We start from the raw sequence: 53,760 nt of genomic DNA, 5'->3' as shown, positions 1-53,760 counted from the left end.
TCGCTACCCACTTAAAGTCCGAATATACGCACGCATCTATCACCTAAATTTATCGCCGCTATTGTATTGCACAACCGGAGGAGTCCATATACGGGATGACGTCTCTTAGTAACAGATGATCACCGTCTTTCCGGAAATTGCGCAGCAAATGTACGGAATCTTCCCAATCTTACTCAACCTCTATAGTGGTACACGGCTCTGAAAAGAAAGCCTTGCCACTATTCAGTATCTACTTCGGCGGCTTTTTTTGTTTTTGGATTCCCGCCAAGAGCATGCGGGAATGACATTGTGGTGAGCATGCAGGAATCAAAAGACAATCCCGATACCGGCGTGACAACAATACCTGCTATGATAAGTCAGTTTTGCTGCCCCGGTTCGTTACCATGTTCAATCTGCTGTTTCGTCGCACCCTGCTGTGTTTCCTGCTAGTTGCTGGGACGTGCGCCAATAGCCAACAATCCATCCCAGATACCCTGCAAGAGGTTATTACTGAGATTGAAAGCGCTCGGCAGCACGGGGATGTGGAAAAAGTTGATGAGCTCATTAAGCAACTTAATGCGTCCGCGATGCAAAATGATAGTCCTTTATGGAAAGCCATGGAGCAATATCAACGTGCACGACACGCCATGGAAAGAAATAAATACGATGACGCGTTGGTTCTATTGGAAGACGCTGCGCTAAGGTTTCAACAGGCGGGTCAGGATAGCTACCTTATCAAAGCCTATCGACAGTTGGGTCTCACCTATCGATATAAAAGTGACTATGCCAATGCATTGGAATACTTGTATCTGGCGTTACAAAAAGCCGATATGCAGAATGCTATAGAGGACCTGTCTTCCATACATAATAGTATCGGCGTGGTGCTTGAAAAAATGGGACAATTGGAAGAAGCCGTCGTTTCTCACCAGCTCGCACTTGAACTGAATTTACAAACCAAAGATCAGTCCGGCATCGCCACTGCCTTGTATAACCTGGGTGACATCCGGCGTCAGCTTGGTGATTTCGACCAGGCCGAAAGTTATTTCCTTGAAACCCTGCAAATGGATGAACAGCAGGGAGATTTAAAGAATATCGCGTATAGCAGCTTAAAGCTCGCTCAGGTGTATCTCGATGTCACCAGTTTGCAAAAAGCTGAACCATTGATTCGCCGTGCCATTTCAATATTTATTCAGATCGATGCCCCACGCGATGAAGACTGGGCGCGTAGCGATCTCGCCATGCTCATGATGAAGCGGGGTGAGCTAGAGAATGCACAGCTGACCATAGAGGAAGTTATTCAACGCGCGTTACAGGGTGGCTATCAAAGCTTGCTAATCGATGCATATGAAATCGCCGCGAATATTGCAATCCAACAAACGCGTTATGAAGATGCTTTAGTCATCATTGAAAAGGGCTTTTCTCTGGCACAAGAGCTGGACGAAACAACGGGGCAGCGTCATTTTCAAGCTTTAGCCGTTGAGGTTAATGTCGCGCAGAATCGCATTCAAGAGGCATTCGATGCGCTCGTATTGCAAAAAAATCTCGATGATGAAGTGCTTAACAGAGAACGTTTAAATGCTATTGCCAGCGCCCAGGCACAAACTGAATTTATGCGTCGCGAGAATCAAATAGCGCAATTAGAAAAGCAGCAAGCGTTGCAACAGGCGCAACTGGAGAGTCAGCGCATGACGCGCAATTTTTGGCTGACACTGATAGGTTCGCTGTCGCTTCTTACTATCATGATGTACGGACGCTATGTTCAGTGGCGTGCTAACCTGCGCTTAGAGGCAGAGGTAGAAGCAAGAACGGAGGAGTTGCAAGATAAAAATAAAAAGCTGGCTGAGGCTTATGAGGAGGTCGAGGCGTTAAGCCTGACAGACAGACTAACAGGACTAAAAAACCGTCGTTTCGTTGATTCCAATGTTTTCCGCGATCTAGACCAGATTCAGCGTAAATACAGTGATTGGTACGCGGGTCATAAGCCTCAACCCAGACACGCCGATCTTGCCGTGTTTATAGTCGACATGGATGATTTTAAGCAGGTTAATGATGCACATGGCCACGCGGCGGGCGATCAGGTATTAATTGAATTCGCTAGACGCATCAAAGAGGTATTTCGAGCGTCTGATTTCGTAGCCCGTTGGGGAGGCGAAGAATTTGTCGCTATTGCCAGGGCAATTGACCGCTATGAGGCTGAATCTTTGGCCGCACGGTTACTCAACACGGTGTCTGGGCAGCCGTTTGTATTGCGCAACGGCAGTGAGCTCTATCTTTCATGTTCTATTGGCTTCGCATGTTATCCGCTGTGGCGAAGTCAAAACTCTGGTGCACAAGATGATTTCAATGAGCATTGGCAAATACTACTTAGCCTTGCGGATGCATGTTTGTATGAGGCGAAAACAAACGGTAAAGCGCGGTTTTTTGGCATCACCGAAGTGCGTGACGACACGCAGATGCAAGCCGATTTGAGTCATCGTCAGGTGATCAAATTAGCCAAACAGGGCAAGCTGGAAATACGTAGTGACCTGAAGCTTGCTTAGTGACTTTGTGACCCTTCATACTTTGATATAAAGAAAAAACGACGTATTCAATAAAATCCTATCTCAGTCTTCTTTCGTAACTCTCTAGAATAAACTTACTTTTGGGATCGGTTGTTATGTTGCGATTAAGCGTATTTGCATACCTGATAACCCTGCTAATTAAACCAGTAACAGCTCAGGCTGATATTCCTAGTCCAGCAGAGCTAGTAAAGAATGAACCTGTCGAAGTCATTGAGGTAACTGGCTACAGGCCAATTGGTTTTTATCGTCAATTAATGAGTGATGCTGAGGAGAGTTACTACGACTCCTACAATAAGCTTACTGACGTTGATGACTTTAGAATTGATTGTAAGCGCCAGCAGCGCACATTTAGCAGGGTCACGCAACGACGCTGCGAGGCAAGGTTTGTGGACAGGGTGACGGCATGGAGGAATGAAATAGCTCTTGAGTCTACTTCAAGCAGAGGTGGGCTTAGAAGTCTTCCTACTCGGTTAGAGCTTGATCAAGTCTTATCTCAAATAAGACAAAAGCAAATCGCAGATGCATACAATTTGCTGCTAGCCAGTAAGGAACTACGCGAGGCTTTCGCTCAGCTTATTCATGCCAGACAGGCTTATCAAACCCGAAAAGAGGCTGAATTCGGTGCGCAGTGGGTTGAGAATATCGACACGGATGCCCTGGTGCCCGAGTTGAAACGCGACCGCCCAAGCGGTCGCTAAACAGTCTGAATTATCTGGTATATTGGGCTGGCTGCCCTTCAGCAGGGATAGTAGCGCGAATGAACTCACGCAAATCCTGGTTAGATTGTTCCAGGTCTGCGCGACGTAAATACATCATATGACCACTACGATAGCCCTTGAAGATAAAGCGGTCTTTCATTTTGCCGCTTGGATCGATGTGCCACATATTGTACTTAGCGTCAAAGTAGTTGGTCGCGCCATCGTAGTATCCAGCTTGAGTCAGAACGTGCAGATATGGATTTTGCGCCATTGCTTGCCGCAACTGGTGACCCGTATCATTGTCTGAACGGTCCCATGGACGCACTGGACCAAACATGTTGTATTTCAGGTCAGTAACGTAATTTAATTCGGTACGCAGATAATGATTTATTGCGGGTGTAAAAGAATGCAGCCATGAGGTCAATTCAGCCCAATAGTCTGGGCGAGCACCTACCTCTTTTTCGTCAATGCCGAGATATCGGCTATCTAAGCGACCAACGGTTTTACCTTCATCACGCAGTAGCTCTTTCCAGAAAAACATGGTGCTGACATCCAAATTGCTTTGTGCGATGGCCTGCTCTGAAATGCCCGAGTAGCGTGAAAACGTCTTGATAATACTGGCTCTCTTGTCTGCATCAAGTGCGTGGCCCATTGCAAGCGCGGGAAGTAACTCGTTTACAGTAAAGTCTTCGACCTCGGGCAATACCTCATACAAATCTTTGCTTTGCAGGTCGGCTGGCAATTTATTGTGATACCAGGCTGTTGCAGCAAAATACGGCAGACGATTGGCCGCTTTGACAGGGCCATCTCGTTCAATACCAATGTCTGTTGGCGAGACCAGTACTACGCCATTCAGATACATCCACTGGCTGTTTTGAAGCTCGAGCGCCAGACCAGATACCCGTGTGGTGCCATAGCTCTCGCCAATTAAGTACTTTGGTGATGTCCAGCGCTCGTGGCGGGTGACGAAGGTATTCAACCACTCAGCAAGATATTTGATGTCGGCATTAACGCCGAAAAACATTTTTTGCTGTTTGTCTTTACTTGGTAGTTCACCATCAGGGCCTTCAAGCACACGGCTATAGCCGGTATTTACTGGATTAATAAAGACAATGTCTGCGACATCAAGAATGGAAAATGGATTTGTTTTTACGCCATAGGGTTGTACGGGGTAACCTTCATCATCAATATTCAGGATCCGTGGCCCCGTGTAGGCTATATGCATCCACACTGATGCAGAGCCGGGACCTCCGTTAAATGACATAATCAAAGGGCGCTGATTTGCATTTTTGACGTCGGTTCGTTCATAGTAGGTGTAGAAAAGGCTCGCAACGGGATTACCATGCTCATCCCATACAGGCTGAGTGCCTGCAGTGGCGCGATACTCGACATTTTTGCCAAGGATTTTAGTTTTATGCTCAGTAATAACGGTGTCATCCGTTTCAATTTTTCTGGCAAATTCGCTTGCATATGACACGCTTGCGCATACGCAATACACAAAGGTCGATAAGATGATTTTTTGTAGGTTTTGCATATTGTTTACATCACTATGGTTACCGAAGCGTTATCCTAACTTGTACCGCGCAATTTCGCACCCATATTACTTTTTTAAGGGCGGTGTTACCGCATTAAATATAGCGTAACTCAATGATATTACTGATTATCTATGTGCTAATTGCACTTGGCTTCTCTTTTTTATGCTCTATTGCAGAAGCTGTTATATTAAGCGTTTCTTCCGCTTTTATTTCGGTTCAGGAGCGAGAAGGCAAGGCGTCTGGCAAACTACTGCGATCGTTGACTGAAGACATCAATAAGCCACTTTCAGCGATACTGACGTTGAACACTATTGCTCATACTATGGGAGCAGCGGGCGCAGGCGCTCAGGCCGCCGCAGTCTTCGGCGAGGCGTATCTGGGGGTGATATCCGCGGTATTAACGTTACTCATTTTGGTTTTTTCTGAAATCATTCCGAAAACGCTTGGTGCCACATTCTGGCGACAGCTTGCTCCAGCAACAGCTTATTTTCTCAAGTATCTGATCATTATCCTGTATCCATTTGTGAAAATGTCGCAAAAGCTGACCAGTGGTTTTACTGAAGAGAGTCCGCTTCGTGGGTTGAATCGTAGTGAATTATCAGCGATGGCCGAGCTGTCCGCGCAGGAGGGGCAACTTGCTGCCCATGAAATTAATTTCTTACAGAGCTTGTTGAATCTTCATCAACTCACCATTCGCGATGCAATGACGCATCGAACCGTGGTCTTTTCCATCCCACAGGATATGACTGTGGAAACCTTCTTTCATAAGCACAGTAAAGTGGAATTTTCACGCATACCCGTTTATGAAGGTTCAGAAACCGAGCACATCAATGGATTCGTGTTGAAGTCAGATTTGCTGTTGGCACAAGCACGAGGAAACGGCCACAAGCCGGTGTCTGAATATATAAAATCTATGGCAACGCTACTTAATTCCATGCCGTTATCCAGTACCTTTGATTACTTTCTTCAGCGACGAGAACACATGTTGATGGTGGTAGATGAATATGGCGGCCTGGAAGGTATTTTGACCTTAGAAGACCTGCTGGAAAGTCTTCTTGGTGTTGACATTGTCGACGAGACAGACCGTTCTACAAGTATGAAGAAATTAGCCAAATTTATGTGGAGAAAGCGCGAACGTCAGTTGGTAGAAAAACAGCTTAATTTAGATACCGCGGACGATGCTGGCAAATCCAAGCAGTAAACAGAACGTAAGGTCTGGTCAAAGCCTGCTACAGTTTAGCGGTCGTGCCGTGGTCGTTAAGACGTGGTTGCAGGCTATTGATTTGCGGTTGATGTTGGGCGTTTCTAAGTGACGTTAAGAATTCATCTATCGCAGTTTTTACTTGAGACTCCTCCATGAGCGAGCTGTGTGTAACTGGCATCAACTGTTGTTCGGTGGCACTGCCGTCACTGATACAACACACAGACAGATCGTCGGGGATGTTAAGCCCCCATCTTGCCGAAAGCGCCAGGACACCGGCGGCAAGTTCATTGTTAAATGCAACAATAGCTGTGGGGGGCTGAGGAAGAGACAGTAACGCTTCCGTTGCCTGATAACCGCCAGACAACGTTCTATTGGCTTCTGTGTAAAATTGCTGGCGGTGATGTATGTTGTGCTTACGACAGGCACTCAGAAACCCTTCTAGCGCGAGCTGATTGCTTATTTGTTCAGAGTCACCGCTAATTACGCCGATATGTCGATGACCTAGCTGAAGTAAATGTGTTGCCAATTGATTCGCGGCTTGTTCAATGTGATGAGCTACGGATGGGATATGTTCAGTGACGCCATGACAGCAGCCTATTCGCAGCATGGGTGCCTTTGCTTCATGCAAAATTTTCACTAAAGTCAGGTCGTCTGACAGGGGCGGCAATAATATTGCGCCGTCTACGCTTCGTTGCGTGAACTGCGTTAATATCTTACTGATGCTTGGTTCGTTGTTGCGGCCCTCAGCGCATAGTAAGGTATCTATTCCATGCATAGTGGCTATCGACTCAGTCAATCGCGCCATGCTTTGAAACAGCCCCGGAAAAGACGTTGCATCATGGCAATAGCCCAGTGCGATGCTGTTTGCTCGTTGCTGTGCCAGTCTTCTTGCTGAGACGCTTGGCACATAGCCAAGTGTCGCCATCGCCTGTTTAACCAATTCTCGCGTCTGAGGCTTCACGCCTGGCTCGTTATTTAATACCCGCGAGACGGTTTTTTTGGCGACGCCCGCATAGCGGGCAACATCATTGATTGTGGTCACGCATCTTGCTCTTTATATTTATTTGGCTCGCTGTTGTACTTATTTAAGCATTGAATGATACCGGTGTCATTTTGTTTCCAGCGTTTTTCTGCGTAGTGGACGATCTTATGAACCAAAAAAGATACCGGTGTCATATGATTTGCCTTGGAGAGATAGAAAGAAGTCAGAAACAAGATATGTCAGCGCAAAACACAGCAGGTTGAGAAACATCTTAGGCGGTAGAAGCAACTAACTGGCGAACAAAAAGGCACGGGAATGCGGATAGTTTGGGGTACAGAAATAGCGATGAATAAACACTATCGAAAAACGCTGTTTGCTTTTCATAGTTATTTTATAGGCAGTAAATATAAAGCGTTTTAAAGAAGTGAACGCTTACTTTGTGGAGGTATCTTCGGTATCAGGATGACAAAAAAGTCCATAAAGCGTCTGTATGATTAATGCAGCACGCTGGTCACAGATCCGGTAGATAATGGACTTTGCTTCACGCCTGGTGTCAACGAGACCGGCCTGACGCAACGCGGCCAAATGTTGTGAAAGCGCCGACTGGGTAAGAGGCACATGTTGATTTAACTCAGATACGCTCATTTCTCTTTGCATAATATTGCACAGGATCATCAGTCTGTTTTGATTCGCCAGCAGTTTCAGAAATTGCTCTGCCTGCTTAGCATTTTTGGCCATTTCATTAGGATCTGGAATCATCTGCATCTCACAAATCTTGACAGTTTAGCTATTACATATTAGCTTAAACTAATGTAAATCACATCTACTAAGTGAAGATATTATGTTGAAATCAATTCCTGAACTACTCAATGAGGCGGCTAAAGGCCTGCGACTCATTGATGCGAAAACGGCAAAACAGGAAATAGAAAGCAACGATGGTTTGTTGATTGATGTTCGAGAGCCTGCAGAACACCAGGTCAAACCGGCGAATGGCGCTATCAATATTCCACGTGGTCTGCTCGAAATGAAAATGTTGGAACTGGAAAAAGATCCTGCTCGTCCCATATATCTGCACTGCGCTACATCTGCACGTGCGAAACTCTCTGCTGAGGCGTTAACTCGAATCGGTTACGAGAATGTCTCTGTGGTGACGTGTGATATGGACACCATAAAACAGCACTTTTAATGCGCTCAAGTTCTTCCGTTATTGTTAAGTGACAGCTCTTCTAGCAGGTTTTGCCAAATGTCACTGTGCTGTGTCATTTGCATGCGGATAGATGCAGTAACCTCATCGTTATCTTGCAAATCGACAGGGATGTCATTCAGAATTCGCCACAGATTAATACATTGCAGGCTGCTAGCCAGAAGTTGCGCTTTGGTTGCGTTGGCTATGTTATTTGCTTCCAGTAAATGCCTTGTGACGTCGATGCGACCCTGCATATCATCGTTAAATTGAGTAAGCGCAAGCGTTACGTCAAAACTGCGCTGCAATGCCCCAAGATCTTCATCATGAGCGGGTATATCGCTGCCATATTGGGATACACGCTGCATGATGTTATGTGCATAACTCATGATGTCAAAGTTATTAAGGTGCAGGCGTTCAAACTCACCTTCTTTTTCCTGCAGTCTTGGATCAACAAATCGCTTGTCAGTCATCAACCTACTCGTGTCATCAATGCCCGGGTATAGAAAGCGTAACACAGACGCCTGTATGGTCGGGCAGGTTCTCAATACCAATTGCACAGCCATGATATTCAGCAATAATCCGTGCGATATAAAGCCCCAGTCCCAGATGGCCTTCTTGCATCTGTGATTCATTGCGTACTGATACCATGGAGTCAAGCAAATGCAAATGGCTGTTGTCCGGCAGAGGTGTCCCCAGGTTGGTAATACTCAAATATGATGATGTGCCTTTTTTCCACAGGTGAAGCCGGATGTCTGATTCGGGGGTACTAAAGTCGACCGCATTGGAAATAATCTTGTCCAGCATTTGGGCAAACAGATCGGGAGCCCCGGCGAGAGGTAGGTTGCTTATTGACTCGACGAAGCTAAATGTATTCGATGGGTACGCGTAACGGTAGCCTTCAACACAACCTTTCACCACATCATTAACATCAAACGTTTCCTTATCGCTGTGCTGAATCGCCTGTTCAAGACGCGTCGCCTCGCTCATGCTTTGCAGGATCCTGCTTAGTCGTTGCGTACCCTGTTTGGCTCTTTCGATAAACGGCTGATCTTCCTCGTCCTGCTGGTTTAGTGAAAGATTTTCTAGTGAAGAGTTGACGATGGCGACGGGCGTCCGCAGTTCATGAGACAGTCTTGATGCCATGTGCTCCAGATAGGCGTTATATTGTGTCAGTTTATCCAATACGGTATGGAAAGTACGGCTTAAATCGCCAATTTCATCACCTGACTCACTGGGCGTAACCGTACCAATAATTTTTCCGCGTGGGTCAATGGCTGCTTCCGTCTGGTCCCGCAGTGCTCGAATACGATTGGAGATTCGTGACGCAAACAGCAGTAACGCCAGTGTCGTTAAGGACATAACGGCAAGAATAACGTGAAAAAGTCTCTCCAGCGCACGATTGCGCACTGTGCGAATACCATTCGTCGTTTGTTCTACGACGACGGCACCCATGACCTGCTCATTAATATAGATGGGGTGTGCGGCTGACAAAATAACCGCTTTATTATCGGGACTGAGCCGCCATAACGAGGCAGGAGTACCGTTCAATGCCTGTAAAATATCATTGCCTTTCAGTGACGTTGCGCCTTCAAGCTCGTCGACGAAATTTGCCGGCGGCTTAGTCAACACCTGATAATAAAGCGGTAACAGCCAGCGCTGCTCAATATATTGCAACCAGTTTTGCGTTGTTGTCTCCGGCAACGGGCGCATACCCGTTGCCGAGAGAATATCGCCAGACCTCGCTAACACCCGCATGTGCTTATCCACTACCCATACCCGAGAATTTGAGTAACGCAGGCCCTTTAGAATGTTTTCAATTTGCGGGGACGGCACCAGCACCGTGCCGAGGGCATCCTGTTTGGCAGGGTCTGCTGTGCCGATCATATATTGTGGTTGGCGTGTTCTGTTATCGTCGACGTCAGCAATGGCAAAAGCAATATTGCTGTCTACCATGGACAATGGAAACCGTAATTCCACTGTGTAACCTTGTTCAGTGCTTCGCCAGTAACCCTGAATTCGTGTTTCAGGAGTAATGGCCCGTATCGAATTCTCATCGTTTTCAAGTAAGTAAGCATTCACCCACCCGTCTTCGTAGGGTGCCACAACAAAGCGGTTAAACTCACCCTGCGGATTGATCATCGCGAGCTGCAGGTAGTCATTACGATCGACCCTCAGGCTATCCGGGTGACGGAAAACTACACGGTTGTCGGTGACCTCAAACATGGCATATAAAAATTGTTGATACTGTCCAACCATATGACGGAAGTGCAGACTTTCACGCTGATAGGGTAAAAACTCCTGAACCAGATTGGCCTGCTCATAACTGAGCATGTAATGTTGATAGTCGAACCAATCGTTAAGCCTGCCGTCTAGCTGAATCGGCTCCATAATTTTATGCGCATACAGGTCGGTTCCCGGACGCACATCGGCCAGGTACGCCGCCTGATTATCGAATAACGAAGGGCGCTCATGTAACGCAGTAGCGACAGCGCGGGCGGTGCCGACCATAGTCTGTTCCTGCCCGGCCCGCAGGTATGACTCCAACTCCCATACATATTGATACCCAAGCCAGGGAATGGCGAACAGCAGCACCGAAATGAATAAAAGTTTGACCCGAATACTGACTTTAATGCGCATCATGGCTTCCAGCGATAGCCCATACCGTAAACGGTTTCAATATGATCAAAATCGTCAAACATGGCAGCAAACTTCTGACGAATACGCTTGATATGGGAGGTGATGGTCGTGTCATCTACCACCATCCGGGATTCATCCATCAACTGCTGGCGACTTCTGACATGTCCGGGGCGTTTGGCAATGGCATACAGCATCCAAAATTCAGTGACCGTCAGTGAGACCTCTTTGCCGTCCCATGTGACGCGCATGCGATCGCTGTCCATGGACAGTTTCCCTGCTGTGATCAGTGACGTCGACTGAACGGGTTCGGCTATCAAAGCTGAGCGCCTGAACAGAGCCGCTATCCGCGCAAGTAGATGAGGCAGGCTAATGTCTTTGGTCAGGTAATCATCTGCACCCATGCGCAATCCACAGATGGTGTCCAAATCATTGTCTCGGGCAGTAAAGAAAATGATAGGCAACGTTTTTGACTTGGCTCTGAGCTGCTGGCAAAGCGTAAATCCGCCGTCGTGGTCCTCTTCAAGACCAATATCAACAATCGCTAAATCCGGTAAATTGTCTAGCAGCGACTCCTCAGCTTCAACTCTTTTGCTGAAAGTAAGTACTTCGTAACCTTGTTTCTTCAAAGCGGCTGAATAATTCTCTCGGATTGCTGGATCGTCTTCAATTAATGCGATGGTTTTTGTCATGAAGGCTGAGATGTTGTGGCCATGTCGACCACTATAATGAAAAAATCGTGCAAATCGATGGGCCGGGGTCAAATTCCATTTTTCTGCCACAATTGATCATCACATTGCCATCAGCTGCACATTCTCCTGCCTTATGAGTGAGGTGTAATGACATCGTCAACACACAAAAGGAAACGCCTCATGAAAAAACAACTTTTAACCTTAACAATTTGTGCTGGTCTGTCATGTAGTGCTGTAGCAGCTGAAAAAGAATCGTATTCTGATCTGGTTGGACTGAGTTCCGGCGTCGTCATCGGCACTCTTGTCGCTGGGCCAGTGGGGGGAGCGGTAGCCGGTCTGATTGGCTTGCTCATTGCCGAAGATGTTGAAAATGACAAGGCTCTGGCCGACGCCAATTTGGCGTTGGCAGACAGCCAGCAACATCAGCAGAGACTGCAATCACAACTGCTGGCATTACAGCAAGACATTCAGGAAGTAGAGCGGCAGTCCCAGTTACAACTGGTATCGATGGAAACCAGCATCGAAACCTTGTCTCCTGAGTTGGTCAGTCAGATTCAATTTCGTAGCGGCTCGGCAAAGTTGGAGCCGCATTTCATCGAACAGCTGGACCTTATTGCTGATGCCCTGACCGCTAACCCACAGCTAAATGCGATACTTTCAGGCTATGCGGATCGCCGTGGCGATGATGCAAAAAACAAGCATTTGTCAAAACGCCGGGTGAACGAAGTACAACAATACTTATTGGCCAAGGGCGTCGCAGCCAAACAGTTACAAACTGTAGCCTATGGTGAATCTGCGCCGGTTAGCAAAAACCAGAGCTGGGAGGGTGACTTTTTTGACAGACGCGTGAGTGTCCGTTTGCAACAAGGCACTGGTGTGATGACAGCACAGCAACAGTAAGCTGTGCTCGTCATCAAAGGTACTTACTTAACGTGTTTGCCGCCGGTCCACCCCCCGCTGGCAAGCACGTCCTCGCCAAGCGCTTTAGGCGCTTCTTCGAGATCGGTAGCCATCGAATCGTTCCAACGGTTGAGAAATCCATACAGACAAATAGCGCCTAGAATTTCGACGATTTGGTCTTCAGTCCAGTGAGCTCTCATACGTTCCATGAGTGGCTCATCAACGGCGTTAGGTACCGAACCTGCTGCTAATGCATAATCAAGGGCCACGCGTTCTGCGTCACTGTACAGAGGGGATTGCTGGTATTCCCAAACCGCGGCAACCTTGTCATCGCTTATACCATGTATTTTGGCTGCAATAAGGGAGTGTGCTTCACAATATTGGCAGCCTGCTGCTCTACTGGCGAAATGTGCAAGTAAACGCTTAAAGCCAAGGTCGACCTCGCCGTCAGGCGACATGACTGCTTTGGTCAGTACGCCAAACCCTTTTACAATCTCAGGTCTGCGCTGCATGGTTAATAAGCTGTTTGGGACAAACCCCAGAATACGTTCAAAAATTGCAAAATCGTCGGCCAGTTGCGGAGACGTTGTTGCCGGTAATGGTGACATGTGAGCCATATATGGACCTGTTTGTAGAGGTTAATGTAAAGGCTTCACGGGCAAGCAATTTGAGCCAGAAGCCTTGATTAATGGTATAACCATACCAATGTTAGCCTTCAATCAAAATCCTGACGTGGCGATGCAACACGTTGGATTATCAGAACAACATGAATCATCGTAATGAAAGCACTGCAAATTAGCTCGTTAAAAAAAACCTATGCTAACGGTACGGTCGCACTCAATGGTATTGATCTCACTGTCCAACAAGGCGACTTTTTCGCGTTGCTGGGGCCAAATGGGGCGGGTAAATCCACCACCATCGGTATCATCAGTTCGCTGGTAAGCAAAGGCGAAGGACAGGTGTCGGTATTTGGTCATTCGCTCGACACTGAGATGGTTGCTGCCAAATCATGTATTGGATTGGTGCCACAGGAGTTTAATTTTAACCAGTTTGAGACATTACTGCAGATCGTAGTGAATCAGGCAGGCTATTACGGGGTACCCAGACATATAGCCAGGCAGCGCGCAGAAAAATACTTGCGCCAGCTGGATCTGTGGGAAAAACGAAATGATCGGGCCAGGGAGTTATCCGGCGGCATGAAACGTCGCTTGATGATAGCCAGAGCATTGATGCACGAACCTAAAATGTTGATCCTGGACGAGCCCACGGCGGGGGTTGATATCGAGATCCGTCGCTCGATGTGGAAGTTTCTGACAGAGATAAACAAGCAGGGCATTACTATCATCCTTACAACGCACTATCTGGAAGAGGCCGAATCGTTGTGCCGTAATATCGCCATCATTGATAAAGGGGTGATCGTTGAGAATACCAGTATGAAATCGCTGCTGGCGAAGCTTAATGTCGAAACCTTTGTGCTGGATCTTGCCGCTGATGGGCCAACACCGGCAATTGATGGGTTTGAGCATCGCATGATAGACGATCACACGTTAGAAGTTGACGTTGCCAAAGAGAGCGGTTTAAACCCAGTCTTTAGTCAGCTTAGCGAACAGGGCATTCAGGTCATGAGTATGCGCAACAAAGCTAATCGTCTTGAGGAGCTGTTTGTGCGTCTGGTGGAAGATGGTCGTAAAGCGGAGGTTGCGAATGGCTAATCGTAATTTGATTGCACTGTCGACCATATGGATTAAGGAATGCACCCGATTTTTGCGTATCTGGGTGCAAACTCTGGTTCCTCCCGCCATCACGATGACATTGTACTTTGTGATTTTTGGCAATCTGATAGGCAGTCGAATCGGTCAAATGGGTGGATTCAGCTACATGGAGTTCATTGTACCGGGCCTGATCATGATGTCCGTGATTACCAACTCCTATGCCAATGTATCGTCGTCGTTTTTCAGTGCTAAATTCCAGCGCAACATCGAAGAACTACTGGTATCACCTGTACCTACCTGGGTTATTATTTTTGGCTATGTTGGCGGTGGTGTGGCACGCGCAATATTAATTGGCATTATTGTTACTCTGGTGTCGATGCTGTTTGTTGATGTACAGATTCACAACTTTGCGGTACTGGTGTTTACGCTGTTGCTGACGGCCACACTGTTTGCTACCGCCGGACTCATCAACGGGATCTTCGCTAAGACGTTTGATGACGTGTCTATTGTACCTACCTTTGTACTCACGCCGTTGACTTATCTTGGTGGGGTATTCTACTCACTGACATTGTTACCTGAGTTCTGGCAATGGGTAAGCAAAGTGAACCCCATCGTATATATGGTGAATGGTTTCAGGTATGGCTTTCTTGGCGTATCAGATATTAATTACCTGACCGCAATGGGATTACTGGTCGTTTTTAATGCCGTGCTGTTTAGCGTCGCTTATGTGTTGTTGCAACGTGGTACGGGTATACGCAGTTAAATGCATACCGGACGAGACAGTGAAATTGTCACCAGCCAGCATGAGCCTCATGAGTCCTTGGACCGATTGGTAACGCGTTACCAACAGTCTGAGTTTAATCGGCCGATTGGCTCCCCGACCCAAGAGGCTTACGAGAAGCTACTTGACTGGCTGGGTAACTATCGCGGCACAGTAGTACTGGACTCCTGCTGCGGTGTTGGAGAGAGCACGGCAAAGCTTGCACGGCGTCATGCTGATAGCCCTGTCATTGGCGTCGATAAATCGGCCATGCGCACCAATAAACACATGCATTACGGTAACGAGCAGGATAACTATTGTGTGATCCGTGCGGATGTCATTGATCTATGGCGTCTTCTGCATAACGATGGTTGGACTTTGAGCCACCACTACCTGTTGTATCCAAACCCTTATCCTAAAGCCAGACAAGTTCAGAAGCGCTGGCATGCCGGGCCATCATTCCCTACGTTCGTGGCCCTTGGAGGTGTGATAGAAGTGCGAAGTAACTGGCGGCTTTATCTGGACGAGTTTAAACAAAGCCTTTGTCATTATGCTGTTTCTTCGTCGGTAGAATCGTTTGTGCCTGACGTACCGTTAACCCCTTTTGAACGCAAGTACAATAGCGCAGGTCAAACGCTGTGGCGGCTTAAAACCTTCTAGCTCGCGTGTTGTACTTGCGCGGCGGGGTAGCTGAAGTGATATCCCTGAGCGTATTTGAAGCCCATTTTAAGCACACTGTTTAGTACGTTTTCATCTTCGACGTGCTCAGCCACCACATGAATATGACGTTTTGCTGCCAGCTCACACAGGCTATCGATAAAGTCGGCCGCCTGCTTATTTTCTACCATTTGTTTGGTCAGATTTCCGCTGACTTTAATACCTTCAACCGGAAGCTCGAGAAGCCGTGAAATATTATTCGTTGGTACAGAGCCTATGTTATCGATGTAGACACCTACATCCAGCGTTCGGCAACGTTCAATAAACTGACTCACTTTATTCGGTTCATCAATGACGGCTTGCTCAGTGATCTCAAAAATAATGTTGTGTCTTTTCGGGTAGCTGTTTAAACAGTCAAACAGATAATTCTGGGTGTCACGGTGAACAATATCCTGGCTATGCAGATTGATATGCCAGGGTACGGTTGCATGCCGAAAATACGCAAGGCACTGACTAAACACAGATTCGGTCAGCAGTTGCGTTTGGTTTTGACGTTCAATTAGATACAAAAAATCACTGGGTAAAAATGCTTGCTGGCCGTCATTAATAAGACGTGCCAGGCACTCATAATGCCATACACATTGGTTAGACAAATCCATAATGGGTTGAAAGTAAGGCACAACCCGTGACACGTCGAATGTTTTAGTAATTTCCCTGATCTGCATGACTGCTATTTCTTAACGGCGCAAGCTTCCCCGCATGCTGGTTGTTAACCCGACTCCATGTGCTTAACTTGACTATAGCAGAATAAACACATTTAGGCGGCCGGCGATAATATTTAACACACTGATAGTAAACCATGCGCGGTGGTCATTGGTATTCATGTGTAAGTGAGGTAAAGTTCGCCCCTAAAATTTAAATACAGGAATTCGGCATTGAGTAAAGCAGAAGTCAGTCTGGAACACCTGGTGCGGGTTTTTACCAAACCCGAGCGGGAAGATTCCAAGCTGGCCGAGATGGAAAAACATTTGTCTGACAATGTGTCCGACTTTCTGTCTCAGCATGTGGTCACTAAAAAAATGTCGCTTGAACAGATCGAGCGCAATTTTGCTGATGCTCACGTGCCGGAAACGCCAGAGTTTGTGTCATCGCACACCGAAGTGCTGATGGATAAACTGGTGTCCAATTCCGTCAATACCTACTCACCGACCTTTATCGGGCATATGACCAGTGCCTTACCGTATTTTCATCTGTCGCTGGCAAAACTGCTGGTTGGATTGAATCAGAACCTCGTTAAAATTGAAACGTCTAAGGCGTTTACGCCCTTAGAGCGGCAGGTTCTGGGCATGATGCACAATCTGGTTTTTGACCGTGATGCGGCATTCTACGATAAATATTTGCACAGTGCTGAATACGCACTGGGTGCATTTTGCTCTGGTGGTACGGTCGCAAATATGACGGCGTTATGGGTCGCGCGCAATGTGATGCTCGGCCCACAGCCCGGATTCACGGGCGTGGCTAGGGCTGGTCTGGCTGCAGCCTATCGCCATTATGGCGTCAACGACGTGGCGTTGCTTTCATCTCGTCGTGGACACTATTCACTTTCAAAGGCGGTTGATTTACTTGGCATTGGCCGTGAGCAAATGCTTACTATTGACTGTCCTACACAACGGCTTTCTCCACAAAAAGCACTGCAATTAGCCAAAGATTACCAAGCCCGTGGCAATAAAATATTGGCTCTGGTCGGCATTGCTGGTACCACAGAAACAGGCCATGTTGATCCTCTTGATGAGTTGGCTGATGTCGCTCAGGAGATTGGCTGCTGGTTTCATGTTGATGCCGCCTGGGGTGGTGCAACACTGTTTTCCAACAAGTACAAAGGTATCCTGAAAGGTATTGAGCGGGCGGATTCGGTCACGCTGGATGCACACAAGCAGATGTATGTGCCTATGGGCGCAGGGATGACATTGTTTAAAGATCCTAATCACGCCAATGCGGTTCGACACCATGCTCAATATATACTACGCACCGGCTCAAAAGACTTAGGGGCGACGACTCTCGAAGGATCGCGTAATGGCATGGCGATGATGGTATACGCGAGTCTGCACATACTCGGTCGTCAGGGCTATGAGTTGCTTATTGATCAGAGTATTGAAAAAGCGCAACGATTTGCGCAGATGATAGATGCGCATCCGGATTTTGAATTGATTACGGCGCCCACATTGTCACTGTTGACCTATCGGGTAAACCCCGAGAGTGTACAACAGCGGATGGCTAAGCAGGCCGATAATCATCAAGCGTACAATGCTCAGCTGGATAAGCTGACGGTCAACGTGCAAAAAGCGCAACGTGAAGCCGGTAAGTCTTTTGTGTCGCGTACCCGTCTACAGTGCGAGACATATCAACAGCAAACCATCACTGTATTTCGGGTGGTGATTGCCAACCCATTGACTACCGAACAGGACCTGGAAAATATTTTGCAGGAGCAGCACCAGCTTGCTGCAAAAACTCGGGTCTGGAAAGATCTCGTCGCAGGCAATCTGCCGCTTACTGCATGAGCAGGCGGCAGCGAGTTCTGGTCAGGATTTAAGGGTCACCCTGATATTGTCAATTAAGCGCGTTTTACCCAGAAATGCCGCGCCTAGCACGACCAGTTCAGTTTCTTCATGTCCAGGATGAAGTAATGAGTCAACTGCGCGGATCTCAAGATAATCAGGCTTAAAGCCTGCGTCTGACAGGACGTTTTTCTGCTCACTGATAAGTGCTGAAAAATCCCTGCGGCCCAACTCGATATTGTCAGCAAGAGTACGCAAGCATTGGTATAAAACCGGTGCAATCTGACGTTCTTCATCACTCAAGTAGTTGTTACGAGAGCTCATAGCCAGACCATCGTGTTCGCGCTCGGTAGGTACGCCAAAAACCTGAACATTCATTGATAAATCCGTCACCATGGCGCGGATGACCTGAAGCTGCTGGAAGTCTTTCTCGCCAAAAAATGCCAGATTAGGCTGCACCATGTTAAACAACTTGCATACAATTGTGGCAACACCACGAAAGTGTCCTGGACGACTGGCTCCGCAGATCATATAGGAGATGCCCGGCACCTCTACAAACGTTTGTTGTTCCAGGCCGCGCGGATAAATCGCGCTTACGCTGGGGGTAAACAACACATCAACGCCGAGTTCGACGAGTGCCTGTTTGTCTTGCTCAAGTGTCCTCGGATAGGCATCAAGATCTTCATCGGGTCCAAACTGCAAAGGATTAACAAAGATGGATACCACGACAATTTCTGCATGCCTTTTGGCTTCCTTAACCAATTTCAAGTGGCCATCGTGCAAATTCCCCATGGTGGGGACAAACGCTATTTTTTGACCTTTGAGCTGCCACTCACGGCGTTTTTCTCTCAGTGTCAGTATGTCGCTAATGGTTTGCATACTAAACCTTATTCAAAACTGTGTTCGGGACCAGGGAACGACCCCTCGCGTACTTCTTTGATATAGTGTTTGACGGCGTCACGAATATCACCGGTATGCTGAAGATAGTTTTTAGAAAATTTTGGCATGTAGTTGGCGCTAATCCCCAACATATCATGCATAACCAGAACCTGACCATCAGTCTCAGGACCCGCACCAATGCCAATAACCGGGATATTGACCGCCTCTGTGACACGCTGTCCCAGTGCACGAGGAATACATTCCAGTACCAACATCTGAGCGCCGGCGTTTTGCAGCGCAATAGCCTGCTCAACCAGGCTGTCAGCCTGTTTTTGTTCTCTGCCTTGTACTTTAAAGCCGCCCAGAACATGTACAGACTGGGGAGTCAGGCCCAGGTGTCCACATACAGGAATGCCACGCTCGGTAAGACCGGATATCGCTTCTAACAGCCAGCTCCCACCTTCAAGTTTGACCATCTGTGCGCCCGCCGCCATCAGTTTAGCGGCGTTGTTGTACGTTTGCTCGACAGTTGCGTAGGACATGAATGGCATGTCAGCAATCACCAGCGCGCGGTTAACACCTCGTCGCACTGCAGTGGTGTGGTAACAAATGTCATCGACACTGACAGGCAGGGTATCGTCGTGGCCCTGCAGCACCATACCCAGTGAGTCACCAATCAATAAAACGTCTATGCCCTGTTCGTCAAAGAGCTTGGCGAAACTGGTGTCATAGGCGGTCAGTACGGTGATCTTGTCGCCGTCTTGTTTCATTTTACATAACGTAGCAGTGGTGACTTTTTTCATCTTCACTTACTCATTTAAACAACGCTTGGCACTATACGGATTTTCGACACGAATGCCAGACTATGACCGGATCTGTTGCCAGACATTCTCGCGTGTCAGGCCAATACGCAGGTCCGAGTCATGACACTGTTCCAGCAACGACGAAATCGGCGTCCCATCTGGCATGACTAACTGTGGCGCAATCTCAGCGAGTGGATACAACACAAACGCCCGTTCCCGCATGCCGTAGTGGGGCACAGTGAGACGCTGAGTGTTGTAGGTATGGTTGTCAAATAGCAACATGTCAAGATCAAGGGTACGCGGTCCCCAGCGTTCACCGTTACGCACTCGTCCGCTTTGTTGCTCAATGTCTTGCAGAACATCGAGCAAATCATGTGCATTCAAAGTGCAATGAATCTGTGCTACCGCATTGACATAATCTGGTTGGAGCTGTGGGCCCATAGGCGCGCTGTGATAAAGCGAAGAAACGTCAATAAGTTCAACTGCCGGATAGTTAAATAGCAGTCGTAATGACGCTATAACCTGTTGTATAGGATCGCCCAGATTAGCGCCAATACCGAGAAATATATTACTGTGCATTTGATCCCGAGGTTGGGGCCTTCTTGCGGCGCGTCCGTCGTCGACGCGGTGCACCACGTCTGCCTTCCTGGCGACGCAGGCTCTCAAGCATCGCCTTTTTGTGGTCATTGGAGGCATCCTGGAATTCGGTCCACCACTCTGCTAACTCGACCAGTTCACCTCCCTCAACTTCAGCTCTGACTAATAGGAAGTCGTATGCAGCACGAAATCTAGGATGGGCGAGAAGCTGGTAGGCTCGACGGCCAAATCGCTTCGGCAAGCGATGTTGAAGCTGCCATATTTCACGCATGGACGTGCTGAACCGCTTCGGTATCATGATCCGCTGGATTTGTTCCGTAAGCACATCATTCATGGCAATGTTAAACGCATCATGTTGTGTCAGTCCGGATTCGAACGTCAACTGCTGGCTGCGCTCTTCAATTGGATACCATAGCATTGCTGCATAGGTAAATGCCGGCGTCACGCGCTGGTCTGTATTGATGCGGTTGTCGGTGTTTATCAGAATTTTTTGGATGAACCGGTATTCACGGCTTTGCGGATCGTCTAACTGCGGAGCAATATGGGGGAACAGATAACCGAATAACTTATATTCCAGCAGCAGCTTAAACGTTTGCAGCCCGTTGCCGGAGATCAGTAATTTGATGACTTCTTCAAATAATCGTGCTGCTGGCACATGAGTAAGCAAATGCCCCAGTTTTACAATGGGTTTACCGGTCGCGTCACTGATGTTCATGTTGAGCTTGGCCGCGAATCTGACCGCGCGCAACATACGTACTGGGTCTTCACGGTAGCGCGTCTCGGCGTCGCCGATTAATTCAATGCGGCGCTGCTTAATGGCTTTAATACCGTTAGCGAAGTCTGTCACTGAGTAATCCGCAATGTTGTAATACATTGCGTTTATGGTGAAGTCTCGGCGCTCAGCATCTTCTTCGATAGTACCAAATACGTTGTCCCTCAGAAGCTGTCCCTGTTCACCCTGATGGCTTTTATCTTTTGGCTCGCTCTGCTCGTGGTGACCGCGAAATGTCGCGACTTCGATGATTTCTCTGCCGAATACGATGTGGGCCAAGCGAAAACGTCGCCCGATAAGTCGACAGTTACGGAACAGACCCTTGATTTGCTCAGGGGTCGCATTGGTGACTACATCAAAATCTTTCGGATGCAAGCCAAGCATCAAATCACGCACGCAGCCGCCCACCAAATAGGCATCGAACCCTGCTTTATCCAGTCGGTACAAGACCTTAAGCGCATTGTCACTGATATCGTCTCGAGAGATGTTGTGCTCAGCACGGGGGATAACGACCGCTGACAATCCAGAGGCGGACTGGCCGGAAACCACCTGTCTAACCTTTTTTAACACTCGCGTGATGATGGCGACGTCTCCTATAAAAACAGAACGCGTTGATAAGTCGGGCTTTGAAGGTCGCTTATGATACGGCTATTCAGCCAACTCGACAACGATTTCGCGTGTGATGGGTATCGCAGCGGGCTGCCAGTTCTCAATTGCGTGTTCAAGTAGCTCTTCGACCGGTGCATGTTGGCTGTCTGGCGTCAAAGGTTGACGTAAAAATTTAAGTGCCGCAAAGAGGTTTGCACTTGCCCCGTTGTTGTCCAATGGCCGGGCATGGTTTTGCTTACTAAATTTACTACCAGATGGTGATATTGCGACTGGTAAATGTCGGTAGGCAGGCGGAGTCCAGTCAAACATCGCAAATAAGGATAATTGGCATACCGTGGGCAGTAACAAATCACTGCCGCGCACCACTTCTGTGATTCCCATATCGTGTTCGTCTACGACGCAGGCAAGATGATAAGCAAAAAGCTGATCCTTGCGGCGCACGATAAAATCCTCGCTAGCCACGCGGTCATCTATTTTCACCGGGCCGAGTTGATTGTCATGAAATGCCGTCACCGGAGAAGGGTTATGCACTCTTAGCGCGTTATCGATGTGTGACAGACCCAGCATCCTGCAATGTCCATCATATGAACCACCTATACCTTTAATCCGTTTTCGCGTGCACTCGCAGGAGTACAAACAATCATTTTCCTGCAATTTGTTCAAAGCTTGCTGATAACGCTGATGATGCGAAGACTGGTATACAACGGGCCCATCCCAATACAGCCCGTGCGCTTCAAGGGTGCGTTGTATCGAATCTGCAGCACCTGTTACCTCACGAGGTGGGTCAATGTCGTCGATACGTAAGCGCCATTGACCGGCGTTCGCCCTTGCCTGTAAGTAACTGCCAAGTGCAGCAATCAGGGAGCCAAAATGCAGATCGCCGGAGGGGGAGGGTGCAAAGCGACCAATATAGGATGAAGAGGTGTTGCTATGAGGCATGCCGGCAGTCCACAAAAAAAGACTGCCGAGGGCAGCCTTTTTCGCGTTGCGTTACCCTTGTAACTGCTTCTCTTTGATTTCCGCCAGCGTTTTACAGTCGATGCACAGGTCGGCGGTGGGACGCGCTTCTAGTCGACGGATGCCGATTTCGATACCGCAAGCATCGCAGAAACCAAAATCATCTTCCTCTATTCGCTTGAGCGTTTTCTCGATTTTCTTTATTAACTTACGTTCACGGTCACGGGTGCGCAATTCAAGACTAAACTCTTCTTCTTGCGCAGCACGGTCTACTGGATCAGGAAAGTTGGCGGCTTCGTCTTTCATGTGCGTGACGGTACGATCGACTTCTTCACGCAATTGATCGCGCCATGCTTTAAGTATCAGACGAAAGTGCTGTAGCTGACTTTCGCCCATATATTCTTCGCCGTCTTTCTCCTGATAAGGTTCGAGACCCGCTAGTGCCAGAAGTCCAACTGACTTGTTTTCTTTTCCTGTTGGCATGTGCCATTTCTCCTACACTACGACACCACTGCAAAACTGCACAGTCGGCTATCTATAGCAAAATGCTGACGAACAGGCAATTTTATGGTGACGGTCTTGTCAGGGTTTGCGACTACCCGCGTGCACGCTGTTGGCGTTGAATCGACGGGCGACCGAAAAAATCAAGGACGCAAATATGGCGTCACCAGTTTTTTTTTCAACAGATTTTTTACATCTCGACTGGGAGTTGTTGATTTATATAGCTATTTTTTTGGTTCAATTCGCAACCAAAGGCATAAATTTCAAGCCCTTGCTGCTGGGCTGAAAGCAATGTCTCAGTGTAGGCCGGGTCGATAGTATTTTGTAACGAGACGTGTTGGATCCCGGTATGCTGCACGCAGTAAATCAGTACCACTCTGTGTCCCTGTCTGGCCATCTCGGTGAGTTCAAGGAGATGCTTACGTCCTCGGTCTGTGACCGTATCGGGGAACAGGCCTGTGTGACCGTCGGTACACAGGGTCACTGATTTAACTTCTACATAGCAATCTCGACGATTTTCTGAGGCCAATAAGAAATCAATGCGACTACGCTGCGTTCCATAAGATACCTCCCGTTTAACAGTGTCGTATCCACTAAGTGGTTCAAGTCTGCCCTCAAGTAAAGCCTTGTGTACCAGTTCATTAGCCATATGTGTATCAATGCCAATCATCTCACCGCGGTGGTTCTCGGCAAGTACCCACGAACAGGGGAGCTTACGTTTAGGATTATTGTGAAAATGCAGCCATGCGGTAAATCCAGGCTCGGCGCAACCTGTCATGGCGCCCGTGTTAGCACAGTGTGCGGTAAGAATCTGGCCATCTTCAAGCTGCACATCCGCCAGGAAACGTTTATAGCGCTTGAGTAATGTCGCTTTGGTCAGAGGAGGATCATATTGCATACGGTGACATCTTTACATCATCAAACCACAGCATTTTAAAGCACTGCTGCGATCCTTTACACTAATGTTTCTAAATGAGACACAAAGAGTGAAACCATGTCACAACTTTACATACGCTTATCTACCACTCCTGCTTCTGAAGCTTGGAACGATAAAGCCATGCTGTCCTTTGACGGAGATACTGCGACTATCCATCTGGCGGACGAAGAACTGAATCTGAGGCAGGTGAAAAAAGCGGGTCGGCAACTGGAGGCCCTCAATCCGCGTTCAGTAAAGCTCACTGGGAGCTGGCATCCTGAGCAGCAGTGGGCGTTTGCCATGAGCTTCAGTACTGCCAAAAGAACGGAACAGATTGGCTGGTGCGATGATGAGCATAAAAGCACTCTGTCAGAGCGTTTTAAGGCGTATCAATTTGCCAGAGATCTGATTAATCAGACACCCGAGGAATGCTCGCCGCAATCACTTGCCGAGCAGGTAGCTAACTGGTTGAGTGATTTGGGTGGTGCGTCAGTAACTGTGAAAACCTGTGTGGGAGAAGAATTACAAAAAGCTGGCTGGGCAGGTATTTATCAGGTTGGTCGAGGAAGTGAGCGCCCACCAGTGTTACTGGAGGTCGATTATAACCCTGGCGGCGATGACAACGCCCCGGTTGATGCCGCGCTGGTCGGCAAAGGAATTACGTTTGATAGTGGCGGATACAGTATTAAATCGAGCGAAGGCATGCTGACCATGAAATGTGATATGGGTGGCGCTGCAACAGTGGCTGGTGCCATGGGATTACTGGTCAGCCAAAAAGTCCAGAAGCGAGTGCGTCTGTTTTTATGTTGTGCAGAGAATCTGATAAGTGGTCATGCCTATAAACTGGGTGATGTCATCACTTATAAGAACGGCGTTACGGTCGAAATCGTCAATACCGACGCAGAAGGAAGACTAGTATTGGCGGATGGTCTGATGGCAGCAAGTGAGACCGGTGCGCCACTGATCATCGATGCAGCAACACTGACTGGCGCAGCAATAGTTGCCTTAGGCGGTGACTACAATGCGGTATTCAGTCTCGATGAAAAAGCCCGCGATACTGTAATGAAAAGCGCTGAGCTTGAATGCGAGCCTCATTGGCCGTTGCCACTTGAACCATGGCATCAGGAAAAGTGCCCGTCGGCCTTTGCTGATACTGCTAATAGCCGTCCGCAAAAAGGTGGCGGCGGCGGCGGAGCCTCTAACGCGGCTGGCTTTCTATCGCGTTTTGTCGCTAATCAAGGACAGGGATGGGTACATATTGATCTGGCGGCAGCGTATAACGGCAGTGCTGATAACATGTATGCGGCCGGTGCTACAGGTCATGGCATAAGAACAATTGCCCGAGCTGTTATTGACAGTTAACGGGCGACCGACTGTCAAATACCGCCAAGGCGTTCGGCGAGTTCTTTGTACTTTTCAACGTCCTGGCGGTCGAACAACGGATTACCCTCTGAGTCTTTATCTTTTGAGATTAACAGGCTCTCGCGCTCCAGACGTTGCACACGAAGATCCTGCACGCCCAAAAATTCCGCCACTTCTGCAACCGTCATTAAACTCATCGCCTTTACACCTTGTTGTAATGTTTTGTTTTACTATTAAAGCTAAAATCGACGAAAAGTCTAGGCTTAGGTTTCTCAATTTAGATATAGCGGATACCCGAGCCTTTTATTTGATGATAATTAACTATGAAAAATAGACTGACAATTTTCCAGCAGGTAAGAGAGTTGCAAGACTGGCGGGCAGTGGCGTTCTGCGCCACATTGCTGGAACGAATGCTGCCTAACTACGCATTATTTTGCGATATCACCGACACAGGTGATGCCAAGTGTTTGCGTACCTGTACTGACCTGGTATGGGAGTGGTTGCATACCCCAGGTGCGAAAATTAATCTGCCAGTACAGCTGGAAAAAGTCGAACTGGCTATTCCTGATGCAAGCGATCATGACACCTTTGGTGTATATCCAGCGATTGACACAGGCATGTCGATGTCTGCGACCTTGTTACTCTTACAGGGTGAGGATCCGCAGGGCGCAGTCGTGGTAAGCAAGCTATCTCAGGGTTCAGTTGAAGCTTTTATTGAATTTAGCGCTGAGGGCGAACTCAGTGACGCAGACGTGAAGTCTCATCCTCTGATGCAGTGGGAAATTGCTTTTCAATCAGAGTTGTTAAATTCGCTTAAGGATATGCGCAGGGAAAAAGCCTCGATACTCTCCCTCAAAGCGATGGCAACGGCAGAAAAGATGAGCAATATTGGTCTGGAGATGGAGTAACGTTGTTACAACAGTGGTGTAATTTTTTGCCAGAAAAAGGGTATCCACAACACAGCAATTATCAGCATGGTGAAAAATACTGCGGCACTGCCCAAGTCTTTCGCTTTTGCCGATAAGGGATGATGTTCCGGCCCAATCCGGTCTATCGCGGCTTCAACCGCACTGTTTAGGCTCTCGACCACCAATAGTAACAGCAGTGATGAGATGAGCAGACTGATCTCCAAGGGTGTCTCCCCAAGCCAAAGAGCCACTGGTATTAATATGACCGCTAACACACACTCCTGACGGAATGCGGCTTCATCGCGCCAGGCACTGGCAATGCCTTTCATCGAACATTCGGTCGCGCGCACCAATCTAGTCAGTCCGCTGCCGTTGGGTTTATGTGTCATTTCGGTTCACCAGATAAAGTTGATAGCTCACCTGTTGCGTACGCTTTTGCTTGAGCAAATGCCAATGCGCTGGAGTGGCGAGTGAATTGAGCTGCGCCTCATGTTCAACGTAGACCAGGGCTTCGGGTGCGAGAATAGAAGATTGTGCAAGCTGCTCAATGCAAGGCTGACAAAGTTGCTGATGAAAAGGCGGGTCAATAAAAACCAGATCAACGCTGTCTTGCATAGTGTTTAGTTGCGACAGCGCATCACCCTCAATAACTGTGGCGAATTGTTTATCTACTCGTAAAGTTTTTAGATTGTCATGCAGCTGCGCACAGGCAACACGATTAGTGTCGACAAAGGTCACATGCTGAGCCCCTCGAGATAAACACTCAAAGCCCAGGCTGCCTGCGCCGGCGAATAGGTCAAGACAGCGTGCCCCTCTCACATCTTGCATTAACCAGTTAAACAAGGTTTCGCGCGTCCGGTCAGTGGTTGGCCGCAACCCCGGCAAGTCGGCAACAGGTAATTTTCGGCCTCGCCATTGACCGCTTATGATCCGGAATGACCCGCTGGCGCCGGTTGGTTTTTTTGTGCCTCGCTTCATGCTTTCAAGAGATGTTATGATTGTCGCGTAATCTTATCGAAATGTGCGACAAAGCAAGTGAATGTCGCGTAGTGTATCCGATCAACTGCATGTTTTCTTAAGGAATTGTTTGACGAATGTCGAAGTTTTTTGACTGGTTTAAAAAAGATAAGCAAGACCAAGACGCATTATCAAACGACCAACAGCCCCATAGTGAATCTACCGATACGCCCGTTGAACAGGACGCGGTTCCTGCCCCTCAGCAGGTGTCTGTTGAAGAGAATGTGGTCGCACATGAGCCTCTGGAGCCTGAACCTGAGTCAGCAGGTATCGATGATGTGCCGACCGATGAGGCCACCACTCAGCTACAAAACGAGCAAGATGAGCAGAGCGATAAAAAGTCCAGTTTCTTTTCTCGTCTTAAAGCTGGCTTGTCCCGTACCCGTGAAAATATTGGTACAGGGTTTGTCAGTCTGTTCAAAGGCAAGACCATCGATGACGATCTCTATGAAGAATTGGAAACCCAACTGCTGGTTGCTGATGTGGGTATGGACACTACCAACAAAATCATCTCAAAACTGACCGATTCGGCCAAACTGTCCCAACTGAAAGATGGTGAAGCACTGTATAACATGCTCAAACAACAAATGGCCGACATTCTCAGTGACGTGAGTGCGCCACTTGAAATCAACAATTCAGACGGCCCTTTTGTGATTTTAATGGTTGGAGTCAACGGTGTTGGCAAAACCACCACTATTGGCAAACTGGCGAAGCAGTTTCAGGCACAGGGCAAAAAGGTCATGTTAGCCGCGGGAGATACGTTCCGTGCCGCCGCAGTAGAGCAGCTGCAAGTGTGGGGGGAACGTAACAATATACCGGTCGTAGCACAGCAAACCGGCTCCGACAGCGCATCCGTCATTTTCGATGCTTTACAGTCGGCTCAAGCGCGCGGTGTCGATGTGCTGATTGCCGATACAGCGGGCCGATTACAGAATAAAGAGCACCTGATGGAAGAGCTTAAAAAGGTCGTGAGGGTAATGAAAAAGCTTAACCCGAATGCTCCTCACGAAGTCATGCTGACATTAGATGCGGGTACAGGACAAAATGCCGTTAGCCAAACCAGGTTGTTTACTCAGGCCGTCGGCCTCACAGGCATAACATTGACAAAGCTGGACGGCACAGCGAAAGGCGGTGTGATATTTGCGTTGGCTGATCAATTCGGTATTCCAATCCGCTATATTGGTGTTGGAGAGGGGATTGACGACCTTCGCGCGTTTAACAGTGAGGAATTTGTTGACGCCTTATTTGGCAGCCAGCGGCAGGAAAACCAGATGTGATCAAGTTTGAGGAAGTCAGTAAAACGTACCCCGGAGGCCAGCAAGCCCTGCGCAAAGTGAGTTTTCATATTGAGCCAGGAGAAATGGCGTTTCTGACAGGCCACTCTGGTGCGGGTAAGAGTACGCTTCTCAAGCTTATCAGCATCATGGAGAGACCTACGGTTGGGCGTGTGCTTATCAATGGTCATGACTTGAATACGATTACACGGCGTCAGATTGCCTTTATTCGCCGTGATATCGGGATGATCTTCCAGTCTCATCAACTGCTTATGGATCGTACGGTTTTTGATAATGTCGCGTTACCTTTGGTCATTGAAGGTTACTCAAGGCGCGAAACCTCAAAGCGCGTGCATGCCGCATTAGAAATGGTGGGCTTAAGCGATAAGGTCAATAATTTGCCCATTACGTTATCGGGTGGAGAGCAGCAGCGGGTGGGTATTGCGCGAGCTGTAGTAAATAAACCGCCATTGTTGCTGGCTGACGAGCCGACGGGTAACCTTGACCCGAAACTGTCGATGGAAATCATCCGCCTGTTTGAGGACTTCAATCGAGCGGGCGTATCGGTGTTTATTGCGACTCACGACCTGGGCCTGATCGCGCGGATGCGTTATCGCACACTTACGCTCAAAGACGGTCAGATGATCACTGACGGATTGGCTGATGAGTGGCAGCAGGATTCAGCACAGGAGCCGGTATTTTGAGTATCCTGTTTAAAGGCAGAGACCAAGGGGCGCAGAGCAGCCGAATCGGCGTGTTTCAACGCCTGCAAATGTTTTTCATTTCCCACTTACGTCAGGCACTGGCCAGTCTTGGTGAGTTGTGGCGTCAGCCTGCAGCCAGCCTGATGACTATCGGTGTATTAGGTTTGAGTATTACCCTGCCCAGCACCTTGTACATTCTAGTTAAAAATACCGAAGCGGTGAGTGCAGGGTGGGAGCAGGCGTCAGAAATCTCATTATTTTTACGCGATGACGTAACGGCCGCAGATGCCAATAGTCTGGTCACCCGCTTATCGTTGTGGTCGGAGATTGATACGGTCGTTTATGTTTCGGCGGAGCAGGCTCTGGATGAATTTAAACAGCTATCAGGCTTTGGCGATGCATTATCCTATCTGGATAGTAATCCATTACCTGACGTTGTGCTTATCACGCCCACCAGCAAGCATACCAGCCCGCTTGCTGCGCAGCTGCTGCTGGATAAACTCCTCAAAGAGCGTGAAGTGGATATCGGCAAACTGGATATAGAGTGGCTGGAACGCGTTTACAGTCTGCTCAACATTGCTCGTGAACTGGTAGCCATCATTGCTTCTCTGCTGTTCTTTGCCGTGGTGCTGATCATTGGCAATACTATAAGACTTAACATTCTTAATAAGCGAGATGAAATTTTGGTGATGAAGCTGGTTGGTGCTACCGACAGTTTTATTCACCGGCCATTCTTGTATACCGGTTTCTGGTATGGGTTACTGGGAGGGTTGATGGCATGGTTTGTTGTACTGATACTGCTATGGTGGATGGATAGCAGTATTCAGGCGTTTGCCTCACAGTATCAGAAGCAGTTTGACATTACCGGCCTGGACGCCGCCGCCTTGCTGATCATGTTGGGATTATCGGTGTTACTTGGGCTTGCAGGCTCCATGATCTCTGTACATCGACATGTGAAAGAGATAGAGCCGCAATAATAGTCTGATAAGCAAAAGTTATGGCACGGCTGCGGGGTAGTGCGGTGAGATAGATTGTCTGACGCTGTTGCCCCATACAATCGCTTCGTTGAATAAACTGTGCAGTCGCTTCTGGTCGATGTTCAGCGCCTCGGCAAGACGAATGACGTTTAGCCAGGTCGCGCTTTCGAACGCTTTTACCAGCGCCAGATACATGGACAGCTCACTCTTTTTACCTAGTAGCGCATCGCTCACTTCTTCGACTAGCGGGATTTGCGACAATACCTGTTCCATTTTTTGATCCAACAGGGCATCAAGTAATGAGAACAGACCCACTAAAAATCCTGTCGGCGGGTTGCTGCCAATGCCTTTCTCTTTGGCGACCAGGTCGCAAAAATGGGCTCTTACCAGTGACATATGCAGCAGTTCCATGGGCTTATCATCACCAAGGTTTGCCAAGGCTAGCAGAGCAACAAATTTCTTGATCTCAACTTCACCCATGTACGTCAGCGCGTGACGTAATGAATTGATTTTGTAACGCTTGTTTATCGTTGGGTTATTGATGAATTTCAGCAGCATATAAGACAGCGCTGCGTCTCTTGAAATAATATCGTTAACTTTGTCAATGCTGAACTCAGAGCTTGAACTCTCGCCAATCAGCTGTACCAGTGTCATTTTGGAAGCAGGCAGAGGTGCAACTGGTTTGAGGTTTTCAGGTTTAGCAAAGAAGTATCCCTGAAAGTAGTTGAACCCAAGCTCACGACAGATCGAGAAGTCACGCTGGCTGTCAACGTGCTCAGCCACTAATGTTACGTCCGCATCCAGAAAACGAGGTAAGTTTTGCTCGATAATATCGTAATTACTTTTAACGATATCGACCTTCACCACATCGATGATTGGCAATAAGCTGGATTTGCCACTCAACAGCCCCGGGTCGTCTAATGCCAGTTTGTAGCCCATGTCTTTGATGTGTCTACATGCCGAGATCAACGTATGGTTATTGGAGGGGTCCTCATCAATTTCGATGACGACCGTTTCGGGATCTAACGAGGTAGGGAAACGTTCCAGTAAGGTATCTGAGCTGAAGTTGATAAACGAGGTTTTATCACAGGCAATGTCATTCAACCCAAGGGTATGATAATGCTTGGCGATGAGATCGGCTTTGGCCGGATCTTCTTTTGGATATGTCCCGCCTTTGCCATCACGAAACAACAACTCATATGCGAATACGTCCTTTTCGCGATCAAGAATGGGTTGTCTCGCTATAAAAGCAAACATGTTTACACCTGAGTAATAATATTCCGCCAGCGTCTCATATTATGTCGACCGTGAATATCAATTTCCGTATTAAGTCAGTATTTTTACACAATATCGCTAAATAGATCTACTCAGTGCTGCTTTGCAGCAATATTCCGCATCGCATTGCCCCACTTTATTGCTTCATTATAAAAGCCTTGCAGCGCGACCTGCTGCAAACCATATTTTTTGGCTGCTTTACTGATGGTTGGCCAGTTACCTGTTTCAAAAGCGCGAACCATCAACAGGTAATCTCGCAATGTACCCGATTCCCCTCGTAACGCCTTTTTAACATCGTCAGTTAAGGGCACCTTTTCAACCAGGTCCTGCATTGGCTGATCAAGCAGGACATCAAGCAGTGAAAACAGGCCTAGTAAAAACCCCTTTGGGGGATCCATTGAGTCTTTGCGCGCTACCGAAATGAGTTCGCAGAATTTGGCCCTTACAAGAGATAAATGCAACAGTTCCACAGGCTTGTCGTCGCCCATATTCGCTAACGCCAGCAGCGCGATAAACTTTTTCACTTCCAGTTCACCCAGATAATTCAGTGCATGGCGAAGCGAATCTATACGATGCCGCTTACTAAATAGCGGGTTGTTAATAAAGCGCAGTAGCAGGTAGGACAGGGCTACATCTCGTTCGATAATCGAGTTAACTTTGTCGAAGTCAAAATCGATAGAGGAAGAAACACCGACCAGTTCCAACATGGATAGCTTGGAAGAAGAGATATTCTTATGTTTCAACACCTGCGGACGGGCTAGAAAATATCCCTGAAAGTAATCAAACCCCAGCTCCACATAGTGATTAAACTGTTTTTCCGTTTCCACCCGCTCTGCGATGAGTTTGATTTTACGCGCTTTAAGGGCATCGATGCCCTTTAGCATTTTGTCAGCATCGCATTCTTCTATATCCACTTTTACGATTTGCACAAACTCCAGATATGGGTCCCATTTGGCATCAAAATCGTAATCATCCAGGGCCAATGTATAGCCCAATTGACGAACATGCTTGCAGGCCTGCAGCAGTTCACTTGTGGTTTCGACGGTTTCGACCACTTCAATAACCACATTCATTGGATCTAACGATGTGGGGAATCGGTACAGCAAAGTGTCTTGATGAAAGTTAATATACGCCTGTTTGCCACAGGTAATTTCTTCGACACCAAGGCCAAGATGACTGGCAGTGAGGATCTTAGACGTTGCCTCATCGGGTGGAATATCCGGATAGCAATTTTTCATACCATCACGGAACAACAGTTCATAGGCAACAACGTTCTTGTCGCTGTCACAAATAGGCTGGCGTGCTACATAGGCGTACATCTGAAAACTCTCCACTCAACTATGCGCTGTCCGTGGCAACAAAAGTGCAACATCCGCTTACAGTTTAAACATAATGCAACGCCGACAAAACGTTTAATGTTGATATGACGCAAAAAGACCCCATATCCTCCCGTTGGAATGCAACTTTTTCGACCTTGATAGGGTCTACTAAGCGTAGAAATAAAACCGGCAGGTTGCTTATCGGTTTTGACGAAGACGTCAATCGAGATAAATCAGTGGCGAGCTTGAAATGGCTCTGATAGCATTAGCAGCCCTAGAAATACATGAGGTGATTATGGCCGATAAAATGCAAACAATGGCATTGTCTGTTCCCCACAGCGGGAGCATAGAGAGCTATATTCAGGCTGTCAGCTCAATTGATATGCTGAGCGCGGAAGAAGAACGCTCTCTGGCTGAAAAATTACAACGCGACGACGATTTGGAAGCGGCGCGTAAGTTGGTTATGTCGCATCTGCGCTTCGTAGTCCACATTGCGAAATCATATTCAGGATACGGCCTGCCTCAGGCAGATTTGATTCAGGAAGGTAATATCGGACTGATGAAGGCGGTTAAGCGTTTCGACCCAACGGTGGGCGTACGTCTGGTATCGTTCGCTGTACACTGGATAAAAGCGGAAATTCACGAGTTTGTATTGCGCAACTGGCGTATTGTTAAAGTGGCGACCACTAAGGCACAGCGCAAATTGTTCTTCAACTTGCGTAAAGCGAAAAAGCGCCTTGGCTGGTTCACTCACGAAGAAGTGCAAACCGTCGCAGACGAATTGGGTGTGAGTACGAAAGAAGTGCTGCAAATGGAAGCACGCATGAGCAGTCAGGATCAGGCATTTGATTTGTCTGCTGATGACGATGAAAACGGTAACTTTGCACCGGTGCAGTATCTTGAAGATAAAAGCGCCGACGTAGAAACTGATGTTATCAACACTGACTGGGAAAAGAACGCCACACAGCGTTTATATTCCGCAATCAAAACACTTGATGAACGCAGCCAGCACATTATTGAAACGCGCTGGTTGGCGGAAGATAAAACTACGCTGCAGGATCTTGCCGATATGTACCAGGTGTCTGCCGAGAGGGTGCGTCAAATCGAGAAGAATGCAATGAAAAAGCTTCAGGCTGCGATGGCATAACATATTGCGGTTTTGAAAAAGCACCGAAAGGTGCTTTTTTTATATCTGCTAGTTTATTTTGGTGGTAATACCCAATATACACCGGCAAACTCAGCAACTGGTGTATCACCATCCAGAATTTCCACGCGTAGCGAAATCCGACATTTCTTACCCTTTTTTAAATGTTCGTACTTCGCATCAATCGATTCTATGTGGCAAAGGGCTCTTGGTTGCAGTGTGATAGGTTTGTGATAGTGAATATCACCATCTCCCAGAACTATCTCACCTTGTAAGCTTTTATCTCTCAGTTGCAGATATATCATGCCCCAGCCGGTCAGTGTTGCCAGTGAAAAAATACTGCCGGCAAACATGCTGCCATGCAGGTTAATGTTTTTATTCAACGATGCACGAGTTTCCAGCGTTTTACCCGAGTACTGATGCAGCTTAATACCCATCTGCTCCGAAATAGGGATGGTGTCATACCAGGTATTCTGTAGCTCCTCGCACCAATCAGCATGTAACATCAAGTCTGATGACGACTGTAACTGCTTGACCATTTGCTGACGTTTTAACTCACCCAGTTCATTGGGCGCCTGCTTTTCAATTTCATACCCACAGGACTGAAAGAACGGAATGGACAATTCACGACTGTTGGTCACTGTCCGCACAGCACCCTGCTCGCGAGCGACAGCCTCCAGAGCATTAACGATCATTTTGCCCAAGCCTTTGCCCTGTTGATCGGGATGTACGGCAATATGCCTGATTTGTGCCTCTTCCGAGGTATTCAGGTGTACGCGACCACAGGCTAGCACTGTGCCTTTGGAGTCTATGATAGTGCGATGTTCACTGACCGTCTCATATTCATCCTTCTCTGAGCCTGGAGGATAATTCCAGGGCTTACGCAACATCTCCCAGCGAAACTGGAAATAACTTTCCAATTCCTGGTCGGTCTGTGGAGTGTGGACTCTGAACATATTTTCCTGATGTGCTTATGTGGATCCGGTTAATCACACATTAACATGAAATAACATGAAGAAGGATGCTGTCACCTTATACCTGTAGTGTAAATGTTACCGGACCATCATTGATTAGCGCGACTTTCATATCTGCACCAAACTGCCCGGTGGCGCAGTCTATCCCTGATAGTCGAACCTGATTGATAAAATTTTCATAGCAGGTTTTGCCTAGTTCTGGCGATGCGCCGCGGGAAAACCCTGGTCTGGACCCTTTTCTGGTATCAGCGACTAATGTGAACTGCGAGACCACCAGTACTTGTCCGTTGACCTGCTTGACGTTGAGATTCATCTTGTCGTCCTGGTCACTGAAAATTCTGTAATTAAGTACCTTGTCGCATAGGCGCTGTGTTTTACTAATGTCGTCGTCACGTTCAACGCCCAGCAAGACTAATATACCTTTGCCAATCTCTCCGATGATTTCATCATTGACCGTCACTGAGGCTTGTTGGACGCGTTGAATAAGTGCTATCAAATGGACGACTCCTGTAAAAAGGCTGCCATTGCTTCATTCGCTTTAACCAATGCTTCTGCAATGGATGGCTCTGATGCGCTGTGTCCTGCATCAGGTACTATGAGGAGACGGCTGTTAGGCCAGTGCTCAGATAGAGTATGGGCCGCTTCCATTTTGCATACGATGTCGTAACGACCCTGGATGATGGTGCCAGGAATATGTTTTATCTTGTCGATGTGATTGATAATGGCATTTTCACTGACGAAACAATGGTGTTTCAGGTAGTGGCACTCCATGAGTGCCAGACTGATCGCCCGGTGCACATTATCGTGCTCCAGAGGATCACCGTGTGGGTGTTGTAAGCGCGAGATCCTTTCTTCCCATCCACACCAAGCGCGCACCGCCGCCATCTTGTGCACCTCATCATTGCACGTCATTGCCTGATAATACGCTTCGCATAATGCCTGTACGTCATCATGCTCGCCCACCGGTTCGATAAACTTTTGATAATGTTCAGTGAATATCTGGGCAGCGCCACCTTCCTTGGATAAAAACCAGTATCTGTCCTGCTCACGGGCCAGGAAAATGCCGCGCAATACCATGGCTTTGACACTCACTGGATCATCGATTGCAGCAAGTAATGCCAGAGTCGCGCCCCAGGAGCCGCCAAATAATACCCACTGCTCGATATTCAGATGCTTGCGTAACATGCGGATATCAGCCAGCAGATGAGCAGTGGTGTTGTTCTCTAGGCTGGCAAAAGGTGTTGAACGCCCGCTGCCGCGCTGGTCCATGCCGATGATAAAGTAGAGATGAGGGTTGAACAGACGCCGATAATCATCTGACATGCCCGCCCCAGGGCCGCCATGCAGGCACAGCACAGGAATGCCGTTCGGGTTGCCTGATGTTTCGACATAAAGGCTATGACCATCATCAGTGTTTAGCATTTCACTGTGATTGATAGATAAAGGCGGGAACAGTGCGGTCATTGATTAAGTGTTTGTTAAATGCATCGAATTATTTTAATTTAGCAAACTACGAATAAATGTCATTGAGAAAACACGAGGATTAATATGGCAGGTCAAGGTTCAGGCGGCAACGTCATAGCAGCGATTTGTAGCTTTTTCATTCCAGGCTTAGGTCAGCTGGTGCAAGGCAGAATAATGGCTGCACTGATGTTTTTTATCATTCCGGCGGTATGCTATGCCCTCACTGCAACTGTCATTCTTGCTATCTTGTGGCCAGTAGGTGCAATTTTCCACCTGTGGGCAATTATTGATGCAGCAAGGTACAAAGGGGCCAGCTGATGCGCCTGCTCATTATTTCACTGATGCTTATGCTGGCTGGCTGCCAGAGCGCCTACTATTCAGCATGGGAATCTTTGGGCGTTGAGAAGCGCGATATTCTTGTCGACAGGGTCGAAGATGCTCGTGGATCGCAAGAAGAAGCACAGCAGCAATTTAGCTCTGCATTAGAACAGTTCTCAACACTAATTAATTTCGATGGCGGTGAATTACAAACCGTCTACGAAGAGTTGAGTGACCAATATGATGCAAGCGAGGCATCTGCTGAGCGAGTGCGTAGCCACATCAGTAAGGTCGAGAGTGTAGCTGAGGCACTCTTTGAAGAGTGGGAAGAAGAACTTACGCAGATCTCCAACGCCAACCTGAGAAGAGACAGCGACCGCAAACTCCGCGAGACTAAGCGTCGCTACTCAAGTATGGTTGGAGCAATGCGAAATGTTGAAAAAAGCATGGATCCGGTACTCACATCGCTACGTGATAATGTGCTTTACCTCAAACATAACCTCAACGCTAATGCGGTAGGTGCACTGCAGGGTGAATTGACCAATATTAAGCGTGATGTAGATTCGCTTATTAAAGAAATGAATGACGCTATCGCACGCTCAAATGCATTCATTGCTGAGATGCAATAAACGGTAATCGCCTACTAAAGATAATTAATGCTCCCACACCAGTGGGAGCGCATTTTCTGCCATGCCTGTAAACAAGCGGTCATATCAATTAAGCTATATTCAAACCATCACTGTTGCAGCAGTTGCCCTAAGACAACCTTCTATTAGTCACGATCGCGACAGCACTGGTCTGTTGAAGACAAGCAGTAAACATTCAATGAGTAGTTGGTTACTCTGATTTGAACTGGTGCTCTGTAACTATGTGTTTCAATCCGATAGATGCATGGAGTATTTCATTTGTTGATGAAGCACCCTAACGACGAAAATGCCGTCATCGACTTTTTTATAGAAGACCATATGCCTATGAACCGGGAATTGTAGGTAACTCTTTCTGATCTCCTCTACTGAAGTACCTATGCTAGGGGTTTCTGCCAAAATAATCAGAGCTTCGTGAAGGGCGACAAGATAGGCCTCAGCTTGAATTGTGCCATGAGCATTGACTGAATAATCGTAAATCCCCGAGATGTCCTCTTCTGCTTTGTTGGAGAGGGTATAGTTAATCATTTTGAGGCTCTGGTTTTCTTCTCTTGAATAATGTCTAAGACACTATTAGTGCTTTTCCCGCTCAACTCACCTTCTATCAGAGCTAAGCTAATTGCCTCTCGCTCACTCTGGTTGCGACGTACTAAGTCGCGAATATAATCACTGGCGTTAGCGAATTTGCCAGTTTTTACTTGCTCATCAATCCACGTACGCATTTCGTCTGGAAGCGATACATTTAGTGTTGCCATGTTCTAATTCCGGATACTCACCATTGATAAAATCATGGCAGATATTGGCAAAGATTGCCAATGTTATGGCAGCAGTTTGGGCTGACAGATGACCATAGAGCGCTAAGTTAACGACCGCTTTTAGCCGTCTCTTGTCGTTGAGCACCATCAAAATCAGACTGTCTGCAATACGTACCAAGGAGATCCTGCTATGCATCAGGATGACCAGCCGGTTTATGTGATTTTCTGGTCCGAGAGAGGTGTTGGAAAGGAACGTGGTTTATGTCGTCGCTACGGTATGCCAACGAACGAAGCCAACGTTTACCCTGCTTTTGTATGTGGGTCTACATGCTTAGACGTGTCTTCCGCCTTTTCGACTACAGCAAAACCAGCTTCATCTGCGCCAGGCTTTTCGTTTTTATTTTCCATCAACTCCTCAATGGTGCAGGTGAACTCAGCGCCAAGCAGGACAACAATCCAGGATAAATAAACCCATACAAACAGGATAGGAATAACGGCCAATGCCCCATAAATGACCTGGTATGAGGGAAAACTTGATACATAAAAAGCAAAAGCTTTCTTGGTCAGTTCAAACAACAACGTCGCCAGTAAAGCACCGTACAACGCGTGGCCGGTTTTAACCTGTTTATTAGGTACCAACATATAGACCAGCTGAAATGCCAGTACGGCGGTAATAAATGGCACAAATTTCAGAAATACAGTGCCTAAGCCGGGCGTATATTCTTCGGCAAAATTTGCCAGAGCCACCAGATACGAACTGACTATTACGCTCGAGCCTATTAGTAACGGACCGAGAGTCAGTACCATCCAATAGATAGCCAGTGTGTAAATCATCGGCCTTTCAATTTTATTGCGCCAAATACGATTGAGCGTCTTATCGATATTAGAAATCAGTAACAGCGCAACAACGACCAGCGACAAGATACCCACCATGCCCATTTCAGATGCATTACCCACAAATTGGGTGATGTACTCACGCATTACTTCGCCTGAATGCGGGACGAAGTTGTCGAAAATAAAGCTTTCTAAATCTTCCCGTACTGCAGCAAACGCCGGAAATGCCTGGATCATGGTGAAAAACACCATAATAAAAGGCACCAGAGATAGCAGGGATACGTAGGCCAGATGCCCCGCCGTAATAGCGATTTCGTCTTCTTTACTGCGTCGCAAAAACGTCACGAGTACCAAACGAGGAGAAGGTAGTTCGTTCTTAAAGTTTGTCAGCCAGTTTTGCACGGCAGTTGTTATCTTTTGTTTCATATCAACAGTGTAGCGTGGCCAACTGGCAGAACAACTGTTTTTATCGCCTGACGCCTAACATGTGGCAAATCGCATAACTTAGTTCACTGCGGTTAAGGGTGTAAAAATGAAAATGGCGCACGCCTTCTTTGGCCAGGACCTTTACGAGGTCCATTGCAATGCTGGCGCCAAGCAGGTTACGGGTGGTCTGGTCATCTTCGTCCAGCCCCTCAAAGAGCTTGTGTAACCAGCCCGGCACGTGAACATTAGTGAAGCCTGCAAATCGCAGTAAGGTGTGGTAGTTCGTTACTGGCAGAATGCCGGGGACAATGTCCAGGTCAATGCCTGCTGCTGCGGCTCTGTCGCGAAAACGCAGAAACACTTCAGCATCAAAAAAGAATTGCGTGATCGCTTCAGTCGCCCCTGCTTCAGCTTTGCGTTTTAAGTTAAGCAAATCAAACTGGGCGTTCGGTGCCTCTGGGTGCTTTTCAGGATAGGCAGCCACTGAGATATCAAAGTCGGCAACGTCTTTGAGCAATCCAACTAAATCAGAGGCATACATATCAGGCTTTTGCATGCCCTCGGGTAAATCTCCCCTGAGCGCAACAATGCGACGAATACCACTGTCCCAATAGTCTTGTGCAATCTGACGCAGTTCGTCTTTGCTGGCGTCTACGCATGTCAGATGAGGTACGGCAGCTATGCCGGTCTCATTATGGATACGCTTTACCACGTCATGGGTTCTGTCACGCTCACCGCTGTTGGCACCATAGGTCACAGACATGTAGGCCGGTTTGAGTGGCGCGAGACGCTGCACTGATTTCCATAGCGTCGCTTCCATTTTTTCAGTTTTTGGTGGGAAGAATTCGAATGACACATCGATATCGCGTAGCTCAGACAGCGACTGGTTTAGTGCATCTATACCTTGTGCGTAGGAAACCATGTTGTACCCTTTGGACGTTTAGACGTCTAAATTACTTCTTGTACGTAAAGCCGTCAAGGTGTTTAGAAGGCTATAATTGACGTTTTGTACGTAACCTTTAGAATTCATCATTATAACTTACGCTGTGAGAGAGCATTATGGCCGACTGGAACGGGGAATATATTCATCCCTATGCGGAGCACGGAAAAAAGAGTGAGCAGGTAAAGAAAGTCACGGTTTCGATACCGGTAAAAGTATTGAAAGTACTCACCGACGAACGCACTCGCCGCCAAGTTAATAACTTACGTCATGCGACCAATTCAGAATTGCTCTGTGAAGCGTTTTTGCACGCGTTTACTGGCCAACCATTGCCCAGCGATGATGACCTGCGAAAAGACAACCCTGAACGTATTCCTGCCGCCGCCCGTCGCATAATGGAAGAAATGGGGCTCGCACCGTCGCCAGAAGAATCAGACTGACGACGGCGGCGTTATTTTATTGGTAGTGAGCGGGCAGTTCCGTTAGTTCCGCCACGCCTGATGCAATGGCCGCTCTGGCAACGGCGCCAGCAACCCGGTTTAATAGCCTCGGATCCATGGGCTTCGGGATAATATACTCCCTTCCGAAAGTCAGTGATGCCGCGTTGCTCGCGTCGAGTACTTCCTGAGGAACCTCTTCTTTAGCGATATTACGAATGGCGTCCACGGCGGCAACTTTCATTTCATCGTTGATGGCCGATGCGCGGACATCTAACGCGCCCCTGAAGATAAACGGAAAGCACAAAACATTGTTGACCTGATTAGGATAGTCCGAACGTCCGGTGGCGATGATCACATCGCTGCGAGCCTTAAGTGCTAACTCCGGCTTAATTTCAGGATCAGGATTGGAACAGGCAAAGACCACAGGGTTATCAGCCATTAATGTCAGCGCTTCCGGCGATAATAAATTCGGCCCGGATACCCCAACAAACACATCCGCATCTTCCATTACATCTTCCAGCGTGCGTTTGTCTGTATTATTGGCGAACAGCATTTTATGTGGTGTCAGATCGTCGCGGCGGGTGTGGATCACGCCCTTGCGATCCAGCATGTAAATACGCTCACGCTGGGCGCCACACTTGATAAGTAACTCCATACAGGCAACCGCCGCTGCGCCAGCCCCCATACAGACAATGGTCACGTCATGGATGTGTTTTCCCTGGATTTCCAGCGCGTTCAGCATGCCGGCAGCGGTAACAATAGCCGTGCCGTGTTGGTCGTCATGAAAAATCGGTACATTGCAGCGACGGATCAATTCCTGCTCGATTTCAAAGCATTCTGGTGCTTTTATATCCTCAAGGTTGATACCGCCGAACGTATCGGCAATATTGGCGACGGTGTTAATAAACTCTTCTGTAGTTCGGTGTTTTACTTCGATATCTATCGAGTCCAGCCCCGCGAATCGTTTGAATAATAGTGCCTTGCCTTCCATAACAGGTTTAGATGCAAGCGGACCGAGGTTTCCCAGTCCAAGAATAGCTGTGCCGTTAGAAATGACAGCTACCATGTTGCCTTTGGCTGTGTAGCGATATGCTGCGCTTGGGTCTGCTGCAATTTCTCTCACTGGTTCAGCTACACCAGGGCTATAAGCAAGCGCCAGGTCGTTAACACTTTCAGCAGGTTTAGTCAGTTCTACACTTATTTTTCCGGGTACAGGGAGTGCGTGGTAATCAAGGGCTCTTTGCCGAAAATCCGCCATGTTTAATGTAATCCTTTGGGTACGAGGTTATTAACTGTTTTTTTACCGCTACGAACCACCTTTTTATTTTCCGCAACTGCTGAGGGTTGTGATTGCACTATGCTGTGCATACGGCGTATTCGCGCATTACTGATGACTGTAGCATACAAGTGCATGATGGCCATATGAGATATGTTTGTTTTACGTCAACCTTTCACCGAGAGAAGACAGTGGCTTATTTACAACGTGAACGGGGCTTGACAGGACATCTGTAATTGGGAGGAAGCGCGGAGTATGGAATATTCAAGACACAAAAAAAGGGAGCCATGCTCCCTTTTTCGAAACCGAGTTTAGGCTTACTTTTTGCCCAATGCACCGAAGCGCTTTTTGAAGCGGTCTACGCGGCCGCCAGTGTCAACGTTACGCTGCTTACCAGTATAAAACGGGTGGCAAGAAGAGCACACGTCCAGGTTCAGGTCTTTGTTTACAGTTGAACGGATTTTCATCACGTTACCGCAAGAACATGTCGCTGTGATTTCCTGATAGTCAGGATGGATACCTTGTTTCATGGGTCACCTCATCATCAAGGCCGCATCGCTAACCAGCCCGAAGCTGGCCACCATACGTGATTATAATGTTGGCCGCCTGGTCATGAAAAGGTTTCCATTTCCAGGGCTTGCCGCAAAGAGGCGCGCATATTAATGTATCGCAGTTTCACGATCAAGGTTTTTCGCCTCCTTGCAGGTGGTTCACACCTTCACATTTACGGATTTTATTGACGTTAGCATGCCCGTTTATCAGATTGCGCTTCCGGTGCCAAAACGCCAGACCTATATGTATACCAGTGATCAGTGTCTTCACGATGGAGTCAGGGTGCAGGTGCCGTTTGCTGGCCGCAGCCTTATTGGTATCGTGATGGGCCAGGCCAGCGACACAGAACACCGTGACATCACTCTCAAAAATGTAGATCGTGTGCTTGATACAAGGCCGTTGTTCACTCCTCTCATGCTGTCATTGTGTCAGTGGCTAAGTCAGTACTATCAGCATCCCATTGGTGACGTGCTGTTTACCTGTCTGCCCGCTGCGTTACGAAAGGATAACCCTAGTGAACCGGGGCCTGTGGAAGTCGTCAGCTTAGCGGTTGATATCGATACGGCGCGACAACAGACGGCGCGAGCACCGAAACAACGCACGCTTGTTGAGATGTTGTCTCAGGGAGGTCGGCGCGTTCAAGATGTGCGTGACCTGTTAACCAGCGCTATTAAACGAGCCATGCTTGATAAGGCAATTATCAAAGTAGAGAGTCAACCATATACACCCGAGCAAGACTGGCAAGCTAATTTGCGTTTAGGTGAAAAGCCCCATGCCAACGCAGAGCAGGCGCTGGCGATCAGCGCAATAACGTCACAGCTCGGTCGTTTCGGGGTGTTTTTGCTCGAGGGTGTCACCGGTAGTGGCAAAACTGAAGTCTATTTGCAGGCTATCGAAGAAGTCCTTTTACAAGGCCAACAGGTTCTGGTTTTGGTTCCAGAGATTGGTTTGACACCACAAACCGTGCTGCGCTTTTCGCAGCGCTTTGGCAGCCGTATTGGCGTGCTGCATTCTGGGCTAAGCGATAATGAACGATTGAGAGTATGGCAACAAAGCCGGGATGGCGAAATCGGCCTGATCATTGGCACTCGCAGTGCGATATTCACGCCCATGCAGACACCCGGACTGATCATCGTTGATGAAGAGCATGATTTGTCCTACAAACAGCAGGATGGTTTGCGTTACCACGCGCGTGATTATGCTGCAAAGCGGGCGAAACAGGAAAATATTCCGCTGGTGTTAGGTAGCGCTACGCCGAGTCTCGAGACATTGCAAAATGCCTTGTCCAACCGTTATCAGCATTTGATTCTGTCACATCGTGCGGGCAACGCCCGTCCGCCAACGCAGCACCTTATGGATATTCGCGAGCAACCGCTGAGGGTGGGTATCGCCGCTGGCATGACTCAACGAATACGCCAACATCTGGAGAGAGGTAATCAGGTCTTACTGTTCATCAATCGTCGCGGATACGCACCGGCGTATGTATGTCATCAGTGTGGACATGTTGAAAGCTGTCGCCGCTGTGACAAACCCTATACCGTGCATCGTCAATTAAATAAGTTGCAGTGTCATCACTGTGCCAGTGCCCGGCCAATTCCCAAAACCTGCAACCAATGCCATCAGGACGCCATGTTTGGTGTTGGGGTGGGGACTGAACAGCTTGAACAAGGACTTAATACGCTGTTTCCGGAGCGAAAAGTACTGCGTCTTGACAGCGATACGGTGAAAGGTAAAGGCAAATTGTCGTCACAGCTTGATAAAGTCAATCAGCCTGAATATCAGCTGCTGGTCGGCACGCAGATTCTGTCCAAAGGCCATCATTTTCCGCGGGTCACACTGGTTGTGGTTTTGGATGCAGATGGTGCTCTGTTCAGCGGTGATTTCCGAGCGTCCGAACATCTCGCGCAGTTGGTGACGCAATTGGCTGGACGCGCAGGCAGAGCGGAGCAACCCGGAGAGATGTGGCTACAAACCCATAATCCAGGGCACCCGCTATTGCAAGATCTGACCAACAACGGTTATCAACATTTTGCCCGATATGCTTTGTTGGAACGAAAGCATGCTCACTTACCGCCATTTACCTATCAGGCACTGTTAAGAGCTGAGGCCACGCACGCCAGCCTACCTCATGCATTTCTGTCTCGTTGCAGGGAAATGCTTAATGAGATGTTGCAAAGCAGTGCAGCGTCTTTGCAAATCATTGGCCCACTGCCATCGCTGATGGAAAAGCGCCAGGGCAAATATCGTATGCAATTGCTGCTACAAAGCTCGCAACGCAGCACCTTACACCGACTATTATCTCCTCTCTTACTGCAGCTTGAGAATGTGCCGGAAGCACGAAAGGTGCGCTGGTCTGTGGACGTTGATCCGCAGGATTTCACTTAATTCAGTTAGGTAGTTTTATTTCGAGCAATGGCAGGCATCGATTCTCAATACTGCCTGACGCCACTGTGCCGGTTTGTACGGCACCGAATCGTTGGTAAAAGCCAACCGCGTGCGGGTCGGATTCAATTCTCAAGGTATGAACTTTGGACTGAACTGCGCTCTGCAAAACATCCTGCATTAATACGCTGCCAATGCCCTTTTTCATCATCACGGGTGAAACAAACAGCGCTTCTATGGACCAGCTGCCGGGGTGGCTATACGCTAGTGTGTAAAACCCAGCAGGATGATCGTCAACCTGCGCGACGATTGTCGAAAAATCGCCTGCCAGGCAGTCAGGTGTGACGGTTAATTCGGCTTTGCAACTGTCCATGAAAGACTCGTCATAGCCCCAGGAAGCTTTAGCCTTTATAGCTATTTGAGTCAGCACTAAACAATCGTCTACACGTGCTTGGCGAAGCGTAATTAATTGCGACATAAATTTTGTTTCACAGCGCTTAGGCGGTAGTATTCATGCGTAATTCCACGTTACACTACATTACGATATTTTTCTGTTTTCACGTTGTTCATTTCCTCTGATTTAGCAGTATTATGGCGCATAAAGATTATGTCGCGCGTGGCCGCGCGCCGGCGAAGAAAAACACCAAAAAGCAACCCGACAGAGCTCCAATTCCCTGGTTGAGGCTGATCATCACCTTAACGCTTGTAGGTGCGTTCGGATATTTTCTATGGAGTATTAAGGATAGTGCAGAGGAAGCGCCTGCAAGCTCCGATATTGTCGTAAGTGAAACGCAGGAAGAGGATGCGTTACCGGAATTACCCAAAGAAGAATGGGAATTTATTAAGACGTTACCGGGCTATGAAGTGGAAGTTGATGTACCCGAGCATCAACAGTCAGACAAGCGCTACCTTATGCAATGCGGCTCATTCCGTTCTGATGAACAAGCCAGCGAGATGCGTGCACGTATCGCGATGCAAGGGCTTGAATCGCAAATTCGACCCAGTGAAGGCGATAATGGACGTTGGTATCGCGTTATTCTCGGACCCTACGAGAGTAAACGTGATGCGGAACGTGACAAGCACGCTCTCAGACGGATTAGCATCACTACCTGTCAAATTTGGTACTGGAATTTATAAGCCGCTACAGCCTGTGGCTTGAAATTTACCAGTCGTCCCCCACATCTAGCCTTATTACACAAACGGGCGCAGCATATTATCGGCTCAGCAAGGGGCTGAGCCACGCCCGAGAACTCACACAGTTTAAGGAAATCAGGTGACTACAATTGTATCTGTGCGCCGCAATAATGAAGTGGTGATTGCCGGTGACGGCCAGGTTTCTCTGGGGAATACCGTAATGAAAGGCAATGCACGTAAAGTGCGTCGTCTCTATCATGACAAAGTGTTAGCAGGTTTCGCTGGCGGGACTGCCGATGCGTTCACTTTATTTGAACGGTTTGAATCTAAACTGGAAATGCATCAGGGGCATTTGACCCGTGCTGCCGTTGAATTGGCAAAAGACTGGCGTACCGACAGGATGCTGCGCAGGCTAGAGGCATTGCTGGCGGTAGCCGATGAAACTGCTTCGCTGATCATTACCGGCAATGGTGATGTGGTGCAGCCAGAAAACGATCTCATCGCGATAGGCTCTGGTGGGCCTTACGCCCAGGCTGCCGCAACCGCTTTACTCGAAAATACCGAGCTGTCGGCTCAGGATATTGCAGAAAAATCTCTAAAGATAGCGGGCGATATCTGTGTCTTCACTAACCACAGCCAGACTGTTGAAACCCTGAGTTATTGACATATTAAGCACGCATTGATGACACCATCAGTGTTTAGCAAATAGGAAAGCATTCATGTCAGAAATGACCCCAAGAGAGATAGTTCACGAGCTTGATCGCCATATAATTGGTCAGCAAAAGGCCAAACGAGCCGTATCCATAGCGTTGCGAAACCGCTGGCGACGTATGCAACTGGAAGCTGAGTTAAGACAGGAGGTCACGCCTAAAAATATCTTGATGATTGGTCCTACGGGCGTAGGGAAAACCGAAATAGCCCGTCGTTTGGCTAAACTGGCGAACGCTCCCTTCATTAAAGTAGAAGCGACCAAGTTTACCGAAGTGGGATATGTAGGTAAGGAAGTGGAAACCATCATCCGAGACCTGGCTGATATCGCAGTGAAAATGACCAAAGAACAAGAAATGGCGAAGGTCAGGTATCGCGCAGAAGAGGCAGCCGAAGAGCGTATTCTAGACGTATTATTGCCGCCGCCGGAGAATGTCTGGGGCGATAAGGAGAAAACCGAAGACAGGGGCACGCGTCAGGCATTTCGCAAGAAATTACGGGAAGGGCAGTTAGACGATAAAGAGATTGAAATCGATATCGCTCTTCCACAGGTGGGCGTAGAGATCATGGCGCCTCCTGGCATGGAGGAGATGACTAATCAATTGCAGGGTATGTTCCAGAATTTGTCTGGCACGCAGAAGAAAAAGAAAAAAATAAAAATCAAAGATGCATTCAAAATGCTGATAGAAGAAGAAGCTGCCAAACTGGTCAATCAGGAAGAGCTCAAGGAAAAGGCGCTCGAGGCGGTGGAACAGAATGGCATTGTCTTCATTGATGAAATCGACAAAATCTGCAAGCGCGAGGGCACTGGTACTGCAGATGTATCAAGAGAGGGGGTGCAGCGAGACTTGTTACCTCTCGTTGAAGGCTCCAGCGTGTCGACCAAGCATGGAATGGTAAAAACAGATCACATACTGTTCATCGCCTCAGGCGCATTCCAGATGAGCAAACCCTCCGATCTGATCCCTGAGTTGCAAGGTCGATTACCCATTCGCGTAGAACTCTCTGCTCTCAGTGTTGAAGACTTCGTACGTATTCTGACTGAACCTAACGCGTCACTGACAGAACAGTACATCGCATTGCTGCAGACTGAAGGCGTTAACGTCAGCTTTACCGAAGATGGTATTCGTCGCATCGCCGAGGCGGCCTGGCAGGTCAATGAACGAACCGAGAACATCGGCGCTCGTCGCTTGCACACGGTGATGGAAAGATTGATGGAAGATATCTCGTTTGATGCTTCTGAAAAGCACGGCGAGACATTCCAGATTGACGCTGAGTATGTCAATAAGCATCTTGAAATGCTGGTCGACAATGAAGATTTGAGCCGGTTTATCCTATAAAACGTCACTCAGTGATACCGGCAGGCGCGAAATGCCTGTCCGGTATCCAATCTTTTTTGGCGCCCCCGACTAGGCGCCCCCGACTAGGCGTCCCCAACTAGGCGTCCCCAACATCACTTTTTGCTGACCAACATATCCGTTAGCGCTTCAGTGATAGCGAAGCCGGTTTGTTGCTCAAAGAACATAAACATCGGACTTGGGTTAGCCTCCAGAAAAAACAGCGTGCCGTCGTGATCACGTCGCCAGTCGATGGCAGTCCAGCACATACCGAAACCACGGCTTATTCTTATTGCAAGCTCGGTTTCTCTCACAGACAGGCTAATAGGGCGTAAGACTGGATTTCTATCATCTCGAAAGTCGATAGTATCGGCAGCTATTTCAGCACTAAAAACATGCTGACCAATCACATAGGTGCGCACATTTGTGCCTGGAATAAATTGCTGCAATGTCACTGGTGACATTGCCAGAACAAGCTGCAAGCGTTGTGGATTTAATTGGTTAGGTTGCACTTCACGGGTAAGCGCACCTCCATAAACAGGTTTGTATATAACGTTTCCGACCTGCTCACAGAACGCCAGGATTTTTTCAATATTATTGCTGATCAGGGTGACGGGGATATTCGCTCCAAGGCGCTGCGCGTGAGCGAGCTGGCGGGGCTTCACTTTATGATACTGATAACTTTGCCAGGGGTTTACCCAGCGTATTGTCGGCTCCTGCAAAAATGTACGCAACGTACTGCAGACATCGTTTCTGGCGATACTTTGTTGCTCAGGTGTCATGCCACACGCTAGCTTGGCAGGATGCAAGCAGCTCCAGAACACGGAGCGAATCCCACTAAACGGAATATCGTCGCCGTCTATATGAACACTGCCTTCATTTAGGTGAGGTGACCAGCTAATCGCTGTCTGCGTGGGAAAATCAGCACTATCAAACAGTAAAACCGGGTGATTACGCGCGTCGCATGCGGATTTAATATGTAATGCATGTTGATCATTGTCAGGACCGAGAATGAGGCTTAAGGACATCATCTATTCCATGAACATCGGGCGGAGCAATCCGCCCTGTTATTTACCGATTACAAATCCGGGTCGGGAAATACCCCACCTTCTTCACCCACTGCCAGAGTGGTGTATATCGGAGGACGTATTGGTGTTGGCTCTGTAGGGACAGGTACTTCACTGCCCTGAGTAGAATTAAAGGTGCTGGTTACAATGGCACCACCACCAACGTGTTCGGTCATGTCCTGACTGAGTGCGATGAGGCCTGGCTGGTCTGAAAATGGATGTTCCATCATCATTCTCCTGTTTAACGTTGCGTACTATTTTTCAGGTAGCAGTCGCTGGCAGTATGCAGTACGCATAACTCCCCATTCCTTGATGCGCCCGCTCCCTGGGCGAGTGTCACTGTTACGCTGACACAGAATGAGTATAACGATGATTATCAGACTATGAACCGTACTAACGGCTAGTTTTACATTTTAAACGCGTTGCCATGGCGCATTTGATCGATAGCACCTTTACGATAGCAGGAGTATACGGATTCATAGAGCGTAAACATCCAGATTGCGTTAAACCCGATGCCTACGACCCAGTAGTTAGGGACCTGCTCGGTAACGATGAAGTAAAGCACACTGAACATCGTGCCTAAAATCAAAGAGGTAAATGTGCTGACCAGAAACATTTCCAGTGGAAAAGGTAAGCTGTTCCATTTTTGTATCAGATTCATACTGTCTTCCTTCTTTACTGTGATGGTATGCAAGGCTGAATAATTGCCCATTGTCGGGATATCATTGTCGGCCCGAAAGGACCGACGTGGACTTAATTGTCAAAGTGCTCCAGGCATGGCTTTAAACATTCTGGTTATCAGGCAACTTCGGTTTGGGATGTTGAGCTTTCGATAGATATTGGCACAGTGGAACTTTACCGTCCTTTCTGTGATAAATAGCTGATCTGCAATCAATTTATTGGGCAAACCCTGCATGATTTTTTGTACTACCTGCCACTCCCTGCGTGACAACGATTGAGGTGTAATTTCAGTCGTCATTTGGTCTTCTCCTTGGTTTGAAATAAGCGAGAGTCAGTTTGCTGGACTTGCATGGCTTGCTCTAACGAACAATCGTGCAAACCTGTCTCATCTAATCGCAATATGCGAGCTGCACTGCGAATGGTTTCCGGCCGATGCGCAATAATAATGCGCGTCATCGACAGATCCTGAATATGCTGGTTTATAAGGCGTTCACTACCACAGTCTAAATGGCTGGTTGCTTCATCTAAAAACAGGATTTTAGGTTGCCTGTAAAGCGCTCTCGCCAGCAGAATACGTTGTTTCTGGCCGCCGCTAAGGCTACTTCCTAACTCGCCGATGTAGGTTTGATATTGCATATTCATCTGCACAATGTCGTCATGAATACAGGCGAGACGAGCACACTCCACGACCCTGGATATATTTACTTGAGCATCGAAACAGGCGATGTTATCGGCGATACTACCTGACAGCAGGTTATCGTCCTGCATGACAGCCGCAATATGTTGTCGATAATGGTGTAGCCCGGTGAGTGGCATGCCATCAATCAACACTTCACCATGACAGGGACGTAGCAGTCCCATCATGCATTTCATCAATGTCGTTTTACCGCAGCCGCTTGTGCCAACTATAGCAACGGTCTGGCCGGCTGTAATTTCGACGTTAATATCACTGAAAACAGGCCGTTCCAGGTCTCCATAGCGATAGCTGAGCTGGCGAACAGTTAATGAGCCAGACCTTATTTGCGATGGTGCATCCGCAGGTGAATGCTGGTGGCTTGCTGCGTGGTGCGATTCTTTATGGCAAAACACAATGTCAGCCAGACGCTCAAACTGCACATCAAGCATACGAAACTCTATCCATTTTGTTATCAATCCGTCCATGGCACCCACAAATCTGGTTTTATACGCAATGAATGCGTACAGCATGCCAACTGACATAGCATTATCCATGACTGCCATCGCGGCAAAGTAAATAACGATAATATTCTCAATGCCAAACAACAGTTGATTGGCACCTTGAAAGCCAATATCCCAATGGGCCAGCCTGATGTCCTTGTTCATAGTACTGGCCAGCTTGTTTTGCCACTGTCCTTCCCGCTCACACTCCTTACTAAACAACTTAATGGTCTGCATGGCCCGGACGGATTCCATAAAATGAGACTGCTCGGTTGCGCTGGCGATAATCTTTTCCTCGGTCAGAAGCCTGACCGGTCTGTAAAGCGTGATACGCAATAGCGCATAAGCGATGACGACGGCAAGCACAATAAATGTCAGAGTCGCGCTGTAAATATACATTACAGTCAGTGTGATAAGCGCCATAATCCCATCAAGTAAGACCGCTACCATGCCGGTGGTCATCAGTTCACGGATCACATTTAGTGAAGCAAACCGGGAAACCACGTCTCCCATATGACGTTTTCCAAAATAATCCAGCGATAGCCGTACCAGATGAGCAAAGACGTTCGCGGACATTTGTAGATTGAGACGGCTGGAAAGGTGCAATAGAGCGAAGCGTCGCACCGCACTGGTACCCGCATCAATCAGCAGCAAAAAAACAAAACCTATTGCCAGTACCGCAAGGAGTTGCTGGTCGCTTCGCAGTAATACATCGTCAATTACTATCTGCATGTAATAGGGACTGATAATCGCAAACGCCTGTAACATCAGCGACAGCAATAAAATGAGTCCTAAAGCGCGCCGCAGGCCGATAATTTTGCTCCACAGATGGGTAAAGGACAGTGAGGTTTTTTCATCACCAGGCGAAAAATCTGACGTAGGCGTGACTTCAAGTGCTATACCCGTAAAGGCTTTGCTCACTTCATTAAAATGTAAGCGACGCTCCCCGATAGCGGGATCATGAATGACAATGGCCTTTGCACTCACCTTTTTAAGCACGACAAAGTGATTCATTTCCCAGTGCAGAATGCAGGGTGTTTGTAAATGTTTGAGGCTTTCCACATCAAGCTTTAATGCACGTCCCGACAGGGATAGTCTGCCCGCCGCATCCATTAGTTGCTTCAATGTGGTGCCCTGGGCAGAAATGGCAAATCGTCGCCGCAATCCTTGTAGATCGGTACGCCGACCATAAAAACTCGTGAGCATCGCCAGACAAGCCAGACCGCATTCATTCACCTCTGATTGCAAAATAACAGGTAGACGACGATGAATAGAAAAATGTAAAAGTTTTTCCGGGCGTGAAGTGAAACTAGCGGTAGTCATGAGAGTCTGCCCTTAACGCTGTATAAAGGCTCCAGTAACCATTCCAGCAGTGAACGGGTGCTGAGCTGAATATCTGCCGAAAACGTCATGCCCGAGCGCAGGGGCATATCCACACCATAGGCCTTGACATGAGCACTGCTGAGACTCGCTTTAACCAGATATACCGGTTCATTGATGGCAAAAGGCGCGCCATTCACTTCGCCCGGCAGTAATACCGTATCTGAGACAGAGACGACTTCGCCCTGATGTATACCAAATTTCTGATAGGGGTAGGCGTCATAGCGGATGTCCAGTGTCTGGCCTTTTGCTACAAAGCCCGCTGCCCGTACTGGAAGCAATAACGTTGCTTCAATGTGAGTGGTATCAGGAACCAACGTCAGTAGCGGCAAGTTTGCTTGAACAGTCTGCCCCAGGTTGGCCTGTAAGTTGGTAACGATACCTTCTCTGTCTGCCTTGATGATATAAGCACGTTGCCCATGCAATTGGGCTATCTGTTGTGCAATATCACTCAGCTTCTGGCCGATATCTCCGCGTTCATTTGCTTGATTAGTGGGTATGAGCTGCAAGGTGTTATAAAGTTGCTGGATACGGCTTTGTTGTTGAATTTCAGTTCGTTGTAAAGCCTGTATGTCTGAGTTCAATAGAAGTAGCTGGTCTTTGCTGACATCGATTTCTGTGACGGAAATATGCCCCTCTTTATGCATGTTAAGGTGTTTCTGAAAGCGCGACGTTACGATAGTCTTGCGCTCATACAAGGTTTTTAACTGCGCTTTTAATTCGGCTAATTCGGCGACTGCTGCATCATATTGTTGCTGGTAATCGCGTTGTTGTACTTTATGAGCAGAATCCAGTCTTTTCAGACGTTGCTGCAGCAAGACCTGTTGACTGGCATATTCATCCAACAGCAATTGTTCAAGACTGTCCCCGCCAGCAAGCATCCTGTCACCGTTAACGATCAACAGTGGCTGACCCGCAGACACTTTGTCACCCTCGCTAACCAGTATCTGTTTGATTTTTCCAGCATTGCCCTGCGCAAAAACCCGAAGTACGCCTTGAGTCGGCTCTAACCAACCCGTCACAGTGGCCTGATGCGTATAACTGCCCTTGCCGAGGAAAACGGCAAAGGTAATGAGCCACACACATAATACGGCGGCAATGATCAAAGATATTCCTTTGGGCAATACCAATACCTCACCATGCAATCGCTCGTGCTGATGCTCAACAGCGGCCTGTCTGAATAATATCGAGCGCATGGTTTTA

The 53,760-nt window shown here is 48.0% G+C and carries 58 protein-coding genes; 22 read left to right on the top strand and 36 right to left on the bottom strand.

Going from position 1 to position 53,760, the window contains the following annotated elements:
* Window positions 1-383: 383 nt before the first annotated feature.
* Complete coding sequence (locus G441_RS18575) at window positions 384-2,519, top strand: tetratricopeptide repeat-containing diguanylate cyclase (RefSeq protein ID WP_051275554.1); 2,136 nt, start codon at window positions 384-386, stop codon at window positions 2,517-2,519.
* 116 nt (window positions 2,520-2,635) lie between these two features.
* Window positions 2,636-3,238: a hypothetical protein gene (locus G441_RS0111635; RefSeq protein WP_026376511.1), complete on the top strand. Its 603-nt coding sequence runs from the start codon at window positions 2,636-2,638 to the stop codon at window positions 3,236-3,238.
* A gap of 10 nt (window positions 3,239-3,248) precedes the next feature.
* Here the strand turns inward: G441_RS0111635 and G441_RS0111630 are convergent, their stop codons facing one another.
* Window positions 3,249-4,772 (bottom strand): S10 family peptidase, encoded by a 1,524-nt coding sequence (locus G441_RS0111630; RefSeq protein ID WP_026376510.1) that lies wholly within the window; start codon window positions 4,770-4,772, stop codon window positions 3,249-3,251.
* A 113-nt stretch (window positions 4,773-4,885) separates the two neighbouring features.
* On the opposite strand from G441_RS0111630, the gene G441_RS0111625 reads away from it, so the two are divergent.
* Window positions 4,886-5,974 carry a CNNM domain-containing protein gene (locus tag G441_RS0111625; RefSeq protein ID WP_026376509.1) on the top strand — a complete coding sequence of 363 codons (1,089 nt, stop codon included), beginning with the start codon at window positions 4,886-4,888 and terminating at the stop codon, window positions 5,972-5,974.
* A gap of 28 nt (window positions 5,975-6,002) precedes the next feature.
* Here G441_RS0111625 and G441_RS0111620 read toward each other — a convergent pair whose 3' ends face one another.
* Complete coding sequence (locus G441_RS0111620; RefSeq protein WP_026376508.1) at window positions 6,003-7,019, bottom strand: LacI family DNA-binding transcriptional regulator; 1,017 nt, start codon at window positions 7,017-7,019, stop codon at window positions 6,003-6,005.
* A 372-nt stretch (window positions 7,020-7,391) separates the two neighbouring features.
* Window positions 7,392-7,718 (bottom strand): ArsR/SmtB family transcription factor, encoded by a 327-nt coding sequence (locus G441_RS0111610; RefSeq protein ID WP_026376507.1) that lies wholly within the window; start codon window positions 7,716-7,718, stop codon window positions 7,392-7,394.
* Window positions 7,719-7,800: 82 nt separating this feature from the next.
* Here G441_RS0111610 and G441_RS0111605 point away from each other — a divergent pair, with 82 nt between their 5' ends.
* Window positions 7,801-8,145 (top strand): rhodanese-like domain-containing protein, encoded by a 345-nt coding sequence (locus tag G441_RS0111605; RefSeq protein WP_026376506.1) that lies wholly within the window; start codon window positions 7,801-7,803, stop codon window positions 8,143-8,145.
* A 5-nt stretch (window positions 8,146-8,150) separates the two neighbouring features.
* Here the strand turns inward: G441_RS0111605 and G441_RS18570 are convergent, their stop codons facing one another.
* Genes G441_RS18570 through pdsR form a run of 3 tightly spaced genes read right to left on the bottom strand, consistent with a single transcriptional unit; the run spans window position 8,151 to window position 11,471 of the window.
* Window positions 8,151-8,615, bottom strand: a complete 465-nt coding sequence (locus G441_RS18570; RefSeq protein WP_051275553.1) for a hypothetical protein — start codon at window positions 8,613-8,615, stop codon at window positions 8,151-8,153.
* A gap of 16 nt (window positions 8,616-8,631) precedes the next feature.
* Window positions 8,632-10,782, bottom strand: coding sequence for a proteobacterial dedicated sortase system histidine kinase (pdsS, locus tag G441_RS0111595; protein WP_026376505.1), 2,151 nt, complete (start codon window positions 10,780-10,782; stop codon window positions 8,632-8,634).
* Window positions 10,782-11,471 (bottom strand): proteobacterial dedicated sortase system response regulator, encoded by a 690-nt coding sequence (gene pdsR / locus G441_RS0111590; RefSeq protein ID WP_026376504.1) that lies wholly within the window; start codon window positions 11,469-11,471, stop codon window positions 10,782-10,784. Before pdsR ends, pdsS begins: the two co-directional genes overlap by 1 nt.
* Before the next feature lie 180 nt (window positions 11,472-11,651).
* Between pdsR and pdsO the strand changes: the two genes are divergently transcribed.
* Window positions 11,652-12,371, top strand: coding sequence for a sortase-associated OmpA-like protein PdsO (gene pdsO / locus G441_RS0111585; protein WP_026376503.1), 720 nt, complete (start codon window positions 11,652-11,654; stop codon window positions 12,369-12,371).
* 23 nt (window positions 12,372-12,394) lie between these two features.
* Here pdsO and G441_RS0111580 read toward each other — a convergent pair whose 3' ends face one another.
* Window positions 12,395-12,988, bottom strand: coding sequence for a carboxymuconolactone decarboxylase family protein (locus tag G441_RS0111580; RefSeq protein ID WP_026376502.1), 594 nt, complete (start codon window positions 12,986-12,988; stop codon window positions 12,395-12,397).
* Between the two features lie 162 nt (window positions 12,989-13,150).
* Here G441_RS0111580 and G441_RS0111575 point away from each other — a divergent pair, with 162 nt between their 5' ends.
* From G441_RS0111575 to trmB, 3 genes are read left to right on the top strand one after another with little or no spacing between them, the layout of a single operon-like run.
* Window positions 13,151-14,083 carry an ABC transporter ATP-binding protein gene (locus G441_RS0111575; protein ID WP_026376501.1) on the top strand — a complete coding sequence of 311 codons (933 nt, stop codon included), beginning with the start codon at window positions 13,151-13,153 and terminating at the stop codon, window positions 14,081-14,083.
* Window positions 14,076-14,846, top strand: coding sequence for an ABC transporter permease (locus G441_RS0111570; RefSeq protein ID WP_026376500.1), 771 nt, complete (start codon window positions 14,076-14,078; stop codon window positions 14,844-14,846). Before G441_RS0111575 ends, G441_RS0111570 begins: the two co-directional genes overlap by 8 nt.
* Complete coding sequence (trmB, locus tag G441_RS0111565) at window positions 14,847-15,503, top strand: tRNA (guanine(46)-N(7))-methyltransferase TrmB (RefSeq protein WP_026376499.1); 657 nt, start codon at window positions 14,847-14,849, stop codon at window positions 15,501-15,503.
* Here the strand turns inward: trmB and G441_RS0111560 are convergent.
* Window positions 15,500-16,225, bottom strand: a complete 726-nt coding sequence (locus tag G441_RS0111560; RefSeq protein WP_026376498.1) for an EAL domain-containing protein — start codon at window positions 16,223-16,225, stop codon at window positions 15,500-15,502. The two genes, trmB and G441_RS0111560, sit on opposite strands and share 4 nt — an antisense overlap.
* A gap of 210 nt (window positions 16,226-16,435) precedes the next feature.
* Here G441_RS0111560 and panP point away from each other — a divergent pair, with 210 nt between their 5' ends.
* Entirely contained in the window at window positions 16,436-18,058 is a 1,623-nt protein-coding gene (gene panP, locus G441_RS0111550) for a pyridoxal-dependent aspartate 1-decarboxylase PanP (protein ID WP_026376497.1), read from the top strand.
* Window positions 18,059-18,079: 21 nt separating this feature from the next.
* Here the strand turns inward: panP and panC are convergent, their stop codons facing one another.
* The 7 genes from panC to sfsA all read right to left on the bottom strand — a co-directional run bounded on the left by panC (window position 18,080) and on the right by sfsA (window position 24,071).
* Entirely contained in the window at window positions 18,080-18,934 is an 855-nt protein-coding gene (gene panC / locus G441_RS0111545) for a pantoate--beta-alanine ligase (protein WP_026376496.1), read from the bottom strand.
* A gap of 8 nt (window positions 18,935-18,942) precedes the next feature.
* Window positions 18,943-19,737, bottom strand: coding sequence for a 3-methyl-2-oxobutanoate hydroxymethyltransferase (panB, locus tag G441_RS0111540; RefSeq protein ID WP_026376495.1), 795 nt, complete (start codon window positions 19,735-19,737; stop codon window positions 18,943-18,945).
* Window positions 19,738-19,797: 60 nt separating this feature from the next.
* Entirely contained in the window at window positions 19,798-20,316 is a 519-nt protein-coding gene (folK, locus tag G441_RS0111535; RefSeq protein ID WP_026376494.1) for a 2-amino-4-hydroxy-6-hydroxymethyldihydropteridine diphosphokinase, read from the bottom strand.
* Window positions 20,306-21,613: a polynucleotide adenylyltransferase PcnB gene (gene pcnB, locus G441_RS0111530; RefSeq protein WP_026376493.1), complete on the bottom strand. Its 1,308-nt coding sequence runs from the start codon at window positions 21,611-21,613 to the stop codon at window positions 20,306-20,308. Before pcnB ends, folK begins: the two co-directional genes overlap by 11 nt.
* A gap of 141 nt (window positions 21,614-21,754) precedes the next feature.
* Window positions 21,755-22,654: a tRNA glutamyl-Q(34) synthetase GluQRS gene (gene gluQRS, locus G441_RS0111525; protein WP_026376492.1), complete on the bottom strand. Its 900-nt coding sequence runs from the start codon at window positions 22,652-22,654 to the stop codon at window positions 21,755-21,757.
* A 51-nt stretch (window positions 22,655-22,705) separates the two neighbouring features.
* The gene (gene dksA / locus G441_RS0111520) at window positions 22,706-23,155 is read right to left on the bottom strand and encodes an RNA polymerase-binding protein DksA (RefSeq protein WP_026376491.1); all 450 of its coding nucleotides are present in this window, start codon (window positions 23,153-23,155) and stop codon (window positions 22,706-22,708) included.
* A 208-nt stretch (window positions 23,156-23,363) separates the two neighbouring features.
* Entirely contained in the window at window positions 23,364-24,071 is a 708-nt protein-coding gene (gene sfsA, locus G441_RS0111515) for a DNA/RNA nuclease SfsA (RefSeq protein ID WP_026376490.1), read from the bottom strand.
* A 96-nt stretch (window positions 24,072-24,167) separates the two neighbouring features.
* On the opposite strand from sfsA, the gene pepB reads away from it, so the two are divergent.
* Window positions 24,168-25,451: an aminopeptidase PepB gene (gene pepB / locus G441_RS0111510; protein WP_026376489.1), complete on the top strand. Its 1,284-nt coding sequence runs from the start codon at window positions 24,168-24,170 to the stop codon at window positions 25,449-25,451.
* Between the two features lie 14 nt (window positions 25,452-25,465).
* Here the strand turns inward: pepB and G441_RS0111505 are convergent, their stop codons facing one another.
* The gene (locus tag G441_RS0111505; RefSeq protein ID WP_026376488.1) at window positions 25,466-25,648 is read right to left on the bottom strand and encodes a hypothetical protein; all 183 of its coding nucleotides are present in this window, start codon (window positions 25,646-25,648) and stop codon (window positions 25,466-25,468) included.
* Window positions 25,649-25,774: 126 nt separating this feature from the next.
* On the opposite strand from G441_RS0111505, the gene G441_RS0111495 reads away from it, so the two are divergent.
* Complete coding sequence (locus tag G441_RS0111495) at window positions 25,775-26,359, top strand: YjaG family protein (RefSeq protein WP_026376487.1); 585 nt, start codon at window positions 25,775-25,777, stop codon at window positions 26,357-26,359.
* Window positions 26,360-26,364: 5 nt separating this feature from the next.
* Here G441_RS0111495 and G441_RS0111490 read toward each other — a convergent pair whose 3' ends face one another.
* Entirely contained in the window at window positions 26,365-26,748 is a 384-nt protein-coding gene (locus G441_RS0111490; protein ID WP_026376486.1) for a diacylglycerol kinase, read from the bottom strand.
* Complete coding sequence (gene rsmD, locus G441_RS0111485; RefSeq protein WP_026376485.1) at window positions 26,738-27,337, bottom strand: 16S rRNA (guanine(966)-N(2))-methyltransferase RsmD; 600 nt, start codon at window positions 27,335-27,337, stop codon at window positions 26,738-26,740. The genes G441_RS0111490 and rsmD overlap by 11 nt, the downstream gene beginning before the upstream one ends.
* 116 nt (window positions 27,338-27,453) lie before the next feature.
* On the opposite strand from rsmD, the gene ftsY reads away from it, so the two are divergent.
* Genes ftsY through ftsX form a run of 3 tightly spaced genes read left to right on the top strand, consistent with a single transcriptional unit; the run spans window position 27,454 to window position 30,331 of the window.
* The gene (ftsY, locus tag G441_RS0111480; protein ID WP_026376484.1) at window positions 27,454-28,653 is read left to right on the top strand and encodes a signal recognition particle-docking protein FtsY; all 1,200 of its coding nucleotides are present in this window, start codon (window positions 27,454-27,456) and stop codon (window positions 28,651-28,653) included.
* The gene (gene ftsE / locus G441_RS0111475; RefSeq protein ID WP_026376483.1) at window positions 28,650-29,354 is read left to right on the top strand and encodes a cell division ATP-binding protein FtsE; all 705 of its coding nucleotides are present in this window, start codon (window positions 28,650-28,652) and stop codon (window positions 29,352-29,354) included. The genes ftsY and ftsE overlap by 4 nt, the downstream gene beginning before the upstream one ends.
* Window positions 29,351-30,331, top strand: coding sequence for a permease-like cell division protein FtsX (ftsX, locus tag G441_RS0111470; protein WP_026376482.1), 981 nt, complete (start codon window positions 29,351-29,353; stop codon window positions 30,329-30,331). The genes ftsE and ftsX overlap by 4 nt, the downstream gene beginning before the upstream one ends.
* 18 nt (window positions 30,332-30,349) lie before the next feature.
* On the opposite strand, the gene G441_RS0111465 is transcribed toward ftsX, so the two are convergent.
* Both G441_RS0111465 and G441_RS0111460 read right to left on the bottom strand, forming a co-directional pair.
* Window positions 30,350-31,588, bottom strand: coding sequence for an EAL and HDOD domain-containing protein (locus tag G441_RS0111465; RefSeq protein WP_026376481.1), 1,239 nt, complete (start codon window positions 31,586-31,588; stop codon window positions 30,350-30,352).
* Window positions 31,589-31,698: 110 nt separating this feature from the next.
* Window positions 31,699-32,925, bottom strand: a complete 1,227-nt coding sequence (locus G441_RS0111460; protein ID WP_026376480.1) for an EAL and HDOD domain-containing protein — start codon at window positions 32,923-32,925, stop codon at window positions 31,699-31,701.
* Between the two features lie 295 nt (window positions 32,926-33,220).
* On the opposite strand from G441_RS0111460, the gene rpoH reads away from it, so the two are divergent.
* Window positions 33,221-34,072: an RNA polymerase sigma factor RpoH gene (gene rpoH, locus G441_RS0111455; RefSeq protein ID WP_026376479.1), complete on the top strand. Its 852-nt coding sequence runs from the start codon at window positions 33,221-33,223 to the stop codon at window positions 34,070-34,072.
* Window positions 34,073-34,125: 53 nt separating this feature from the next.
* On the opposite strand, the gene G441_RS0111450 is transcribed toward rpoH, so the two are convergent.
* The 3 genes from G441_RS0111450 to pip all read right to left on the bottom strand — a co-directional run bounded on the left by G441_RS0111450 (window position 34,126) and on the right by pip (window position 36,507).
* Entirely contained in the window at window positions 34,126-35,025 is a 900-nt protein-coding gene (locus tag G441_RS0111450) for a bifunctional GNAT family N-acetyltransferase/hotdog fold thioesterase (protein ID WP_026376478.1), read from the bottom strand.
* Between the two features lie 76 nt (window positions 35,026-35,101).
* Entirely contained in the window at window positions 35,102-35,539 is a 438-nt protein-coding gene (gene dtd / locus G441_RS0111445; protein ID WP_026376477.1) for a D-aminoacyl-tRNA deacylase, read from the bottom strand.
* Complete coding sequence (pip, locus tag G441_RS0111440; RefSeq protein ID WP_026376476.1) at window positions 35,536-36,507, bottom strand: prolyl aminopeptidase; 972 nt, start codon at window positions 36,505-36,507, stop codon at window positions 35,536-35,538. The genes dtd and pip overlap by 4 nt, the downstream gene beginning before the upstream one ends.
* Before the next feature lie 84 nt (window positions 36,508-36,591).
* On the opposite strand from pip, the gene G441_RS0111435 reads away from it, so the two are divergent.
* Together G441_RS0111435 and G441_RS0111430 are read left to right on the top strand one after the other, a co-directional pair.
* Window positions 36,592-36,825, top strand: coding sequence for a hypothetical protein (locus tag G441_RS0111435; RefSeq protein ID WP_026376475.1), 234 nt, complete (start codon window positions 36,592-36,594; stop codon window positions 36,823-36,825).
* Complete coding sequence (locus tag G441_RS0111430; protein ID WP_026376474.1) at window positions 36,825-37,454, top strand: DUF2959 domain-containing protein; 630 nt, start codon at window positions 36,825-36,827, stop codon at window positions 37,452-37,454. The genes G441_RS0111435 and G441_RS0111430 overlap by 1 nt, the downstream gene beginning before the upstream one ends.
* Window positions 37,455-37,700: 246 nt before the next feature.
* Here G441_RS0111430 and G441_RS0111425 read toward each other — a convergent pair whose 3' ends face one another.
* The 4 genes from G441_RS0111425 to metF form a co-directional block, all read right to left on the bottom strand.
* Entirely contained in the window at window positions 37,701-37,997 is a 297-nt protein-coding gene (locus G441_RS0111425; RefSeq protein ID WP_026376473.1) for a type II toxin-antitoxin system RelE/ParE family toxin, read from the bottom strand.
* Window positions 37,994-38,224, bottom strand: a complete 231-nt coding sequence (locus G441_RS0111420; protein WP_026376472.1) for a type II toxin-antitoxin system ParD family antitoxin — start codon at window positions 38,222-38,224, stop codon at window positions 37,994-37,996. The genes G441_RS0111425 and G441_RS0111420 overlap by 4 nt, the downstream gene beginning before the upstream one ends.
* Window positions 38,225-38,524: 300 nt before the next feature.
* Window positions 38,525-39,484: a virulence factor BrkB family protein gene (locus G441_RS18565; RefSeq protein ID WP_084407352.1), complete on the bottom strand. Its 960-nt coding sequence runs from the start codon at window positions 39,482-39,484 to the stop codon at window positions 38,525-38,527.
* Between the two features lie 40 nt (window positions 39,485-39,524).
* Window positions 39,525-40,406 carry a methylenetetrahydrofolate reductase gene (gene metF / locus G441_RS0111410; RefSeq protein WP_026376471.1) on the bottom strand — a complete coding sequence of 294 codons (882 nt, stop codon included), beginning with the start codon at window positions 40,404-40,406 and terminating at the stop codon, window positions 39,525-39,527.
* A gap of 137 nt (window positions 40,407-40,543) precedes the next feature.
* Between metF and metJ the strand changes: the two genes are divergently transcribed.
* A complete protein-coding gene (gene metJ / locus G441_RS0111405; RefSeq protein WP_026376470.1) occupies window positions 40,544-40,864 on the top strand; it encodes a met regulon transcriptional regulator MetJ in 321 nt (106 codons plus the stop codon).
* Between the two features lie 16 nt (window positions 40,865-40,880).
* Here the strand turns inward: metJ and G441_RS0111400 are convergent, their stop codons facing one another.
* On the bottom strand, window positions 40,881-42,122 hold the full coding sequence (locus tag G441_RS0111400) for a malic enzyme-like NAD(P)-binding protein (RefSeq protein ID WP_026376469.1): 1,242 nt from the start codon (window positions 42,120-42,122) through the stop codon (window positions 40,881-40,883).
* Window positions 42,123-42,457: 335 nt separating this feature from the next.
* Window positions 42,458-42,670, bottom strand: coding sequence for a 50S ribosomal protein L31 (rpmE, locus tag G441_RS0111395; RefSeq protein WP_026376468.1), 213 nt, complete (start codon window positions 42,668-42,670; stop codon window positions 42,458-42,460).
* 217 nt (window positions 42,671-42,887) lie between these two features.
* On the opposite strand from rpmE, the gene priA reads away from it, so the two are divergent.
* Window positions 42,888-45,077, top strand: coding sequence for a primosomal protein N' (priA, locus tag G441_RS0111385; protein WP_026376467.1), 2,190 nt, complete (start codon window positions 42,888-42,890; stop codon window positions 45,075-45,077).
* 1 nt (window position 45,078) lies between these two features.
* On the opposite strand, the gene G441_RS0111380 is transcribed toward priA, so the two are convergent.
* The gene (locus tag G441_RS0111380) at window positions 45,079-45,447 is read right to left on the bottom strand and encodes a GNAT family N-acetyltransferase (protein ID WP_169726078.1); all 369 of its coding nucleotides are present in this window, start codon (window positions 45,445-45,447) and stop codon (window positions 45,079-45,081) included.
* A 218-nt stretch (window positions 45,448-45,665) separates the two neighbouring features.
* Between G441_RS0111380 and G441_RS0111375 the strand changes: the two genes are divergently transcribed.
* The 3 genes from G441_RS0111375 (at window position 45,666) to hslU (ending at window position 48,256) form a co-directional block, all read left to right on the top strand.
* Window positions 45,666-46,211, top strand: coding sequence for an SPOR domain-containing protein (locus tag G441_RS0111375; protein ID WP_026376465.1), 546 nt, complete (start codon window positions 45,666-45,668; stop codon window positions 46,209-46,211).
* A gap of 136 nt (window positions 46,212-46,347) precedes the next feature.
* Window positions 46,348-46,872 carry an ATP-dependent protease subunit HslV gene (gene hslV / locus G441_RS0111370; RefSeq protein ID WP_026376464.1) on the top strand — a complete coding sequence of 175 codons (525 nt, stop codon included), beginning with the start codon at window positions 46,348-46,350 and terminating at the stop codon, window positions 46,870-46,872.
* Window positions 46,873-46,927: 55 nt separating this feature from the next.
* Window positions 46,928-48,256: an HslU--HslV peptidase ATPase subunit gene (gene hslU, locus G441_RS0111365; RefSeq protein ID WP_026376463.1), complete on the top strand. Its 1,329-nt coding sequence runs from the start codon at window positions 46,928-46,930 to the stop codon at window positions 48,254-48,256.
* Window positions 48,257-48,369: 113 nt separating this feature from the next.
* Here the strand turns inward: hslU and G441_RS0111360 are convergent, their stop codons facing one another.
* From G441_RS0111360 to G441_RS0111335, 6 genes are all read right to left on the bottom strand, one after another.
* Window positions 48,370-49,284, bottom strand: coding sequence for an ATP-grasp domain-containing protein (locus tag G441_RS0111360; protein WP_051275552.1), 915 nt, complete (start codon window positions 49,282-49,284; stop codon window positions 48,370-48,372).
* Window positions 49,285-49,331: 47 nt separating this feature from the next.
* Window positions 49,332-49,547, bottom strand: a complete 216-nt coding sequence (locus G441_RS0111355) for a hypothetical protein (RefSeq protein WP_156896357.1) — start codon at window positions 49,545-49,547, stop codon at window positions 49,332-49,334.
* A gap of 179 nt (window positions 49,548-49,726) precedes the next feature.
* On the bottom strand, window positions 49,727-49,981 hold the full coding sequence (locus G441_RS0111350; RefSeq protein ID WP_156896356.1) for a hypothetical protein: 255 nt from the start codon (window positions 49,979-49,981) through the stop codon (window positions 49,727-49,729).
* A gap of 99 nt (window positions 49,982-50,080) precedes the next feature.
* Complete coding sequence (locus G441_RS0111345) at window positions 50,081-50,299, bottom strand: LuxR family transcriptional regulator (protein WP_026376459.1); 219 nt, start codon at window positions 50,297-50,299, stop codon at window positions 50,081-50,083.
* The gene (locus G441_RS18560) at window positions 50,296-52,500 is read right to left on the bottom strand and encodes a peptidase domain-containing ABC transporter (RefSeq protein WP_051275551.1); all 2,205 of its coding nucleotides are present in this window, start codon (window positions 52,498-52,500) and stop codon (window positions 50,296-50,298) included. The genes G441_RS0111345 and G441_RS18560 overlap by 4 nt, the downstream gene beginning before the upstream one ends.
* The gene (locus tag G441_RS0111335; RefSeq protein WP_026376458.1) at window positions 52,497-53,753 is read right to left on the bottom strand and encodes an HlyD family secretion protein; all 1,257 of its coding nucleotides are present in this window, start codon (window positions 53,751-53,753) and stop codon (window positions 52,497-52,499) included. Before G441_RS0111335 ends, G441_RS18560 begins: the two co-directional genes overlap by 4 nt.
* Between the last annotated feature and the right edge of the window lie 7 nt (window positions 53,754-53,760).

Origin of the sequence: Aestuariibacter salexigens DSM 15300 (assembly GCF_000429145.1) — a bacterium.
Taxonomy (GTDB): domain Bacteria; phylum Pseudomonadota; class Gammaproteobacteria; order Enterobacterales; family Alteromonadaceae; genus Aestuariibacter; species Aestuariibacter salexigens.
The sequence above is the reverse complement of the archived record's forward strand: the minus strand, read 5'-3'. Positions and strand labels throughout refer to the sequence as shown.

What these genes read in the sequence shown, in the direction of transcription:
- G441_RS0111335 (WP_026376458.1), bottom strand. Translation starts at nt 53,753, where the DNA reads ATGCGCTCGATATTATTCAGACAGGCCGCTGTTGAGCATCAGCACGAG.
- G441_RS0111420 (WP_026376472.1), bottom strand. Translation starts at nt 38,224, where the DNA reads ATGGCAACACTAAATGTATCGCTTCCAGACGAAATGCGTACGTGGATT.
- priA (WP_026376467.1), top strand. Translation starts at nt 42,888, where the DNA reads ATGCCCGTTTATCAGATTGCGCTTCCGGTGCCAAAACGCCAGACCTAT.
- G441_RS0111635 (WP_026376511.1), top strand. Translation starts at nt 2,636, where the DNA reads ATGTTGCGATTAAGCGTATTTGCATACCTGATAACCCTGCTAATTAAA.
- G441_RS0111490 (WP_026376486.1), bottom strand. Translation starts at nt 26,748, where the DNA reads ATGACACATAAACCCAACGGCAGCGGACTGACTAGATTGGTGCGCGCG.
- pip (WP_026376476.1), bottom strand. Translation starts at nt 36,507, where the DNA reads ATGACCGCACTGTTCCCGCCTTTATCTATCAATCACAGTGAAATGCTA.
- G441_RS18575 (WP_051275554.1), top strand. Translation starts at nt 384, where the DNA reads ATGTTCAATCTGCTGTTTCGTCGCACCCTGCTGTGTTTCCTGCTAGTT.
- G441_RS0111425 (WP_026376473.1), bottom strand. Translation starts at nt 37,997, where the DNA reads ATGATTAACTATACCCTCTCCAACAAAGCAGAAGAGGACATCTCGGGG.
- G441_RS0111355 (WP_156896357.1), bottom strand. Translation starts at nt 49,547, where the DNA reads ATGGAACATCCATTTTCAGACCAGCCAGGCCTCATCGCACTCAGTCAG.
- pepB (WP_026376489.1), top strand. Translation starts at nt 24,168, where the DNA reads ATGTCACAACTTTACATACGCTTATCTACCACTCCTGCTTCTGAAGCT.
- G441_RS18570 (WP_051275553.1), bottom strand. Translation starts at nt 8,615, where the DNA reads ATGACTGACAAGCGATTTGTTGATCCAAGACTGCAGGAAAAAGAAGGT.
- rpmE (WP_026376468.1), bottom strand. Translation starts at nt 42,670, where the DNA reads ATGAAACAAGGTATCCATCCTGACTATCAGGAAATCACAGCGACATGT.
- G441_RS0111625 (WP_026376509.1), top strand. Translation starts at nt 4,886, where the DNA reads ATGATATTACTGATTATCTATGTGCTAATTGCACTTGGCTTCTCTTTT.
- G441_RS0111435 (WP_026376475.1), top strand. Translation starts at nt 36,592, where the DNA reads ATGGCAGGTCAAGGTTCAGGCGGCAACGTCATAGCAGCGATTTGTAGC.
- G441_RS0111505 (WP_026376488.1), bottom strand. Translation starts at nt 25,648, where the DNA reads ATGAGTTTAATGACGGTTGCAGAAGTGGCGGAATTTTTGGGCGTGCAG.
- trmB (WP_026376499.1), top strand. Translation starts at nt 14,847, where the DNA reads ATGCATACCGGACGAGACAGTGAAATTGTCACCAGCCAGCATGAGCCT.
- pdsR (WP_026376504.1), bottom strand. Translation starts at nt 11,471, where the DNA reads ATGACAAAAACCATCGCATTAATTGAAGACGATCCAGCAATCCGAGAG.
- dksA (WP_026376491.1), bottom strand. Translation starts at nt 23,155, where the DNA reads ATGCCAACAGGAAAAGAAAACAAGTCAGTTGGACTTCTGGCACTAGCG.
- G441_RS18565 (WP_084407352.1), bottom strand. Translation starts at nt 39,484, where the DNA reads ATGAAACAAAAGATAACAACTGCCGTGCAAAACTGGCTGACAAACTTT.
- G441_RS0111380 (WP_169726078.1), bottom strand. Translation starts at nt 45,447, where the DNA reads ATGGACAGTTGCAAAGCCGAATTAACCGTCACACCTGACTGCCTGGCA.
- G441_RS0111570 (WP_026376500.1), top strand. Translation starts at nt 14,076, where the DNA reads ATGGCTAATCGTAATTTGATTGCACTGTCGACCATATGGATTAAGGAA.
- G441_RS0111345 (WP_026376459.1), bottom strand. Translation starts at nt 50,299, where the DNA reads ATGACGACTGAAATTACACCTCAATCGTTGTCACGCAGGGAGTGGCAG.
- G441_RS0111460 (WP_026376480.1), bottom strand. Translation starts at nt 32,925, where the DNA reads ATGTACGCCTATGTAGCACGCCAGCCTATTTGTGACAGCGACAAGAAC.
- metJ (WP_026376470.1), top strand. Translation starts at nt 40,544, where the DNA reads ATGGCCGACTGGAACGGGGAATATATTCATCCCTATGCGGAGCACGGA.
- G441_RS0111450 (WP_026376478.1), bottom strand. Translation starts at nt 35,025, where the DNA reads ATGTTCAGAGTCCACACTCCACAGACCGACCAGGAATTGGAAAGTTAT.
- G441_RS0111580 (WP_026376502.1), bottom strand. Translation starts at nt 12,988, where the DNA reads ATGGCTCACATGTCACCATTACCGGCAACAACGTCTCCGCAACTGGCC.
- G441_RS0111495 (WP_026376487.1), top strand. Translation starts at nt 25,775, where the DNA reads ATGAAAAATAGACTGACAATTTTCCAGCAGGTAAGAGAGTTGCAAGAC.
- pdsS (WP_026376505.1), bottom strand. Translation starts at nt 10,782, where the DNA reads ATGCGCATTAAAGTCAGTATTCGGGTCAAACTTTTATTCATTTCGGTG.
- panB (WP_026376495.1), bottom strand. Translation starts at nt 19,737, where the DNA reads ATGAAAAAAGTCACCACTGCTACGTTATGTAAAATGAAACAAGACGGC.
- rsmD (WP_026376485.1), bottom strand. Translation starts at nt 27,337, where the DNA reads ATGAAGCGAGGCACAAAAAAACCAACCGGCGCCAGCGGGTCATTCCGG.
- G441_RS0111610 (WP_026376507.1), bottom strand. Translation starts at nt 7,718, where the DNA reads ATGATTCCAGATCCTAATGAAATGGCCAAAAATGCTAAGCAGGCAGAG.
- metF (WP_026376471.1), bottom strand. Translation starts at nt 40,406, where the DNA reads ATGGTTTCCTACGCACAAGGTATAGATGCACTAAACCAGTCGCTGTCT.
- folK (WP_026376494.1), bottom strand. Translation starts at nt 20,316, where the DNA reads ATGCACAGTAATATATTTCTCGGTATTGGCGCTAATCTGGGCGATCCT.
- G441_RS0111605 (WP_026376506.1), top strand. Translation starts at nt 7,801, where the DNA reads ATGTTGAAATCAATTCCTGAACTACTCAATGAGGCGGCTAAAGGCCTG.
- G441_RS0111360 (WP_051275552.1), bottom strand. Translation starts at nt 49,284, where the DNA reads ATGATGTCCTTAAGCCTCATTCTCGGTCCTGACAATGATCAACATGCA.
- G441_RS0111375 (WP_026376465.1), top strand. Translation starts at nt 45,666, where the DNA reads ATGGCGCATAAAGATTATGTCGCGCGTGGCCGCGCGCCGGCGAAGAAA.
- G441_RS0111430 (WP_026376474.1), top strand. Translation starts at nt 36,825, where the DNA reads ATGCGCCTGCTCATTATTTCACTGATGCTTATGCTGGCTGGCTGCCAG.
- sfsA (WP_026376490.1), bottom strand. Translation starts at nt 24,071, where the DNA reads ATGCAATATGATCCTCCTCTGACCAAAGCGACATTACTCAAGCGCTAT.
- G441_RS18560 (WP_051275551.1), bottom strand. Translation starts at nt 52,500, where the DNA reads ATGACTACCGCTAGTTTCACTTCACGCCCGGAAAAACTTTTACATTTT.
- hslU (WP_026376463.1), top strand. Translation starts at nt 46,928, where the DNA reads ATGTCAGAAATGACCCCAAGAGAGATAGTTCACGAGCTTGATCGCCAT.
- pdsO (WP_026376503.1), top strand. Translation starts at nt 11,652, where the DNA reads ATGAAAAAACAACTTTTAACCTTAACAATTTGTGCTGGTCTGTCATGT.
- panC (WP_026376496.1), bottom strand. Translation starts at nt 18,934, where the DNA reads ATGCAAACCATTAGCGACATACTGACACTGAGAGAAAAACGCCGTGAG.
- ftsY (WP_026376484.1), top strand. Translation starts at nt 27,454, where the DNA reads ATGTCGAAGTTTTTTGACTGGTTTAAAAAAGATAAGCAAGACCAAGAC.
- G441_RS0111575 (WP_026376501.1), top strand. Translation starts at nt 13,151, where the DNA reads ATGAAAGCACTGCAAATTAGCTCGTTAAAAAAAACCTATGCTAACGGT.
- rpoH (WP_026376479.1), top strand. Translation starts at nt 33,221, where the DNA reads ATGGCCGATAAAATGCAAACAATGGCATTGTCTGTTCCCCACAGCGGG.
- G441_RS0111400 (WP_026376469.1), bottom strand. Translation starts at nt 42,122, where the DNA reads ATGGCGGATTTTCGGCAAAGAGCCCTTGATTACCACGCACTCCCTGTA.
- gluQRS (WP_026376492.1), bottom strand. Translation starts at nt 22,654, where the DNA reads ATGCCTCATAGCAACACCTCTTCATCCTATATTGGTCGCTTTGCACCC.
- G441_RS0111350 (WP_156896356.1), bottom strand. Translation starts at nt 49,981, where the DNA reads ATGAATCTGATACAAAAATGGAACAGCTTACCTTTTCCACTGGAAATG.
- G441_RS0111560 (WP_026376498.1), bottom strand. Translation starts at nt 16,225, where the DNA reads ATGCAGATCAGGGAAATTACTAAAACATTCGACGTGTCACGGGTTGTG.
- G441_RS0111465 (WP_026376481.1), bottom strand. Translation starts at nt 31,588, where the DNA reads ATGTTTGCTTTTATAGCGAGACAACCCATTCTTGATCGCGAAAAGGAC.
- G441_RS0111630 (WP_026376510.1), bottom strand. Translation starts at nt 4,772, where the DNA reads ATGCAAAACCTACAAAAAATCATCTTATCGACCTTTGTGTATTGCGTA.